This window comes from Fodinicola feengrottensis (assembly GCF_039530045.1).
GTDB classification, from domain to species: domain Bacteria; phylum Actinomycetota; class Actinomycetes; order Mycobacteriales; family HKI-0501; genus Fodinicola; species Fodinicola feengrottensis.
In genome coordinates, this window is record NZ_BAAANY010000009.1 from 550,985 (window position 1) to 607,929 (window position 56,945).

General features: G+C 66.9%; 53 protein-coding genes and 1 tRNA gene (2 of these 54 running past the window's edge). 25 read left to right on the forward strand and 29 right to left on the reverse strand.

Annotated elements, in window-relative coordinates:
* The 3 genes from ABD301_RS15125 to ABD301_RS15135 all read right to left on the reverse strand — a co-directional run.
* A protein-coding gene (locus ABD301_RS15125; protein WP_163567792.1) for a sugar ABC transporter ATP-binding protein crosses the window boundary here: on the reverse strand, positions 1 to 1,099 show its 5' portion. 413 nt of this gene lie to the left of the window's left edge; 1,099 of the gene's 1,512 nt are visible here — the first part of the coding sequence; its start codon is at positions 1,097 to 1,099; its stop codon lies beyond the left edge, outside the window.
* A complete protein-coding gene (locus ABD301_RS15130) occupies positions 1,084 to 2,139 on the reverse strand; it encodes a sugar ABC transporter substrate-binding protein (protein WP_344310824.1) in 1,056 nt (351 codons plus the stop codon). The genes ABD301_RS15125 and ABD301_RS15130 overlap by 16 nt, the downstream gene beginning before the upstream one ends.
* Positions 2,140 to 2,206: 67 nt before the next feature.
* The gene (locus ABD301_RS15135) at positions 2,207 to 3,199 is read right to left on the reverse strand and encodes an aldo/keto reductase (protein WP_344310826.1); all 993 of its coding nucleotides are present in this window, start codon (positions 3,197 to 3,199) and stop codon (positions 2,207 to 2,209) included.
* Between the two features lie 87 nt (positions 3,200 to 3,286).
* Between ABD301_RS15135 and ABD301_RS15140 the strand changes: the two genes are divergently transcribed.
* The 3 genes from ABD301_RS15140 (at position 3,287) to ABD301_RS15150 (ending at position 6,177) form a co-directional block, all read left to right on the forward strand.
* Positions 3,287 to 3,976 carry a GntR family transcriptional regulator gene (locus ABD301_RS15140; protein ID WP_344310828.1) on the forward strand — a complete coding sequence of 230 codons (690 nt, stop codon included), beginning with the start codon at positions 3,287 to 3,289 and terminating at the stop codon, positions 3,974 to 3,976.
* A gap of 117 nt (positions 3,977 to 4,093) precedes the next feature.
* Positions 4,094 to 5,389: an enolase C-terminal domain-like protein gene (locus ABD301_RS15145; RefSeq protein ID WP_344310830.1), complete on the forward strand. Its 1,296-nt coding sequence runs from the start codon at positions 4,094 to 4,096 to the stop codon at positions 5,387 to 5,389.
* Positions 5,386 to 6,177, forward strand: coding sequence for an SDR family NAD(P)-dependent oxidoreductase (locus tag ABD301_RS15150; RefSeq protein WP_344310832.1), 792 nt, complete (start codon positions 5,386 to 5,388; stop codon positions 6,175 to 6,177). Before ABD301_RS15145 ends, ABD301_RS15150 begins: the two co-directional genes overlap by 4 nt.
* A 23-nt stretch (positions 6,178 to 6,200) precedes the next feature.
* Here the strand turns inward: ABD301_RS15150 and ABD301_RS15155 are convergent, their stop codons facing one another.
* Complete coding sequence (locus tag ABD301_RS15155; protein WP_344310834.1) at positions 6,201 to 6,605, reverse strand: SgcJ/EcaC family oxidoreductase; 405 nt, start codon at positions 6,603 to 6,605, stop codon at positions 6,201 to 6,203.
* Positions 6,606 to 6,767: 162 nt separating this feature from the next.
* On the reverse strand, positions 6,768 to 7,406 hold the full coding sequence (locus ABD301_RS15160; protein WP_344310836.1) for a TetR/AcrR family transcriptional regulator: 639 nt from the start codon (positions 7,404 to 7,406) through the stop codon (positions 6,768 to 6,770).
* 204 nt (positions 7,407 to 7,610) lie between these two features.
* Between ABD301_RS15160 and ABD301_RS15165 the strand changes: the two genes are divergently transcribed.
* The 3 genes from ABD301_RS15165 to ABD301_RS15175 all read left to right on the forward strand — a co-directional run bounded on the left by ABD301_RS15165 (position 7,611) and on the right by ABD301_RS15175 (position 11,168).
* A complete protein-coding gene (locus ABD301_RS15165) occupies positions 7,611 to 8,414 on the forward strand; it encodes an SDR family NAD(P)-dependent oxidoreductase (protein ID WP_344310837.1) in 804 nt (267 codons plus the stop codon).
* Positions 8,415 to 8,450: 36 nt separating this feature from the next.
* Positions 8,451 to 9,566 carry a DUF5938 domain-containing protein gene (locus ABD301_RS15170; RefSeq protein WP_344310839.1) on the forward strand — a complete coding sequence of 372 codons (1,116 nt, stop codon included), beginning with the start codon at positions 8,451 to 8,453 and terminating at the stop codon, positions 9,564 to 9,566.
* A 69-nt stretch (positions 9,567 to 9,635) separates the two neighbouring features.
* A complete protein-coding gene (locus ABD301_RS15175) occupies positions 9,636 to 11,168 on the forward strand; it encodes an AMP-binding protein (protein WP_344310841.1) in 1,533 nt (510 codons plus the stop codon).
* 53 nt (positions 11,169 to 11,221) lie between these two features.
* Here the strand turns inward: ABD301_RS15175 and ABD301_RS15180 are convergent, their stop codons facing one another.
* Complete coding sequence (locus ABD301_RS15180) at positions 11,222 to 13,249, reverse strand: S53 family peptidase (protein WP_344310843.1); 2,028 nt, start codon at positions 13,247 to 13,249, stop codon at positions 11,222 to 11,224.
* Positions 13,250 to 13,591: 342 nt separating this feature from the next.
* On the opposite strand from ABD301_RS15180, the gene sthA reads away from it, so the two are divergent.
* Positions 13,592 to 15,070, forward strand: coding sequence for a Si-specific NAD(P)(+) transhydrogenase (sthA, locus tag ABD301_RS15185; RefSeq protein ID WP_344310845.1), 1,479 nt, complete (start codon positions 13,592 to 13,594; stop codon positions 15,068 to 15,070).
* On the opposite strand, the gene ABD301_RS15190 is transcribed toward sthA, so the two are convergent.
* The 5 genes from ABD301_RS15190 to ABD301_RS15210 form a co-directional block, all read right to left on the reverse strand.
* Entirely contained in the window at positions 15,067 to 16,263 is a 1,197-nt protein-coding gene (locus ABD301_RS15190; protein WP_344310847.1) for a DUF8189 domain-containing protein, read from the reverse strand. The two genes, sthA and ABD301_RS15190, sit on opposite strands and share 4 nt — an antisense overlap.
* A complete protein-coding gene (locus ABD301_RS15195; RefSeq protein WP_344310849.1) occupies positions 16,260 to 16,778 on the reverse strand; it encodes a SigE family RNA polymerase sigma factor in 519 nt (172 codons plus the stop codon). The genes ABD301_RS15190 and ABD301_RS15195 overlap by 4 nt, the downstream gene beginning before the upstream one ends.
* Before the next feature lie 79 nt (positions 16,779 to 16,857).
* Complete coding sequence (locus ABD301_RS15200) at positions 16,858 to 17,868, reverse strand: DUF8189 domain-containing protein (RefSeq protein ID WP_344310850.1); 1,011 nt, start codon at positions 17,866 to 17,868, stop codon at positions 16,858 to 16,860.
* A gap of 155 nt (positions 17,869 to 18,023) precedes the next feature.
* Positions 18,024 to 19,061: a DUF8189 domain-containing protein gene (locus ABD301_RS15205; protein WP_344310851.1), complete on the reverse strand. Its 1,038-nt coding sequence runs from the start codon at positions 19,059 to 19,061 to the stop codon at positions 18,024 to 18,026.
* A gap of 207 nt (positions 19,062 to 19,268) precedes the next feature.
* Positions 19,269 to 21,122: an acyl-CoA dehydrogenase gene (locus tag ABD301_RS15210; protein ID WP_344311139.1), complete on the reverse strand. Its 1,854-nt coding sequence runs from the start codon at positions 21,120 to 21,122 to the stop codon at positions 19,269 to 19,271.
* Positions 21,123 to 21,356: 234 nt separating this feature from the next.
* Between ABD301_RS15210 and ABD301_RS15215 the strand changes: the two genes are divergently transcribed.
* Together ABD301_RS15215 and ABD301_RS15220 are read left to right on the forward strand one after the other, a co-directional pair.
* Entirely contained in the window at positions 21,357 to 21,857 is a 501-nt protein-coding gene (locus tag ABD301_RS15215) for a sigma-70 family RNA polymerase sigma factor (protein ID WP_163567783.1), read from the forward strand.
* Positions 21,847 to 22,635, forward strand: coding sequence for a hypothetical protein (locus ABD301_RS15220; RefSeq protein WP_163567782.1), 789 nt, complete (start codon positions 21,847 to 21,849; stop codon positions 22,633 to 22,635). The genes ABD301_RS15215 and ABD301_RS15220 overlap by 11 nt, the downstream gene beginning before the upstream one ends.
* Positions 22,636 to 22,660: 25 nt before the next feature.
* Here the strand turns inward: ABD301_RS15220 and ABD301_RS15225 are convergent, their stop codons facing one another.
* On the reverse strand, positions 22,661 to 23,773 hold the full coding sequence (locus tag ABD301_RS15225) for a PP2C family protein-serine/threonine phosphatase (protein WP_344310854.1): 1,113 nt from the start codon (positions 23,771 to 23,773) through the stop codon (positions 22,661 to 22,663).
* 252 nt (positions 23,774 to 24,025) lie between these two features.
* Between ABD301_RS15225 and ABD301_RS15230 the strand changes: the two genes are divergently transcribed.
* Positions 24,026 to 25,303 (forward strand): amino acid deaminase, encoded by a 1,278-nt coding sequence (locus ABD301_RS15230; RefSeq protein WP_344310856.1) that lies wholly within the window; start codon positions 24,026 to 24,028, stop codon positions 25,301 to 25,303.
* Positions 25,304 to 25,548: 245 nt separating this feature from the next.
* On the opposite strand, the gene ABD301_RS15235 is transcribed toward ABD301_RS15230, so the two are convergent.
* A complete protein-coding gene (locus tag ABD301_RS15235) occupies positions 25,549 to 26,883 on the reverse strand; it encodes an APC family permease (RefSeq protein ID WP_344310858.1) in 1,335 nt (444 codons plus the stop codon).
* On the reverse strand, positions 26,880 to 27,782 hold the full coding sequence (locus ABD301_RS15240; protein ID WP_344310860.1) for a carbon-nitrogen hydrolase family protein: 903 nt from the start codon (positions 27,780 to 27,782) through the stop codon (positions 26,880 to 26,882). Before ABD301_RS15240 ends, ABD301_RS15235 begins: the two co-directional genes overlap by 4 nt.
* A gap of 109 nt (positions 27,783 to 27,891) precedes the next feature.
* Here ABD301_RS15240 and ABD301_RS15245 point away from each other — a divergent pair, with 109 nt between their 5' ends.
* A complete protein-coding gene (locus tag ABD301_RS15245) occupies positions 27,892 to 28,413 on the forward strand; it encodes a SigE family RNA polymerase sigma factor (protein ID WP_344310862.1) in 522 nt (173 codons plus the stop codon).
* Positions 28,410 to 28,940: a hypothetical protein gene (locus ABD301_RS15250; protein ID WP_163567778.1), complete on the forward strand. Its 531-nt coding sequence runs from the start codon at positions 28,410 to 28,412 to the stop codon at positions 28,938 to 28,940. Before ABD301_RS15245 ends, ABD301_RS15250 begins: the two co-directional genes overlap by 4 nt.
* Positions 28,941 to 29,000: 60 nt before the next feature.
* Here the strand turns inward: ABD301_RS15250 and ABD301_RS15255 are convergent, their stop codons facing one another.
* Positions 29,001 to 30,575, reverse strand: coding sequence for an alpha/beta hydrolase (locus ABD301_RS15255; protein ID WP_344310864.1), 1,575 nt, complete (start codon positions 30,573 to 30,575; stop codon positions 29,001 to 29,003).
* A gap of 218 nt (positions 30,576 to 30,793) precedes the next feature.
* Between ABD301_RS15255 and ABD301_RS15260 the strand changes: the two genes are divergently transcribed.
* Together ABD301_RS15260 and ABD301_RS15265 are read left to right on the forward strand one after the other, a co-directional pair.
* Positions 30,794 to 31,120 carry a hypothetical protein gene (locus ABD301_RS15260; protein ID WP_163567775.1) on the forward strand — a complete coding sequence of 109 codons (327 nt, stop codon included), beginning with the start codon at positions 30,794 to 30,796 and terminating at the stop codon, positions 31,118 to 31,120.
* A gap of 77 nt (positions 31,121 to 31,197) precedes the next feature.
* Entirely contained in the window at positions 31,198 to 32,112 is a 915-nt protein-coding gene (locus ABD301_RS15265; protein ID WP_344310867.1) for a tetratricopeptide repeat protein, read from the forward strand.
* A 24-nt stretch (positions 32,113 to 32,136) separates the two neighbouring features.
* On the opposite strand, the gene ABD301_RS15270 is transcribed toward ABD301_RS15265, so the two are convergent.
* Positions 32,137 to 32,577 carry a hypothetical protein gene (locus ABD301_RS15270; protein ID WP_163567773.1) on the reverse strand — a complete coding sequence of 147 codons (441 nt, stop codon included), beginning with the start codon at positions 32,575 to 32,577 and terminating at the stop codon, positions 32,137 to 32,139.
* Between the two features lie 321 nt (positions 32,578 to 32,898).
* Between ABD301_RS15270 and ABD301_RS15275 the strand changes: the two genes are divergently transcribed.
* A complete protein-coding gene (locus ABD301_RS15275; protein ID WP_344310869.1) occupies positions 32,899 to 33,519 on the forward strand; it encodes a M15 family metallopeptidase in 621 nt (206 codons plus the stop codon).
* 314 nt (positions 33,520 to 33,833) lie between these two features.
* Here ABD301_RS15275 and ABD301_RS15280 read toward each other — a convergent pair.
* A tRNA-Gly gene (locus ABD301_RS15280) sits at positions 33,834 to 33,907 on the reverse strand.
* A 72-nt stretch (positions 33,908 to 33,979) separates the two neighbouring features.
* Between ABD301_RS15280 and dcd the strand changes: the two genes are divergently transcribed.
* A complete protein-coding gene (gene dcd / locus ABD301_RS15285) occupies positions 33,980 to 34,558 on the forward strand; it encodes a dCTP deaminase (RefSeq protein WP_344310871.1) in 579 nt (192 codons plus the stop codon).
* 26 nt (positions 34,559 to 34,584) lie between these two features.
* Here dcd and ABD301_RS15290 read toward each other — a convergent pair whose 3' ends face one another.
* The 4 genes from ABD301_RS15290 to ABD301_RS15305 form a co-directional block, all read right to left on the reverse strand.
* Positions 34,585 to 35,616, reverse strand: a complete 1,032-nt coding sequence (locus ABD301_RS15290) for a hemolysin family protein (protein WP_163567771.1) — start codon at positions 35,614 to 35,616, stop codon at positions 34,585 to 34,587.
* Positions 35,613 to 36,965, reverse strand: a complete 1,353-nt coding sequence (locus tag ABD301_RS15295; protein ID WP_344310873.1) for a hemolysin family protein — start codon at positions 36,963 to 36,965, stop codon at positions 35,613 to 35,615. The genes ABD301_RS15290 and ABD301_RS15295 overlap by 4 nt, the downstream gene beginning before the upstream one ends.
* A 72-nt stretch (positions 36,966 to 37,037) precedes the next feature.
* Positions 37,038 to 37,604, reverse strand: coding sequence for a hypothetical protein (locus ABD301_RS15300; RefSeq protein WP_344310875.1), 567 nt, complete (start codon positions 37,602 to 37,604; stop codon positions 37,038 to 37,040).
* Between the two features lie 18 nt (positions 37,605 to 37,622).
* On the reverse strand, positions 37,623 to 39,785 hold the full coding sequence (locus tag ABD301_RS15305; protein ID WP_344310877.1) for a (Fe-S)-binding protein: 2,163 nt from the start codon (positions 39,783 to 39,785) through the stop codon (positions 37,623 to 37,625).
* A 268-nt stretch (positions 39,786 to 40,053) separates the two neighbouring features.
* On the opposite strand from ABD301_RS15305, the gene ABD301_RS15310 reads away from it, so the two are divergent.
* Positions 40,054 to 40,677, forward strand: coding sequence for an NADPH-dependent FMN reductase (locus ABD301_RS15310; protein ID WP_163567768.1), 624 nt, complete (start codon positions 40,054 to 40,056; stop codon positions 40,675 to 40,677).
* A 440-nt stretch (positions 40,678 to 41,117) separates the two neighbouring features.
* On the opposite strand, the gene ABD301_RS15315 is transcribed toward ABD301_RS15310, so the two are convergent.
* On the reverse strand, positions 41,118 to 42,083 hold the full coding sequence (locus tag ABD301_RS15315) for a helix-turn-helix transcriptional regulator (protein ID WP_344310880.1): 966 nt from the start codon (positions 42,081 to 42,083) through the stop codon (positions 41,118 to 41,120).
* A 62-nt stretch (positions 42,084 to 42,145) separates the two neighbouring features.
* Here ABD301_RS15315 and ABD301_RS15320 point away from each other — a divergent pair, with 62 nt between their 5' ends.
* The 6 genes from ABD301_RS15320 to ABD301_RS15345 all read left to right on the forward strand — a co-directional run bounded on the left by ABD301_RS15320 (position 42,146) and on the right by ABD301_RS15345 (position 47,213).
* On the forward strand, positions 42,146 to 42,637 hold the full coding sequence (locus tag ABD301_RS15320) for a pyridoxamine 5'-phosphate oxidase family protein (protein WP_344310882.1): 492 nt from the start codon (positions 42,146 to 42,148) through the stop codon (positions 42,635 to 42,637).
* A gap of 155 nt (positions 42,638 to 42,792) precedes the next feature.
* Positions 42,793 to 44,670, forward strand: coding sequence for a molecular chaperone DnaK (gene dnaK, locus ABD301_RS15325; protein ID WP_344310884.1), 1,878 nt, complete (start codon positions 42,793 to 42,795; stop codon positions 44,668 to 44,670).
* Positions 44,667 to 45,365, forward strand: coding sequence for a nucleotide exchange factor GrpE (grpE, locus tag ABD301_RS15330; protein ID WP_344310886.1), 699 nt, complete (start codon positions 44,667 to 44,669; stop codon positions 45,363 to 45,365). The genes dnaK and grpE overlap by 4 nt, the downstream gene beginning before the upstream one ends.
* 30 nt (positions 45,366 to 45,395) lie before the next feature.
* Complete coding sequence (gene dnaJ / locus ABD301_RS15335; protein WP_163567765.1) at positions 45,396 to 46,565, forward strand: molecular chaperone DnaJ; 1,170 nt, start codon at positions 45,396 to 45,398, stop codon at positions 46,563 to 46,565.
* Complete coding sequence (locus ABD301_RS15340; RefSeq protein WP_163567764.1) at positions 46,558 to 46,983, forward strand: heat shock protein transcriptional repressor HspR; 426 nt, start codon at positions 46,558 to 46,560, stop codon at positions 46,981 to 46,983. The genes dnaJ and ABD301_RS15340 overlap by 8 nt, the downstream gene beginning before the upstream one ends.
* A gap of 47 nt (positions 46,984 to 47,030) precedes the next feature.
* Positions 47,031 to 47,213 (forward strand): hypothetical protein, encoded by a 183-nt coding sequence (locus tag ABD301_RS15345; protein ID WP_279579860.1) that lies wholly within the window; start codon positions 47,031 to 47,033, stop codon positions 47,211 to 47,213.
* 30 nt (positions 47,214 to 47,243) lie between these two features.
* On the opposite strand, the gene ABD301_RS15350 is transcribed toward ABD301_RS15345, so the two are convergent.
* From ABD301_RS15350 to ABD301_RS15380, 7 genes are all read right to left on the reverse strand, one after another.
* Positions 47,244 to 48,317, reverse strand: coding sequence for a hypothetical protein (locus tag ABD301_RS15350; protein WP_344310890.1), 1,074 nt, complete (start codon positions 48,315 to 48,317; stop codon positions 47,244 to 47,246).
* Positions 48,289 to 48,828: a hypothetical protein gene (locus ABD301_RS15355; RefSeq protein WP_163567762.1), complete on the reverse strand. Its 540-nt coding sequence runs from the start codon at positions 48,826 to 48,828 to the stop codon at positions 48,289 to 48,291. The genes ABD301_RS15350 and ABD301_RS15355 overlap by 29 nt, the downstream gene beginning before the upstream one ends.
* Positions 48,829 to 48,992: 164 nt before the next feature.
* On the reverse strand, positions 48,993 to 49,640 hold the full coding sequence (locus tag ABD301_RS15360; RefSeq protein ID WP_344310892.1) for a response regulator transcription factor: 648 nt from the start codon (positions 49,638 to 49,640) through the stop codon (positions 48,993 to 48,995).
* A complete protein-coding gene (locus ABD301_RS15365) occupies positions 49,637 to 50,797 on the reverse strand; it encodes a sensor histidine kinase (RefSeq protein WP_344310894.1) in 1,161 nt (386 codons plus the stop codon). Before ABD301_RS15365 ends, ABD301_RS15360 begins: the two co-directional genes overlap by 4 nt.
* A 123-nt stretch (positions 50,798 to 50,920) precedes the next feature.
* The gene (locus ABD301_RS15370) at positions 50,921 to 51,157 is read right to left on the reverse strand and encodes a hypothetical protein (protein WP_163567761.1); all 237 of its coding nucleotides are present in this window, start codon (positions 51,155 to 51,157) and stop codon (positions 50,921 to 50,923) included.
* 166 nt (positions 51,158 to 51,323) lie between these two features.
* A complete protein-coding gene (locus tag ABD301_RS15375) occupies positions 51,324 to 51,584 on the reverse strand; it encodes a hypothetical protein (protein ID WP_344310896.1) in 261 nt (86 codons plus the stop codon).
* Positions 51,585 to 51,586: 2 nt separating this feature from the next.
* A complete protein-coding gene (locus tag ABD301_RS15380) occupies positions 51,587 to 52,729 on the reverse strand; it encodes an inorganic phosphate transporter (protein WP_279579858.1) in 1,143 nt (380 codons plus the stop codon).
* A gap of 164 nt (positions 52,730 to 52,893) precedes the next feature.
* Here ABD301_RS15380 and ABD301_RS15385 point away from each other — a divergent pair, with 164 nt between their 5' ends.
* Entirely contained in the window at positions 52,894 to 56,049 is a 3,156-nt protein-coding gene (locus ABD301_RS15385) for an AfsR/SARP family transcriptional regulator (RefSeq protein WP_344310898.1), read from the forward strand.
* 90 nt (positions 56,050 to 56,139) lie between these two features.
* Positions 56,140 to 56,945: the 5' portion of a TIM barrel protein gene (locus ABD301_RS15390; RefSeq protein WP_163567755.1), read on the forward strand. The gene runs 61 nt beyond the window's last position; only the first 806 of its 867 coding nucleotides appear in the window; it begins with the start codon at positions 56,140 to 56,142; its stop codon lies beyond the right edge, outside the window.

Sequence of the window (56,945 nt, forward strand, 5' to 3'; positions counted from 1 at the left end):
GCCGCCGGGGCACGGTCATGGTGGCGTTTTCGGCCATCGACAGCTCCGGTACGAAACCGGTGGCGCGGCGATCCTGCGGTACGAAGCCGATGCCGGCCTTCAGCGCGTCCGGCACGCTGCCCGCTCGTACGCGCTGGCCGGCGGCCTCCACGACACCGGACGTGGGCGATCGCATGCCGGCCAGGGTCTCCGCGAGCGCCACCGCGCCGCTGCTGGCCGAGCCGGCGACTCCCACGATTTCCCCTGGGGCGACCGAAAACGACACCGATTCGTACGAGCCGGCCAGTGTCAGCTCGCGTACGGCCAGCGCTGGCGGGCCGGATTTGCGGGTACGGCTGGAAGTCTCGCCCAGCAGGTGGCTGGCGGCCGCCTCCGGGCCGGTCATGGCGGCGACCAGCGCGTCGGTGTCCAGCTCGTCGACCGGCGCGGTGATGATGTGCCGGGCGTCGCGAAGCACGGTGACCCGTTGGCAGAGCTGGTAAATCTCCTCCAGGTGATGCGAGATGTAGCAGAAGGTCACGCCGCGCTCCTGCAGCGCCCGCACTTTGCGGAACAGTCGGGCGATCCCGCCGGCGTCCAGCTGCGCGGTCGGCTCGTCCATGACGACAAACCGGGCGCCGTGGCTGAGCGCCCGGGCGACCTCCACCATCTGCCGCTGCTCGACGGTCAGGTCCCCCGCCAGCTGCTCGGGGTTCACGTCCACCTCGTACGACTCAAGCAGCTCAGCGGCCCGTCTGCGCAGTCCTGGCCAGGAAATCGGGCCGCGCTCGCTTTGCCGGTTGAGAAACAGGTTTTCGGCCACGCTGAGCGTTTTGATGATGGTCGAGTGTTGGTAAACACAGGCCACTCGCTGCCGCCAGCCATCTCGATCCGAGATCGCCGGCGCGGCTTCTCCGTTGAAAAGCACGGTTCCGGAGTCCGCGCCGGTCAGGCCGGTCAGCAGCGACACCAAAGTGGACTTGCCGGCGCCGTTGCGGCCGACCAGCGCGTGGGTCTCGCCGGGCACGATCGACAGCGACACGTCGTCCAGAGCGACCGTCGTACCGAAGCGTTTGGTGACTCCGCGCGCCTGCGCGATCGGGGTTACTGGTTCGCCCACAGGCTCTTGTCCGTCGAGGCGATCGTCTGGTACGAGCCAATTTTCTGCGGAGTCAGGGTGACCAGTGGTGCTGGCAACTGGTCCTCCAAACCGTTCGGCAGCTGGATGATCGTGCTGCCGTGATCGGTCGGACCGGGCTTGAAGGTCCTGCCGGCCAGTGCCGCCTTCGCGTAATAGAGGCCGTAATACGCGTACGTGTCAGCTGGCTGCGACACTGTCGCGTCGATGTCCCCGCTGGCGATGCCGCTCAGCTCCTGCTTGATGCCGTCATTCGACACGATCTGGATATGCCCGGGAGTGCCGGCCTTCTTCAGCAGACCTTTCTGTTTGAGCAGCGCGATCGTGGGCGCCAGGAACACGCCACCGGCCTGCATGTAGATGCCCTGGATGTTGTTGTTGGTCTGGCTCAGCACGGTCTGCAGGCCCGCCGAGGCCTTGTCCGCCAGCCACTGGGTGGGCACCTCGTGCACCACGATCTTCGGGTAGTTCTGCTTCATGCAGGTGGCGAAGGCTTCGGACCGGTCGCGGCCGTTGATGGACGCGAGGTCGCCCTGGAATTCCACCACGTTTCCGGCGCCGTGCAGGGTTTCGCCAAGGTACGTGCAGGCTTTCTGGCCGTACGCCTTGTTGTCGGCCCGTACGACCATGAAAACCTTGCCAGCGTCTGGCCGGGTGTCCACCGACACCACCGGGATCTTCTTGGTGTCCAGACTGTCCAAAGTGGACTTGATGGCACCGGTGTCCTGTGGCGCCATCACGATCGCCTTGGCGCCCCGGGTCACCAGCGACTGGACGTTCGCGACCAGCTTGCCGATGTCGTTCCCGGAGTTGGTCGGCGGCAGCAGTGAGACGCCGAGGCCGGCTGCCTTCTGCGGCACGAAACTGTTGTAGGAGTTCCAGAAGTCCGAGTCCGAGCGCGGAAAATCGATCCCCACCTTCGCGCCCGCGATGCTGCCGGAGCCGCTGCCGCAGCCGGTCAACAGGCCGGCGCAGGCCACCGCCGCGACGGCGAGAAGGGCGGTAAAGCGTGATCGGTGCATACGAAACCTCGCCAGCTGACCGAAGATCCTATAGGGTGTTTCATCTTCTGGGTCGCGGGCGTGCCTGTCAAGTGAGCGCTCCGGGTTTGTACGCGCTGTCGAGCAATCCAGCATGGACCAGCTCGTCCCACAGCGCGGCCGGCACGTCCCGTTCGAACATGTCGACACCGTCGGCGACCTCGTCGGCACTGCGAGCGCCCAGCAGGACGGTCGCGACCGCCGGATGGGAGGCGGCGAAGGCCAGCGCGGCCGCCTTCAAGGGCACCCCGTGCCGCTCGCAGACCTCCTGCATCCGCAGCGCCCTGTCCACCACTGGCCGCGGCGCAACGCCGTAGTCGTACCGCGCCTGTGCCTGCGGATCAGCCAGTACGCCGGAGTTGAAAACACCGCCGATGACCACGCTGACGCCTCGCTCGACGCACGCCGGCAGCAGGTCCGCGGCGCCGCTCTGGTCCAGCAGCGTCCAGCGGCCGGCCAGCAGGACCGCGTCGATGTCGGTTTCCCGGACGAACCTGGTCGGGATCCGCGACTGATTCATGCCGACCCCGATCGCACCGACCACGCCCTGCTCCCGGAGTTCGTGCAGGCGCCCGTACGCGGTGTCCAGGGCGGCCTCTTCGTGGTCGTCCGGGTCGTGGATATACGCGATGTCGACGCGGTCCAGCCCGAGTCTGTCCAGGCTGGCCTCCAAAGATCGGGAAATTCCGGCGGCGCTGAAGTCGAAGACCAGGTCGGCCGGTTCGCCGTCGGCGAAGATGCCGGTCGGTCCGCCTGGCCGCGGGTGCACGAGCCGGCCGACCTTGGTGGACAGCACGTACGAGTCACGGTCCCGGCCAGCGAGCGCACGGCCCAACCGTCGCTCCGACACCCCGTGCCCGTACTGCGGCGCGGTGTCGAGATAGCCGATGCCCGAGGACAACGCGGTGGCGATGGTGGCCTGCGCGCCGGACTCGGCGACATGCTGGAAAAGTCCGCCGAGCGCCGCACAGCCCAGCCCCAGCCTGGTGACAGATACTGTGCTGTGGCCCAGAACGCGGCGCTGTTCGGCGAGATGCGTCATGCTGATCTCATTTCCTACATCGAATAGGCTATAAGTCTCGGCACCGGCTCCGGCTGGTGCCAGCGACCGAGAAGGGGGCCGGCTGACATGACATCCGTACCGGCGGACCGCGCGAGCGTACGGCTCCCGCAGCGAAACGTGCTTTCCGACGACGTCTATGAATCCGTGAAAGCGTTGATCATGGACCATATCGTCGAGCCTGGCGCGCGGATGTCCATCGACGGGCTGGCTCGCGACCTGCAGGTGTCGCCGACGCCGCTGCGGGAGGCGCTGGCCCGGCTGGAGTCGGACGGCCTGGTGGTGAAGCAGCCGCTGCGTGGCTATCGGGCCACTCCGTTGCTGACCACCCAGGAGCTGACCGCCTTGTACGACTTCCGGCTGCTGATCGAGCCGTGGGCCGCCGCGCATGCGGCCGAGCGGGTGAACGACGCCGGCGTCGCCGCGTTGGAAGCCGAGATGGACAGCGGCGCGGACGTGCCGGAAAGCGGCGAATACGACACTTTCAAGTCGCTGACCATGCATGACTCTCGTTTCCACGACCTGGTTGCCCAACTGTCGGGCAACGAACCGCTTCGGCTGGCGCTGGAGCGTACCCACTGTCACCTGCACACCTTCCGGCTCTACTACTCCAGCGGCATCGGGTCGCAGGCGGTGGCCGAGCACCGTGCAGTGGTGAAGGCGATTGTCGGCGGCCGGCCGGAAGCGGCCGAGAAGGCCATGCGCCGACACCTGGAAAAGGCGTTGCGCAGGCTGGTTGTCGCCACCAGCACCGACTGACACGTGGCCTCCTCCCGAGTGTGCGCTAGGCCATCAGGGAATTTCCTATAGGAAATCTGGCGAGTTTGCTAGGGTCGTTCGCAAGATGTTCCTGCCTGGACACCAAGGGGTTCTCCTATGCCGCGTATCAGCGCCCTCACCGTTTCGGACGTGCGGTTCCCCACTTCCCGGGAGTTGGACGGGTCGGACGCGATGAACCCGGACCCGGACTACTCCGCCGCGTATTTGACGCTGCACACCGAGGCCGACCCGGTCGCGTACAGCCTGGTCTTCACCATCGGCCGCGGTAACGACGTGGTGGCCGCGGCAGTCGAGTCGCTGTCGCCGTACATCGTCGGCCGGGACGTGGACGAGCTGTGCGACGACCTGGGCGGATTTTCCCGCGCTCTGGTTTACGACTCGCAACTTCGCTGGCTGGGCCCGGAAAAGGGCGTCATGCACATGGCGATCGGGTGCCTGGTCAACGCCGTCTGGGACCTCGCTTGCCGGCGAGCCGGCAAACCGCTATGGAAGTATTTGGCCGATCTCAGCCCCCAAGAGCTGGTCGAGCTGGTCGATTTCCGCTATCTGACCGACGCGTTGACCCCGGATGAGGCAGTTGAGCTGCTACGGGGGAAAAGCTCTGGTCGGGCGGAGCGGGAGGCGTTGCTGCGAACCGAAGGTCACCCGGCGTACACGACGACCCCGGGCTGGCTGGGCTATTCGGACGAGAAGCTGGCCCGCCTCGCTCGGGCCGCGGTGGACGCCGGTTTCGGTCAGATCAAACTGAAAGTTGGCGACAACCTGGACGACGACAAGCGCCGGATGGCGCTCGCCCGTGAGGTGGTCGGGCCGGACATCGGGGTAGCCACCGACGCCAACCAGCGCTGGGATGTGGCCGAGGCGATCACCTGGATGAACGAGCTGCGCGACTTCCGGCCGGCCTGGATCGAGGAACCCACCTCGCCGGACGACATTCTCGGCCACGCGGCGATCCGCCGCGGGGTGGCGCCGATCCCGGTGGCTACCGGTGAGCACGTCCAGAACCGGGTGGTTTTCAAGCAGCTCCTGCAGGCCGAGGCGCTCGATGTCGTACAGATCGACGCCTGCCGGGTCGGTGGCGTGAACGAGAACCTGGCGATCTTGTTGCTGGCAGCCAAGTTCGGCGTCCCAGTGTGTCCCCATGCCGGCGGAGTGGGGCTGTCCGAGCTGGTCCAACATCTGGCCATGTTTGACTATGTGGCGGTGTCCGGCACTCATGACAGCCGGCCGCTGGAGTGGGCGGACCACCTGCACGAGCATTTCCAGGTGCCGGCCCGGGTCAGCGGTGGCCGCTATGTGGCGCCGGACAGTCCGGGGATCGGGGCGCAAATGCATCCGGATTCGGTGGCCCGGTTCAGTTTTCCGGATGGTCCAGAGTGGAGGGCGCAGTGAGCGACGAATTCGACAGCATGATGGCCGGCGCACTGACCGGCGCCGATTTCGCCGGCACGGCCGCGATAGTCACTGGCGGAGCGTCCGGCATCGGGCTGGCCACCGCCGTGCTGTTGGCCAGTCGCGGCGCTCAGGTGGCTTGCCTGGACCTCTCCGACGAGGTGCCCGAACCGTTGCTGGGCCTCAAATGTGACGTACGGGACGACGCTGCCGTACGCGCCGCGGTCGCATTGGCGGTGCAGCGGTTCGGACGCCTGGACGTGGTGGTGGCCAATGCTGGCATCGGTGCCCAGGGCACCGTCGAGGACAACTCCGATGACGAATGGCATCGGGTTTTCGACGTGAACGTGCTCGGCGTGGCGCGTACGGTCCGAGCCGCTTTGCCGGCCCTGCGGGATTCCGATCGAGCGGCTGTCGTGGTGACATCGTCTATTGCCGCGGTGGCTGGGATTCCGCAACGCGCGCTTTACAGCGCTTCCAAAGGTGCGTTGGCGGCACTGACGTTGGCGATGGCGGCCGACGCGGTGGCCGACGGCGTACGAGTGAACGCCGTCGCGCCTGGAACCGCGGACACTCCCTGGGTGGGCCGGTTGTTGGACTCGGCGGCCGATCCGGCAGCTGAGCGGGCCGCTTTGGCAGCCCGGCAGCCGATGGGACGGTTGGTCTCGGCCGAGGAAGTCGCGCACGCTATTTGCTACTTGGCGTCGCCCCTTTCCGGGTCGACCACCGGAACTCTTCTCAACGTCGACGGCGGAATGTTCGGCCTGCGGTTGCGCCCGAAGGGCTGACGCGCGGTTACTCGACGTGAGGGTTATGTGGCGGGCACTGCGGTTTTCCGGGTGTTCTGAAAGAAAGCAAATCGCCAGCCGGTGTTTGCACGTACGGCCGTGAGGGTCACCACTGAGGTCACGGGTGCGTGGTCCGGCTTGCCGCCGTCGGCAATTACCAAGGCGACATCTGGTGTCAGATAACGGATATCGAGCGAAGCGTCGGCGCCGTCGCTGGGCATCTTGACGCCTTTGAGTGGGCCGTTAAAGAGAAAACTATGGCTGGCCTCAATGGCCGCGCGCCCGCTGTCGCGAGTGCCCAGCCAGCTGATGTAGTCGGCGTTTTCGGCGAACAGGGCGGCGTACGCGGTGGCGTCCCCCTTGTTCCATGCCGCGGTCAGCTGGCGCAGCAGGTCCTGGATCTGGCTGGTGTCGGTCTCGGCGGACATTGAATTTCTCCTTCTAGAGGTGGAATTACCAGGGCAAGCGGTGCCCGTCATCTTGCGGTTCTCCGCAGAACGGATCGCGCCCTGATCGTATGCTGCGATCCGCTATATGGCAAGCTGCCATAACGTCGGGCCTGGAGATGCACCGAAAGGTGGCGGGAGAAACTAGGAGACGAGGAACAGGCTGTCCAGGACGCGTACGACGTCATCCTGGAGATTGCCGGCGGCATCTTCGTGGCCGGCGAGCTGGTGGAGCAGGGCCAGTTGGAAGACGCCGTCGAACATGGCATATGCGGTGCGGGGCGTGACCGTCAAAGGCGTGCTGGCGAGTTCGGCATAGCGGCTGACGATTCGCCAGATCATGTCCTGCAGAACCTGGTCGATTTCCAGCGCGTCCTTGCGAAAACTCTCCTCGAAAAGGCTCTGGTTGCGCAGGTCGTACCAAAGCCGGTGCATGTGCGGTTCTTCGCACAGCGTTTCGGCCATCGCGGCGGCGAAACCGGTGCGCAGCTCGCTGGCTGAGGTGGCGGCGGCGACGAGGTCGTCGTAGCGGGTAGCGCACTCGATTTTGTATTCACGGACGCAAAAGGTGATCAGGTCGACCTTGTCCGTGAAGTAGTAGTGCAGCACCCCGTGCGAGAACTCGGAGTTCTGCGCGATCTCGCGCAGGCTCGTACGGGCATAGCCGAGCTCGGACAGGGTCTTGAGCGCGGACGCGGCGAGCTGGCCGCGGCGCTCGGTGAACTTGTCCACCGGCGGCCGGCGCGGGGTCTTCGCCCTGCTTGCCTTCGCCACCTGCGTCATCACGAATCTCCCGGTCAGCCCACGTCCATCGCGTCAAGTCTAACCCGGCACCCTACCCGTACGGGCGGAGTCTTGACAGTCGTCCAAGAAAGTCTTGACGAGTGTCAAGATGTTGCCTAGCGTGTGACCCGAGTCACCGGGCGCCGATCGGGTCCGGAACGGCCCCGGACGGGGGCCCGAACCATCTCTGGGAGGCGGAGTCGGATGAGCGTGTACGACCTGACCGGACGCAAGGCGTTGGTGACCGGTGGCGGACGAGGCCTCGGGGCGAGCATGGCGGAGGCGTTGGCGGCGGCCGGCGCGGCGGTGGCGGTGGCCGACATCCAGGAGGACACCGGCAAGGAAACCGCTGGCAAACTGCGGGATTCCGGTGCGACGGCGGCTTTCGTGCCGTTGGACGTGACCGACGACGCGAGTTGGGAGTCGGCGATCACCGCGACCATCGGCGAGCTCGGTGGGCTGGACATTGTCATCAACAACGCCGGAGTGGAGATTTCCGGGCTGTTGATCGACATCGACTCCGCGGACGTACGAAAGATGTTGGACGTCAACGTTGTCGGCACCGCGTTGGGTATCAAGCACGCTTTCCGGACCATGAAACCGGGCGGCGCGGCCGGCAACGGCGGCGCGGTGGTGAACATCGCGTCGGTCGCCGCGACCATCGCTTTCCCAGGAATAGCCGGCTATTCCGCCACCAAGTCGGCGGTCGACCGGCTCACCCGGGTGGCCGCGCAGGAGTCCGGCAAGCTCGGCTATGGCGTACGGGTCAACTGTGTTTATCCGGGTCTGGTGCCGACCGTGATGGGCATGCAGCTCGCTCAGGACATGGTGACGCTCGGGCTCTATCCGACCGTCGAGGCGGCGGTCGGCGCGGTGATCGACCTGACTCCGCAGGGTCGGCTCGGCGAGCCGGCGGACATGGCCGACGCGGTGGTCTTCCTTGCCTCGGACGCGGCCCGGTTCATCACCGGCGCGGGGCTGCCGGTCGACGGCGGCATGGGCATGTGACCGACTTTTCCTTGAACGTACGAGAAAGGCACTCCCATGACTGACAAACCAGTTGTCGTTTACGGCGCCTCCGGCTACACCGGCCGGCTGGTCTGCGAATACCTGCGCGAGTTGCATGTCCCGTTCGTGGCCGCCGGTCGGGACGCGAAGCGCGTCCAGGAGGTGCTGGACAAGGTTCCGGGCATCGAGGATGTCGAGCACGAGGTGGTCGAGGTCGAGCACGACGTGGACGCGCTGACCGAACTTTTCAGCGGCGCCAAGGTCGTCAGCAACATGGTCGGCCCGTTCATCAAGCATGGCCCGGAAGTCGCGCAGGCCTGCCTGAACGCTGGTACGCATTACCTCGACACCACCGGCGAACAGGACTGGGTGCTCGCCGCCCAGGAGCAGTTCGGTGCTCAGTTCGCCGCGAAAGGCCTGCTGCTTTCCCCTGGCATCGCCCAGATGTACACCACCGGCGAGATCGCGGCGAACATCTGCCTGGAGACGCCAGGCCTGGACACCCTCGACATTCTGGTGCTGTGGAAGGGTTTTCCGACGTACGCGTCGACCCAGACGATCTTCACGATCCTCAAGGCGGACTGGTTCTACCTGGAGAACAACCAGCTGCGGAAATGGGATCCGCGGTCCAAGTTCGAGGTGAACGTGCCCGGCCAGCACGCGACCGCGCTGGCGGTGCCGTGGGGCGGCACGAGTCATCCGGTGTGGTTCAAGAACGACCCGCGAGTGGCGTCCTGCAAGGTCGTCGGCGGGGTTTTCGACCGTGCGGTGATGGAGGGGGTCGTCGCGACGGTGAATCTGGTGGAGGAACAGATCAAAACCCTGCCCGCCGACCAGCAGGACGCGGCCCTGGCCGAGGTCGCCGCTTCCGTCCAGGCGGGCATGCCGCCACGGGAGAACCCGCGGGTCAACACCTCGCTGGACTCGGTGTACGCGTCCGGCCCGCTCGGTCGCGCACATTGCGTGATCCACGGGAACAGCAACTACAAGCAGACCGGTCTTTTGCAGGCGTACGCGGCATATTCGCTGCTGCAGCAGGCGCCTCGGCGGACCGGCCTGGCCTCGGCCTGCCAGGCATTTGGGCACCGGGAGTTGCTCGGAGTGCTGAAGAATTTCGGGTTGGTTCTGGAGCCCGAACTCACTGTCAACTAGCGGACCGGCGGCGGGTTCCCGGCATGGGGAGCCTGCTGCCGGCTGGTAGCCAAAACCGAGGGCGGCGCCGTGCGTTTGACCGACTACCTGGACAAAGGGGCCTCGCTCGGCCCGGATCTACCTTGCCTGACAACCGATAGCCAGACGCTGTCGTACGCGCAAGTGCAGGACCTGTCGTGGGGAATCGCGCGGGCGCTGGACCGGTCCGGGGTGCGACCGGGCGAGAAGGTGGCCATCCTGTCGGCCAACGATCCGCTCGCGTTTTCGTGTGTTTTCGGGATTTCTCGGGCCGGCGCGGTGTGGTGCCCGATCAATCCGCGCAACGAGGCCGACGAGAACCGCGAACTGCTGGATTTCTTCGACTGCAGCTGCCTGATCTTCCAGGCGTCCTTCGCGCCACTGGTCGAACGGATTTTCCCGCTACTGCCCCAAGTGAAGACACTGGTCTGTCTCGACCAGGACCTGCCGACGGCGATCCACTTCGACCAGTGGGTGGCCGGGCTGCCGGCCGGGCCATGGCAACGGGAGGCGGTCGACGACACCGCGATGATCGTGGGTACCGGCGGCACCACCGGCAAGCCGAAGGGTGTGATGCTGACCGGGCGGAACATCGAAACGATGACCGCGTTGACGCTCATGAGCTACCCGATAGGGGACCGTCCGGTCTATCTCGCGCTGGCCCCGCTGACGCACGCGGCCGGAGTGCTGTGCTTCCCGATTCTGGCTTCCGGCGGCCAAATCATCATCATGCGAGCTCCGGACCTGAAAGTTTTCCTGGAACTGGTGAAAAGTCACTCGGTCACGCACACTTTCCTGCCGCCGACACTGATCTACATGCTTCTCGGGCAACCTGATCTGCCGTACGCGGACCTCAGTTCGTTGCGATGTCTTTGGTACGGCGCGGCGCCCATGTCGGCGGCCCGGCTGGCCGAGGCGCTGGTGCGTGTCGGTCCGGTGATGGGGCAGCTGTTCGGTCAGACCGAGGCGCCGATGATGATTTCCACGATGGCGCCGGCCGACCATTTCCATCCGGACGGCACGCCGGCGACCGAGCGGTTCGCGTCCGCCGGCCGGCCGAGCCCGCTCGTACAGGTGGCGATCGTGAACGACGACGGAAAGCAGTTGGCGGCCGGCCAGCGCGGCGAGATCGTGGTACGGAGTTCACTGGTGATGGCCGGCTACTACAAGAATCCGGAAGCCACCGAGGAAGTCGGCCGGCACGGCTGGCATCACACCGGGGATATCGGCTATCTCACCGAGGACAACTACCTTTTCATTGTCGACCGGGCCAAGGACATGATCATCACCGGTGGCTTCAACGTCTACTCGGCCGAGGTGGAGCAGACGCTGATGGAGCACCCGGCCGTACGAGACTGCGCGGTTGTCGGCCTGCCGGACGAAAAATGGGGCGAGCGGGTGACCGCGGTGATCCAGTTGCACCCTTGGCAGAGTGTGTCCACCGAGGACGTACGCGCCTTCGTGAAGGCCCGGATCGGCAGCGTGAAAGCCCCCAAACAAGTGGAGATCTGGGCAGACCTGCCCCGCTCGAAAGTGGGCAAGGTGCTGAAGGCAGAAGTCAAGGCACAGCTGAAAGCGTTCTAGGAAAGCAAAAATGGGCCCCTCCGGGTGGAGGGGCCCATTTTTCGTTGCCAGGATTAGTGCTGGAACCCGAGGGTGGCCAGGAATGCCTCGCCGTTCGGGGTGCCCACGCCGGTCACGTCGTCATAACCGGACCGGACCCAGATGCTCGTCTTCACGTTGAACGTACGCAGGACGGTCGAGGTGCCCGCGCTCGCGTCGACGCTGTTGTTGTAGTTCACCCGGGCGACCGCCGGGATGGACAGGTTGCCGCGCACGTCGTGCAGCGCGCCAGTGCCGGCCAGCTTGTAGAGCGCCGGGTTCACGAAACCGTGCGGGCGCCCGGAAACCTGGTCGGCAAGCGCCATGATGCCGGCGGTCAGCGGAGCCGAGAGGCTGGTGCCACCGATCCGGTATTCGGCGTACTTCACCGAACCGTCCAGGAAGGTCTGCGTCTCGCCGACCCGGAAACCGGTGTTGGCGTCCGCCACCGCGGCGATGTCCGGAATGGTACGGGCCGGGGTGCTGCTGTATTTCTTCGAGATCGAACCCGGCACCACACCCTGCTGGTACCACGGCTGGGTGAACACCTTGCTGGTGCCGCCGCCGGCCGCGCCGGAGATCGTGCCAGCCAACGGGGTCGCCCACTGACCGTTGGTCAGCGTGGTGGAGAAGGTCGACCAGCCGGTCTCGCCGCCGTAGCCGTTGGACTTGGTGACCGCCAGCGAAGTGCCACCGACCGCCGTCACCAGCGGGTCGGACGCCGGGAAGTTGATCTCCGGCTGGTGGTCGTCGGAGACCGTCGAGTCGTCGCCGTCGTCACCGGTGGAGAAGTAGAAACCAACGCCCTGCAGGGCACCCTGGAAGAAGACCTGCTGGTACGCCTGCAGGAGATCGGGGTCCTCGTTCTCGCCGATGCTGCTCCACGAGTTGGAGACGATGTTGGCGAGCTTCTTGTCGACGATCTTGTTCAGCGCGTCCAGGAAGTCACTGTCGTTGCAGCTCGCGCTGGCCACGAAGTTGACGTTGGCGCCCGGCGCGACCGCGTGCACGGCCTCCACGTCGAGGGTTTCCTCGCCGTACCAACCCTGCTCACCGCACTGGTCGCCGTTCACCTTGTCGTCGTAACCGTACGAGAACGAGGGCGGCAGCGTCTGCTTGAACTGGTTCCCGTGGAACGCCGGCTGACCGTGGTCGGTGGCGTATTTGTTGGCGTCGGCGAGGATGGTCGGCGCCGCGTACGCGTCGACGATCGCGACCGTCACACCGCGGCCGTCGAAGCCGTGCTGGACGGACCGGGTCAGCCCGTACGCGCCCTGCAGTTGCGCGGGGGTGTAGCCGCACGTCACGTACGGCGGCACTTGGCCGTAGGCGGTCGGCAGGCCGGTGCCGGGTTTCTGCGCGAAGTAGTCCGAGCAGGGCGGCGCCGGCACGAAGGCGGGCGGCGGCGGTGCGTCCGGGCTGGCCTTGGCCGACCGGGTCGCGGCCCGCTGGGGCTGCGTCGTCGTACCTCCCTCGACCGTGTGGTCGTTCTTCATGGTGTTGCCGACGCTGGCGATGCCGGACACCGCGGTCACCACGCCGGACAGGCTCGCCGGGACGGTGGTCTGGGTGGCGGCGGCCCGGATGGTCTGGCCGTCCTTCTGGTACTGGCGTACGGACGTACCGAAGGCCTTCTGCACGTCCGCGACTGAGCCGGTCGCGCTGATGTAGAGGCGGTTGTCCGGCACCGCGCCGGCGTGCAGGTTGTTCGCGGCGAGGAACTGCCTGACCGCGGCGAGGCTGTTGTCGCTCGGGGCGTACTGCGCCCGGTATTGCTCAGGCGACAGGTAATGGCGATATTGCGGGCTGGCCGGGTCGCTGACCGCGCGGGCCGCGGCGGCGAGGCCGGCCTGGTTCTGACCGGCCAGGTAGAGCTTCACGCTCAACTGCTGGTTCTGGTCGACAGTGCCGGTGGGTGCGGAGTGCTGCACCCAGTCGGGCTGCGAGTCGCTGATGGCAGCTCGCCCGCTGGGAGCCGCCGAGGCCGCCGTGGCGCCGAATGGCACGCACAGCGCCACCGCGGCACCCACCGCCGCGGTGGCGATCAGGTGTTGTTGACGCATCCGGATGTGATTCCTTCCGTCGGGCCCGCATCGGACTCAGATCGCCGCGACGGCTGGTGACCGCGACGGATGTGATTTTGTGACAAAGGGTCGGACAGACTTTCTCCCGTGCCGCCGCCGCTTGCAAGCACAATGCAAATACTTGTCCTTTCGGGTTGCCGGGGTGTCCGACTTGTACCGGCAAATAATGACAAGAAAGGTCCACGAGGTAAAGCTTTGTTGGGCCCCTTTCTCGCGTTTCCGCAGTTCTTTCCGCCCGTTCACGCAGGCTCTCTCGCTGCCCACCCGCGGGAGGCACGGCAGCCATAGACTCTGGGCGTTGACGACGAGGGGGCCTGCGGAATGTATGACTTCGACCTGCTGGTGCTTGGTTCTGGGCCGAGTGGCCAGAAGGCCGCGATCGCCGGCGCGAAGCTGGGTGGCCGGGTGGCCATCGTGGACCGCCGGCACATGGTCGGCGGGGTTTGCATCAACACCGGGACCATCCCGTCCAAGACACTGCGTGAGGCGGTTCTCTATCTCACCGGCCTCAACCAGCGGGAACTGTACGGCCAGAGCTACCGGGTCAAGGACGACATCACGTTCGGCGACCTGGCGGCCCGTACGCAGCACGTGATCAGCCGTGAGATCGACGTGATCCGCAGCCAGCTCTCGCGCAACCGGGTGGCGCTGCTGCCCGGGTCGGCGCGTTTCCTGGACGACCACACGGTGGCCATCCGGCAGGACGACGGGTCGGACGAACGCAAGGTGTCGGCGGAGCGAATTGTCATCGCGGTCGGCACCAAACCGGCTCGACCGTCCACTGTGGACTTCGATGGTCGTACGGTGGTGGACGCCGACCAGATCCTGCGGATCGACCGCATTCCGCGCTCGCTGGTGGTGGTCGGCGCCGGGGTGATCGGCATCGAGTACGCCTCGATGTTCGCCGCTCTGGGCTCGAAGGTCACCGTGGTCGAGTCCCGCGAGCGAATGCTCGACTTCTGCGACCTGGAGGTCGTCGAGGCGCTCAAATACCACTTGCGCGATCTGGCGGTGACCTTCCGGTTCCGCGAGACGGTGGCCGCGGTGGAACGCCATGAGGACATGACGCTCACGCATTTGGAAAGCGGCAAGAAACTGCTCGCCGACACCGTGATGTATTCGGCCGGCCGGCAGGGCGTCACCGACGAGCTCAACCTGGAAGCGGCCGGGTTGGCCGCTGACAAGCGCGGCCGGATCACCGTCAACGAGAACTTCCAGACCGAGGTCGGCCACATTTACGCGGTCGGTGACGTGATTGGTTTCCCGGCTCTCGCGGCCACCAGCATGGAGCAGGGCCGGGTAGCCGCGCACCACGGTTTCGGCGAGCCGGTGGACCACCTTTCGGACCTTTATCCGATCGGCATCTACTCGATCCCGGAGATCAGTTTCGTCGGCAAGACCGAGGATGAGCTGACCGAGTCGTCGATTCCGTTCGAGGTCGGGGTGGCCCGCTACCGGGAGCTCGCGCGTGGCGCGATTATCGGTGACTCGTACGGAATGTTGAAGATCCTGGTCTCCAACGACGACCGCAAGCTGCTCGGCGTGCACGTCTTCGGCACCAACGCCACCGAGCTCGTCCACATTGGACAGGCCGTGATGGGGTGCGGTGGCACGGTCGACTATCTGGTGGACGCGGTCTTCAACTACCCGACGTTGGCCGAGTCGTACAAGGTGGCAGCATTGGACGTGCTCAACAAGATGCGTGCGGTTCAAAGGATTTCGGCTGTCCCAGTGAGCCCGAGGATCGGGGAAAAGGCCGTACGCCCCGCCACATCAGCGGCGAAGAAAACGACCTCCTAGGAAGCATAACCGCCAAGCGTGGTCCACTGGCCGGTCGTTGGAGCGTTTTGCTGGGCGGTGTAAGCCCAAACCGAGCCGGTGGTCGTACGTACCAGCACGACCATGCGGCCGGGCGTTTGGGTGACGACGGTCGGCGTACAGGCGATGCGCTGCACCGCGAGCCGGGGCGGCACGCCGACCGAGGCCGGCTTTCCGGCTCCTGGCCACACCCAGAGGCCGCCTTCGACGCCGCGGAACCACACCACCGCGGCCGGTTTCTGCGCGCCGCCGGTGAGCGGGGTGCCGATCGCGGCGCCGGAGGCGATCTGGTCGCCGAACGGCTGGTGCCAGCCAGCGGACGAGCCGTCCGGGCAGACGGCGGTCACGTACAGCCGGCCGTCCTGAAAGCCGCGAGCGCTCACCGGAACGGCGTTCACGCAGCCAACAGTCGAGACTGGGCCGGCCAGCGGTGCCGAGTACGCATCGAGTCCGGCGATTGTTCTCCAGCTGGGTTTGTGGCTGGGGGTGTCCAGGTCGACTCGCGCGTACGAGACCTGCAGGCCGCTCGTACGGGCGGTGACAAAGAGCTGGTGGCCGCCGGTTCCGACGATCGACGGCGCCGAAGTGGTGGTGCCGCCGAGGGAGACCCACCGCGTCCAGGTGTCGCCGTCCTGCCAGCGCAGGAGGACGTCTCCGGCGTCGCCGCGGGCGGCGATGTAGACCCGGCCGTCCACAGTGGCGGCGGCCGGCGAGGTGCTCACCACGCCGTCCAGCGCGATCCACTGGCCGGAGCCCGCGGGACGTACGTTCACCCGTCCGTCTGACCCGCGGGTGGCGATCAGCACGCCGTCCGGGGTCGGTGCGCCGGCGACCCGCTGCGGCGAGATGTCCCCGAGGACCGCGGCCGCCCGGGCCGGTCCGGCCGGCCCTGGCAACGCTGCCGGCCCAGTGGCCGCCGCGGACGGGTCCGGTCTGGCCGCGATCGGGGCCGGGGTGGGCGCGGAATGGCCGGTCAGCACGGTGGCCGCCGTACCGATGCCGACCACCGCTACCCCGACCACGGCGGCGAGGTTCACGGCCAGCCGGCGACGGCGTACTTGTCGGGTCCCGTCGACCACCGCCTGGCCGATGTCGATCGCCGACGGAACTGATGTTTCCGCGGCCAGCCCCAGCAACCGCCGGGCCTCAGTGGTCTGCAGGTCGTCGTCGCTCATCGGCTTGCTCCAGACGAGGACGCGAGCGGTGCCTCCGGTGGGTTGAGCGCACCCTTGAGTGCCTCCAGCCCCCGCGCGGTCTGGCTTTTCACATTGCCCACCGAGCAGCCCAACACCTCGGCGGTCTCGTTGACCGAGAGGTCCCCAAAGAACCTCAGAACGAGCACCGCCCGTTGCCCTTTGGGGACTTGCCGGAGGGCCGTACGGACCGCCATCGCGTCGGCCGGATCGCTGGCGGTATAGGCCGACTCCGGCATCGTGTCGAACAGTCGTACGCTCGCCCACTTGCGGCGGCGGTCGTCGATGAACACCCGGTAGAGCATCCGCTGCACGTACCGATCGATATTGTCCGCCCCACTGGCGCGTTTCCACTGCACAAAGAGCTTTGTCAGGGTCTCCTGCACGAGGTCGTCGCCGCGGGCCGGATCGCCGGCCAACAGGGTGGCGATCCGGCGTAGCCGAGGGGAACAGCGGGAGACGTACTCCACGTATGCCTCCCGCTCTGCTCCCCGCACTCTGCCCGTTGTAGTGCATGGGAGCTCAAAGCACACCGGGTTAGTTGCCGTGCTTGCGAGGATGACCGACATGCCGGAGCTAGACCGCCGATCCGCCCAGGCTCGTCCAGACGCCTCCGGTGACGTTTCCGAAGCCGCCCGGCGGGGTGTAGAGCCAGGCGTGGCCGAGGTTGTCGCGTACCAGCACCGAGTCCGGATCCAGCGAGCTGACGACCCACGGTCGTACGCGGGCTCCGGAGACGGTCGGCGTACAAGCGACCCGGAGGCCGGTGGCTGGTACGCCCACCCTGGTCGTGTTGTTCCATAGCGCGCCGTCGGTGCCGCGATACCAAAAGCCGTTCTGGAAGTCCTGGGCGATGCTGGACGCCGTTCGCCCGACGGTTGGCTGCCACTTCGGTCCGGGCTGGTCGCAGACCGCGCGGTGGATGCCGGTGCCGGTGGCGGACCGCCCGTTGACGAAGGCGACGGTGGGAAAGCCGTCCGGGGCCTGGCAGTTCACCTGCACTCCGAGCATGGGCGCCGACTGCAGCACCTGCTTGTCGAACTCCGTCCACGTCGAGCCGATCCCGTACCGCCGTGGTGACAGCGAGCCTGGCTGGAACAGTCGCAGCTGCGCCGTACCGGCGGCGGTCTGGGCGGCCACGGCCACGTACGCGGGTGGGCCGGCTTCGGCAGGGATCGCCTGCAGGGCCGGCGCGCCGTACGTGTTGCCGCCGATGTTGTGCCAGCCCGTCCAGGTCCCGGCCGCTTCGCGCCAGCGGTAGAGAACGTTTCCGTTGCTGGCCCTGGCCGCCACGTAGATCCGACCGTTCTCATCCACGGTGGCCGCCGGCGAGCTGGCCACCGTCGTACCCATCTGCACCCAGCCGCTCTGGTGGCCGTTCGGCGAGATGATCTTCTGGTCGAGGTATCCGTTCGGATTCCGGGCGAAGACATGCAGGCCGTCGCTGGCGTACGCACCGGCCACCCGCTGCGGCGAGATGTCGTACGGCGCCGCCTGAGCGGCCACCGGGGCGGCGAAGACCGCACCCACTCCCAGGGATACTCCGGTGACCGCCAAGGCGATTCGCCGGGATGCGGTGGATCTCATCTGCGAACTCTTCCCAGTACCAGCTGGCCGCGAACTGCGACCGTCACATTCAGTGGACGGGGTCGGCCCGTCGATCGGTTGCACAGGTGCGGGGACCACCGTTGGGCAGTCCCCGCACCTGTTCGGAAAGCAAGAAACCGTGGATAGACAGTGGATCAGGTGGCGATGCCGCCCAGGTTCGTCCAGGTGCCGCCAGTGCCGTCCTCTTCCACCGGAACGTAAAGCCAGCTGGTGCCCTGGTCGTCCCGGACCAGCACGGAGCGCGGGTCCGTCGGCGTGCCACCGTTCTTCGGCACCTGGTAGCCGGCGACGGTCGGCGTGCAAGCCACCCGACGCCCGGCAGCCGGAACACCTACCCGGGTCCCGTCCCAGAGCGCTCCGTCGGTGCCTCGGAACCAAACCCCGCCGTGCGAGTCGCTGGCGATACCGGAGCTGGTGCCCTCGGAGTTGAGGAACCAGGTCGCCGGCGCCGGCGACGGCGCGTCACCGCAGACCTCCCGCTGCATGCCGTTTCCGTTGCTGCCTCGTCCGAGCAGGACGACCGCGTTCGGCTGGGCCGAGTCGGGTGCGCCGTCCCGCGGGGTGTCCTGGCATCCTTGGGCGGCGCCGAGCATCGGAGCGGCCTGCAGCACCTGGTCGTCGAGTCCCACCCAGCTGGCCCAGTGTGCGATCGGTGGCGACAGGGTCCCGGGCGTGAAGGCCCGGGCCTGCGGCTGGCCGGCGCTGTTCTGGGCGGCGATCAGAACCTCGGGGTATTGCCCGTTCTGCGCCGGAATGGCCTGCAGGGCCGGCGCGCCGTACGTCGTGCCGCCGATGTTCTTCCAGCCGGTCCAGCTGCCGTTGGGCTCCCGCCACTGATAGAGGACATTGCCGTTTGTTGCCCGTACGGCAAGGTAAACCCGGCCTTCACTGTCCACAGTGGACGCAGGCGAGCTGGCGACCTGGGTGGTGTCGAAAACGGTCCAGGAACCCTGCTGCCCGTTCTTGGCGATAACTTTCTGGTACAGATAGCCAGTCGTGCCGCGTACGAACACGTGCAGGCCGTCCGCCGCGTACGAACCGGCCACCCGCTGCGGTGAGATGTCGTACGGTGCCGTCGCGGCCTGCGCTGCCGCCGGAATCGAAGCGATGCCAGCGAAAACCGAAACACCGGCAAGTACGCCCGCGAACGCCCTGGATCGTTTCGTCGTCATTCGAGAGTTCATCAGAAGAAATCCTTCCCCGAATCTTTCGGAGCCGCTCCATGACGACCCCTACACGGGAAGGACGGGACCGGCGGCGAAACCCGTTGCATGGGATTCGCCGGGACTGCCCCAAGGGGCGATACGGTTTCTCGGCACGAAAAAACGCAGGTCGCGTGACCTGCGTTTCTTCGCCTTGTGGTGGGGTTGAGGCGGATCCTAGAAAGCCTCTTCCGGAATATCCATCAGGTCGAGGTTGGTGGTTTCCACCACGGTACGGCGGGCGGTGAGCTCCGGCAGAACCGTCTGGGTGTAGAATCGCGCGGCGGCCAGCTTGCCGGTGTAGAAGGCCTCGTCCGCGGGCTTGAGGCCACCCGCGTCCAGTGCGCCGAGTGCGACCTCGGCCTGGCGTACGAGCAGCCAGCCGACCACCAGGTCGACCAGGGACAGCAGCAGTCGGGAGGTGTTCAGCCCGACCTTGTAGACGTTGCGCCGCTCTTCCTGGCTGGACATCAGGAAACCGACCAGCGTGCCGACCATCCCCTGCACGTCGGCGAGCGCCTGCCCGACCGCGGCCCGCTCTTGCTTCAGCCGGCCGTTGCCGCCGTCCGCGGCGACGGTTTCGTTGATCTGAGTCGCCAGCACGGTCAGCGCCTGGCCGTTGTCCTTCACGATCTTGCGGAAGAACAGGTCCATGCCCTGGATCGCGGTGGTGCCCTCGTACAGCGTGTCGATCTTGGAGTCGCGGATGTACTGCTCGATCGGATAGTCCTGCAGGAAGCCGGAGCCGCCGTACGTCTGCAGGGTCTGCGACCCGAGCAGCTCGTACGAGCGTTCCGAACCGCCGCCCTTGACCAGTGGCAGCAGCAGGTCGTTCAGGTGCTCGGCGGCCTTCTCGGCGGCCGCGTCGCCGGCGAACCGGGCGGCGATCACGTCGTCCTGCACGCTCGCGGTGTACTGCACCAGGGCGCGCAGGCCCTCGGCGTACGACTTCTGCAGCATCAGCGAGCGGCGTACGTCCGGATGGTGGGTGATGGTCACCCGCGGTGCGGCCTTGTCGGTCTGCTGGGTCAGGTCGGCACCCTGGACCCGCGACTTCGCGTAGTCGAGCGCGTTCAGGTAGCCGGTCGACAGGGTGGCGATGGCTTTCGTGCCGACCAGCATCCGGGCGTACTCGATGATCTTGAACATCTGCCGGATGCCGTCGTGCACCTCGCCGACCAGCCAGCCGACCGCCGGCGCACCGTCGCCGAAGGTCAGTTCGCAGGTGGTGGAGGCCTTCAGGCCCATTTTGTGCTCGACGTTCGTCACGTACGCGCCGTTGCGCTCACCCAACTCGCCGGTCTCGTCGTCGAAGTGGAACTTGGGGACCATGAACAGGCTGAGGCCCTTGGTGCCCGGGCCGCCGGCGCCGGCGGTGTCCACCGGCCGGGCCAGCACGTAATGAATGATGTTGTCGGTCATGTCGTGCTCGGCCGAGGTGATGAACCGCTTGACGCCCTCGATGTGCCAGGTGCCGTCGGCCTGCGGGATCGCCTTCGTACGACCGGCGCCCACGTCGGAGCCGGCGTCCGGCTCGGTGAGCACCATGGTGGCGCCCCACTGCTTGTCGACGAAGATCTGCGCCCATTTCTTCTGCTCGTCGGTGCCCAGCCGCCAGAAGGTGGCCGCGAAACCGGGACCGCCGGCATACATGAACGCGGCCGGGTTGGCGCCCAGCACCAACTCGGCGAGCGACCACCAGAGCGCCCGTGGGGCGAGTGTGCCGCCGAGTTCCTCGGGCAGGTCCAGGCTGACGTAACCGGTGCCCATCAAGCGCTGGAAGGACGCCTTGAAGGCGGCCGGCATCGTCACCGAGCGCGTCTTCGGGTCGTAGACCGGCGGGTTGCGGTCGGCGTCCGCGAACTGCTCGGCGAGGTCTTCCCGGACAAACCGGTCGACCTCGGACAGGATGCTGTGCACCGTGTCGGAGTCCAACTCCGCGTACGGACCCTTCGCCAGCCGGTCACCGGTTCCAAAGACCTCAAACAGGTTGAACTCGATGTCCCGGAGGTTGCTCTTGTAGTGCGCCATCGTGATCGCTTCCTCCACTAGCAGCAGGGAGTGCCAGCCTCGATTACTCGTCAGTAACTAAGGATATTACCCGCAGGTAACGGCCGCAAGAGACGTGCTTCACGAAATCCCCCACTCAACCTCCGGCGAGGTCCGCACGTTGACAGGGGGAGACGCTGGACCACCAGCGCAAAGGGTGAAGGTGGGATATATCTGACGGTGTCAATTGCGGTGCGCCGGCCGAAGGCGGAAGCGATGGGAGCTGTGACCGGACAGCCCTATGAGGCTTGCTTCCGTGATCTTTTCGCGATCGCGTACCGCGTCGGCTACCGCATTCTCGGCGACCGCAGTCAGGCCGAGGATGTGGCCGCCGAAGCCTGCGCTCGGGCGTACGCCCGGTGGAAGACGGTCTCCGGCCACTCCGAACCGTGGGTGGCGCGGGTGGCCGGCAACCTGGCGTTGGACGAGGTCCGCCGGCTGACTCGCTGGCGCAGGCGCGAGAGCGCGCTGCACGAACGGGACCTCGGCGGCGATCCGCATCGCGCCGAGCGGCTGGACCTGCAGCAGGCGCTGCAGCGGCTGTCCAAGCGACAGCGCGAGGTGCTGATCATGCGATACGTCGCGGACATGTCCGAGCGGGATGTCGCGGAAACCCTTGGCTGCTCGGTGGGCACGGTGAAATCCACCGCATCCAGGGCGATGGCGTTGGTACGAGCTGGACTGACCGCTGGAGAGGAGGTGCGCAATGATGCCTGACCTGGATTTTCGTCACCTTGACGATGGCGAGCCGCCGTACGCGTCGGAGCCTCGGCTGGACGCCGTACGCACCCGTGGCCGGGCCATTCGGCGCCGCCGCCTCACCATCGCGACCGCCACCGCGGTGACCGCCCTGGTGCTCGCCACCGGCGGTGTCCTCGGCGTGGCCGGCCCGTATTTGCGGCACCACCAGGCGATCTCCGCGGCCGGGCAGGGCGGCAACTTAGCGACCGGGTCCGGCGAGCCGTCGCAGTCACCGGACGCCACGCCGACGTACGCGGGGCACGTGCCGGCCGGGGGCACCAGCGTCTCGGCCACCTTCACCACGACCGGTGTGGACCCGTACTACCTCAACGTCAACGTGCAGGCACTGCTCAAGTCCGGATGGTTGACCCCGGCCAAGAGCGGCGCCGATGTCTGTGTGAAGAACGCGTCCTACCAGGCGGTCGGGCCGCATCAGCCGGGCGACCTGCTGATCAGCGCCGACGCCGCCGGCCGGATCGTGCTCGTCGAGACCAGCAGCCCCGCATATCGCACCCCCAGCGGCATCGCGGTGGGCAGCACCGAGGACCTGTTGGTAAGGACGTACGGCAACCTGTCCTCGATCCCGAACAAGACAGGTGTCATGGCCTACACCGAAACCGTCGGCGGCTATTCGATCGGGTTCGTGGTGAAGAACGCGATCGTCGCGCAGATGTACGCGGGCAATTTCGCCAACGTCAGCGACTTGCTGAACGGCGCCTTGGTGCGGTGCTCCAGCCCTCCCACCGGCCGATAGCCACCCACCGGCCGACCGCGGTCGGTCACTCCTCGACGGCCGCGTCCCACTCCCAGGCCGGGATGGGCTGGCCGGTGGCCGTGCTGCCGGCGCCCGCGTATTCCAGCAACACCAGCGCGATGTCGTCGTCGAGCAGGTTCCGCACCCAGTCGCGCAGGGCGTTTTCCAGCGACATCAGGCCATCCTTGACGGTGCCGTGGCCAAGGATCCGCCAGGACCGCTCGGCCAGCGGGAAGAACTCGCCGTCGCGGCGCGCCTCGGCGATGCCGTCCGTGTAGAGCAGCAGCCGGTCACCAGGCTGCAGCCGTTCGATCCGCGGCCGGGCCACCGGCAGGAAGCCCAGCGGCGGCGCTGGGGCCGGCGGGTCCAGGGGAGTCACCCCGCCGTCGCGTAGCAGCAGGGGTGGTGGGTGACCGCAGTTCAGTACGGTCAGGGTGCCGCCGCGCTCTTCGATGACGGCCGCGGTGACGAAGTCCTCGATGCCGACCGACCGGGCGACCGCCCGGTCCAGGTCCGCGACGACCGCCCGCAGGTCGGCGCGCTCGTGCGCGACATGGCGGAAGGAACCGAGCACGGTGGAGGCGAGCCGGACGGCGTCCAGGCCCTTGCCGCGCACGTCCCCGATCAGCAGCCGGACACCATACGGTGTGTCCAGGGCCTCGTAGAGGTCGCCGCCGATCTCCGCGCCCCGAGTGGCCGAGATATAGCGGTGCGCGACTCTGAGCTGGCCGATCTCCGGGTCGATGTCCCGCAGGATCGCCTGCTGCGCCTCCTTGCCGGCCCGGCCCATCTCGGCGACCGCCTCGCCGTCCCGGCTGCGCAGCGAGGCGAGCAGGCACCCGACGCCGGTGGCCGCGACAACCGCCGCGGTCTGGGTGGCCGAGTCCACCGTGAGCTCGTACGCCTGGATATACGTCCACAACAGGCACAGGCCGGTGCTCAGTGCGCCCACCAGGGCGACCTGCCGGGCCGAGCAGTAGGTCGCGGACAGCAGTGGCGGGCCGACCAACATCGCCACGTACGGCGTGCCGGGGCCCTGTACCCAGTCCAGCACGATGATGAGGAAGGCGGCGGCTATCGCGCCGAGCAGGCAGATGGTCGGGATCGACCCGTTGCGTGCGTCAGATGACCTTGCCACCTGGTCAGCATGCACTCCGCGTGCTCGCGGCGGCACACTAACCCCCTGTTTTCGGGCGGTGGCCGACCGCAGTGACGGTTCCCATCCGCGACCTCCGCTCGGCATCGGTCAGCTGTGTGGCCGGACCGTACCGCGCCGCCGGTCCGCCCTCCTCCAGTTTCGTGCAATCCTCAGCATGTCGCGGACGTGGGTTGAGACCTTTTCCGGACGGGCGGCACTCTCGTACGGCCGGCGCATGAGAGGGTTTCTCCGGTGACCACCGCTTCTTATGAGCAGCTGATCCGAGAGCCGATCGACAACCAGTACAAGGGCTTCCCGCCATCGGAAACCACGTACACGATCGGCACGGTGGCCGCCGCCGGCTGGAACGTGCTGGCCGGCGACCTGCTGTTACCCGCGCTGGTGCTGCACCAGGACGCCCTCGACCACAACCTCGCGCTGATGGCGAAATGGTGCGCCGACCGGAACGTGTCGCTCGCTCCGCATGGCAAGACCCCGATGGCTCCGCAGCTGTTTCTCCGTCAGCTCCAGGCCGGTGCCTGGGGCGTCACCGCGGCCACCGTCAGCCAGGCCCGGATCATGCGTTCCTTCGGCGTACGGCGGATCGTGCTGGCCAACGAGCTGGTCAGCCCAGTGGGCCTGCGCTGGGTCGCGCAGCAGCTCGACGCGGACGAGTCGTTCGAGCTCTTCTGCCTGGTCGACTCCGCGTACACGGCCGACCGGATGGCCTCGATCCTGGCCGCCGCCGGCGCGGTCCGACCTCTCCCGGTGTTGCTGGAGGTCGGCCTGCCGGCCGGCCGTGCGGGCGTACGCGACGACACCGAGGCACTCGCCTTGGCCGAGCACATCGCTGGCCTCCCCCAACTTCGGCTGGCCGGTGTGGAGGCGTTCGAAGGCGTCGCCGGATCCAACCGCGAGCCGGTCACTCTCGCGGCGATCGACGCCGTCCTCGGCCGGATGACAGCCCTGCTCACCGAGATCGACAAGCGCGGTCTCTTCGACGGGGATGAGGTCCTCTTCACCGCCGGCGGCAGCGCGTTCTTCGACCGGGTGGTGGTGGCCGCGGAGCAGATCGGCACGCTCAGCCGGCCGGTGCGTACGGTCCTGCGCAGCGGCTGTTACGTCACCCACGACCACGGCTCGTACGAGGTGACCTCCCCGCTCCGGTCCGGCGGTGACGGCCCCGCGCTGCGGCCGGCCCTGGAGCTGTGGGCCGAAGTGCTCTCCACCCCCGAGCCCGGCAACGCCATCGTCGGCTTCGGCAAACGGGACGTCTCGTACGACCAGGAACTCCCGATCCCGCTGACCTGGATCGACGCCGCCGGCACTCGTACCGACGTCACCGGCCGCGCGAAGGTGGGCAAACTCAACGACCAGCACGCCTTCCTTCGATCAGATCTGCCATTGCGACCCGGTGACGTACTGACCTTCGGCATCGCGCACCCGTGCACCGCCTTCGACAAGTGGCGCCTGCTCCCCGTCATCGACACCAACACCACAGTCGTCGACGCCATCCGTACGTTCTTCTGAACCGACCCCCAACTGGCGGGCTGTTAGCGAGTCCGGCTATACTCGAACATGTGTTCGAAGAGTGTGGCGGCTGGGTCCGGGGCGGAACGGGTCGCTGTGCTCCTGCCGAGCGATGCGTCGTTATGCCAGTGGCGGCGCCGCGCGACTGTCATCAAAGATGCTGACAGCGTGACGAATTCCAGCCCGATCCCGAGGAGTTGTGGCCACTCTCCGGGATCGGGCTCTTTTCGGTCGTAGGAGGCGGATTACTCGGAGAAGGTGACTTCTGGGGGCGGGCGCCGGAAACCGCGGGTCAGGTAGACCAGGATCACCACTCCGATGACCAACCAGCAAAGGCCGATAAGCAGGGCGTTGCTGTCCAGGTTCGTCAGCAGCCACACGTCGACCGCGGCGCCGATCAGCGGGATCACCAAGTTGAGAATCCATCCAGCCGGGCCCCGTAGGGTCCGCTGCCGCAGCGCGTACGCGATCACGCAGAGATTGACGAACGTGAATGCGGTGAAAGCGCCGAAGTTGATGAACGATGCCGCCGTGGAGATGTCCAGGAAAATGCCGATCAGCCCGACCGCGCCGGTCAGCAGGATGTTGATCAAAGGGGTGTGGAACCGTTCGTTGACGAACCCGAAAATCTTCTTCGGCAAGACCGAGTCGCGGCCCATCGCGTAGAGCAGCCGGGAGGCGCTGGCCTGCGCGGCGATGCCGGAGGCGAACTGGGTGATCACCAGACCGGCGAGGAAAATCGCGGAGAAAAGCCGGCCGCCAATCACCGCGGCGATCTCGAATGCGGCCGAGTTCGGGTCCTTGATGTGCACGCTGCTCGCCACGAGCTGCGTCGCGTACGAGGCCACCACGAAAATCACGCCGCCGATGATCGTGACCAGCACGATGGCTTTCGGGACCGTACGTTCGGGATCGCGGGTTTCCTCGGTCAGGGTGGTGATGGCGTCGAATCCGAGGAACGAATAGGCGGCGATCGCGGCCGCGGCGGCGATGCCGGAGAGCGTGCTGCCCGGATGGCCGAACGGGGTGGCGGAGAGGATGCCGGCGGCGCCAGCGGTGGAGGCGGCATGACCGAAAGACAGCACAATGAAGAAAATCAGTACCAAGACCTGCATCGCCATCAGCAGCAGGTTGATGTTCGTCGCCAGTTTCAGGCCGAGGATGTTCAAAATGGTGGTCAGCGCGATAAAAGCGACGATCCACAGCCAGGTCGGTACGCCGGGGAACTCGGCCGAAAGATATGAAGCACCGATCAGCCAGATGACTGTGGGAAGCCAGAAATAGTCCAACAGGACTGCCCAGCCGACGAGGAAACCGACGCGGGAGTCGATGGTTCGGCGGGTGTATGTGTAGGCCGAGCCGGCGACCGGGAAGGCGCGTGCCATTCGGCCGTAACTGATCGCGGTGAAGAGCATCGCCACCAGCGCCAGCAAATAGGCAGTGGGCACGGTGCCATTGGATGCTTTGTCCAGAACGCCAAAAGTGCCGAGCACGATCATCGGTGCCATATACGCGAGGCCGAAAAGGACCAGCGGGCCGAGGGTGAGCGTACGGGTCAACCGTTGCGGGGAATCACTCATGGGGTGCCCTCCTGCTTCGGGGTCCAGGTTCTCGGGTCGATCCGGCCGCCGTAGACGGGCAGCTCGAGCGGCTCGTCGTCGGGCCGGAACTGGTGCCACATCCGGTTCAGCCCAGCCGTGCCATAAGCGCGTACGCGCGCCACCTCGTCGAAGTCGATCACGTCGGTGAGCACCTCCGCGGCCCGGCCGGCGCGCACCCGTACGCGCCCTTCCGGGTCGACGACCAGGCTCTGCCCGACACCGGTCGGCGCGGCCGCGTTGGGGCTCACCACGAAGACCTGGTTGACGATCGCGTTCGCCCTGGTCAGAACCAGTTCCTGGGCCCGGTCGGAGGTGGTGGTCTGGGTGGGATTGATGATCACCTCAGCTCCCATCCAGGCCAACTGCCGGGCCACCTCGGGGAACCACGCGTCGTAACAGATGGACAGCCCGACCCGGCCGAGCCCGGGCAGGTCGATGACGGTGAAGCCGGTGCCTGGACGGTACGGCTCGTACGGCCGCCAGGGGAAGCATTTGCGGTATGTTCCGGCCAGTTGGCCGTCCGGCGAGAACAGCGCGGCGGTGTTGTAGACAGCAGTACTGTCCGCGCGCTCGCAAAGCGTCCCGGGCAGCAGCCAGATGCCCAGCTCGCCGGCCAGCTCGGCCAGATCGCGGGTTCGGCGGCCGCCGATGGGCTCGGCCAGCTCCGGATTGCCAGCCTGGTCACCAAAAAGATGCAGTTCCGGATAAACGACCAACCGGGTTTGTGGAAAGCGATCCAGGGTCGCGCGTACGTCCGCGGCGAAAGCGCCCAGGTCCACGCCGGACGTGCGCACCGGCAGCGGGTCGGACTGCACCAGGGCGATCGGCAACCAGCGAGGCATCAGCTCAGCATGCGGCCGCTCTCGCCGCCGCGCCATCCACGGGACGGTTGTGGTCACCACAACGCTGAAAAAGAAATCGGCGAAGGCGGCATAGATTCGCTAGGGCTGTGGCGTCTGAGTGTGGGTAAGACCGAGAAGGGGTGGAGTGGACAGCGAGGCGAAGCGGCAGTTCGGGGAGTTTGTGGCGGCACGGACCCCGGCGCTGATGCGCCTTGCGTACCTGCTCGCCGGGGACCAGCACCGGGCCGAGGACCTGCTGCAGACCGCGCTCACCAAAACCCTGGTGAGATGGCGGACCCTGCGGCACGAGGATCCCGAGGCGTACGTGCGCAAGGTTCTCTACCACGAGCAGGTCAGTTGGTGGAGGTGGGCGGCCCGCCGCCGGGAGACCACCGTCCAGCAACTGCCGGAAACCCCGACTGCCGATCCGAGCCAGCAGACCGACCTGCGGCTGCAGGTCCGGCAGGCGCTGATGCGCCTGACCGGGAAGCAGCGCACGGTGTTGGTCCTGCGGTATTTCGAGGATCTCTCCGAGACGCAGGTCGCGGAAATCCTCGGTTGCTCGGTCGGCACTGTCCGAAGCCAGACCCACAAGGCCGTCGCACGGCTACGCGTACTAGCGCCCGAGCTCGCCCGCCGCACCGAAATCCTGGAGGCCAGGTCTTGAGCAGCCAGTTGGAGGACGTGCTTCGGGACACGCTGCGCGATATCTCCCAGGAGGCAGTTCCCTTGAATCTCACCGACCAGGTCGTCCGCCGCAGGGTCCGTCGACGGATCGCGCTGACCACCGCCGGGGTGGCGGTGCTCGGCGCCATCGGCCTCGGCGCGGCTCCGTTTGCCTTCGCCGCCAGTTCGACTCCGAAACCGGCGCCGGTGGCTCCGCTGCCGGTCAAGCCGCCCTGTGCGGTGCCGGCCCCGCTGCCGGTGAAGCCGCCGGTCAAACGCAGCGGCGCGCCGACGGCGGTGAAACCGGACGTACCGCCCATGCCCGCGTGCACGACGCAGCCGCGGCCGCCGCGGCTGGGCACCCCACCCGTGTCGCCGCCGCGTGCGGTGCCTGCCAAGCCGGGAGCGGCGCCAGCGCAGCCGGCGAATCCGCCGCACGCCGCGCCCGCGCCGGTCCGGCCCCCGCACACAGTGCCCGCGCCGGCCCAGCCGCCGCGCATCGCGCCCGCGCCAGCGCGTCACCGCTGACGTACAAACAAAAAAGTGCGGCGACCCCGAGCGGGTCGCCGCACTTTTCGTTGTCAGATCCTAGAAAGCCCGACCGGGCAGGTCGTTGCTGAGCCCGGGCGCAGCCTTGGCCTGGCTCTTCGCAGCGGCCGCCGTCGGCGTCGGATGCGGGTCGCCAACGCAGGTCACGTCGGTCTTGGGCAGCTTGCCAGTGAGCAGGTAGTCATTCCCGTACCCGAGGGTGCAGGTGTTCTTGCTCTGGTAGAGGTACTGGCCGTGGTTGAACTGGCCGGTCACCGTCACCAGCTTGGATCCGCGCAGCGCCTTGTGCATGTTCAGCGCCCCGTCGTACGGCGTGGCCGGGTCACCGGTCGCGTTGAACAGGAGGATGTTCGGCACGTTGGTGCTGCCGACCCTGGTGGCCTGCCGGGCACCGTACGGCCAGAAGGCGCACGGCATGTTGAACCACAGGTTGCCGTAAACCAGGAACGGATACTTCTGGTATTGCTTCGCCGCGTCCCCGTACCACTTCTGCAGGTTGTGCGGCCACACCTGGTCGTTGCAGCTGACCACGGTGTAAATGGTGTTGCCGTTCTCGCCGGCGAGGTCCGTCGGGCCGTACTGCGCCAGGATCCCGGCGTCGTCGTGCTTGTTGACGTAGTCGCTGACCGCCTGCGCCAGGGCCGGCCAGGTCGAGTCGGAATACATGTCGCCGGAGCCCGCGTTGTCGAACTCCGCCGCGCCGACGACTCCGCCGGCCGGGTTCTTCTTCAGCGCGGCACGCATGCCGTACCAGGCCTTGGAGACCTTCGCCTCGGTGGTGCCCAGGTGGAACACCGCGTCGTTGCTGGCGATCCACCGGAGGAACTCGTGGAAGGACTTGTCGAAGGCGACGTTCTGGCCGAGGTTGTCGTCGTACCAGACACCGGTCGGGTCGACGTTGCTATCCAGGATGAACCGGCGTGCGTGGGTCGGGAACAGCGTCGCGTAGACCGAGCCGAGATAGGTGCCGTACGAGTAGCCCAGGTAGTTGATCTTCTGCTCACCGAGTGCGGCCCGGATCACGTCCATGTCCCGCGCGGTGTTCGGCGTGTTGTAGAACTGCACGTCCGAGCCGTTCTTGGACAGGCAACCGGCGGCGTACTGAGCGGACCGCCCGGTGTTGATCGCGATGTCGCGGCGGGAGGTTGGGATCGGGTCCGGCACCGGCGCCTGGTAGAAGGTGGCGGGGTCGACGCAGTAGATCGGGTGCGACAGGCCGACGCCACGCGGGTCGAACCCGATGATGTCGTACGCCTGCTTTAACGAGGTGGGCAGCCGGTTCTGCACGCTTTGCGCGTACGCGACACCGGTGCCGCCAGGCCCGCCACGGTTCACGAACAGCACGCCCTGACGCTGCGCCGCGGTGCCGGTGGCTTTCGCCCGGCTGATCACGATGTTGATCTTTTTGCCGTACGGGTGCGCGTAATCCAGCGGGACCGACACGGTCGAACACTGAATCGTGGCCGGATATCCGGCGGGGCAGGCGCCCCACACCACCGACGAGGTCGTCGTGGTCGGCGAGTTTGCCTGTGGTGCCGCTGAAACCGCTACCGGGCTGGTCAGGATCCCCATTCCGACAGCAGCCACCGCACCGACCGCCATGAGTCTCTTCATAGAGCCTTCCCTCCTGCCGGCCGCACCGGTCTGGTGAAGCCGCAGGTCAGGATGCTTCCAGAGATTTCCGGGCGGCGAAGCCGGTCCGGTAAAGACGCTATGGGAATTCCCCGATACCTGTGCCGATGGGTGTTTTTCCTGACCGCGAGGGCAACCCCGAATCGATGATGTGACGTACTGCATTGACGCGTTTGTCGGCAAGGTCAACTGTGGCATCCATGGGAAACCGGGACGCCTGGGACGACAACGGTGAGGACCTCCCCGCCGAGTTGGTCCAAGTGCGCCAGTTGGTCGCGGCCGAAATCCACCGGCAACTGGCCATGCGGCACGACCTCATCCAACTCCCGGACGTCACCGAGGTCGCGTACGCGGTGGCCGAACGGCTCGGGCAGGCCTTCCGGATCGAATGGGCCCCCGTCTGGGAACAGGACCGCAGCGACGACGACGAGTCGCTCGGTCCGGACGGTGCCGCCTTCTACGGGTCGCGGCTCGCCCAGTCCGATCGCTACCCGATCTTCGACCACGACTGGCCAGCTCGCCAGTAGCCACTCTTTGCGCAGGTAACCGGCAAAACCGATCCGCACGGTGAATCTCCCCCGGCGAGACGGCAGAATGGGACCTTATGAGCGAAGAACGGCGAGATAACTGGTTGGCGAAGGCCTACCGAGAGGCGTCCGCCGCCGGCGACGCCGCCACGGCCGAGAGGCATCTGCTGGAGCTCGTCGAGCTGCACCCGGAATCGGCCTGGCTCTGGTTCAACCTCGGACTTTTCGCCAAGCGTCGCCGGGACTGGGCGCAATGCGCCCGGCTGAACGAGCGCTCGCTGGAAATCGCGACCGAAGCGGAGGATCCGGCGGCCTGGAACCTGGGCATCGCCGCCACCGCGATGGGCGACTGGCCGGTCGCGCGGCGGGCGTGGTCGACGTACGGCGTCACGATGCCGGACGGTGACGGCGAACCGGTGATGGACTTCGGTCTGGTGCCGATCCGGCTCAACCCGGAGCCGCGGCACATCGGCGAGACCCGGCTCCAGATCGACGGACAGTTGCACGACACCGAGGTGGTCTGGTGCCGCCGCATCGATCCGGCCCGGGCGATCATCCAGAACGTGCCGACCCCGGAATCCGGGCACCGGTTCGGCGATCTGGTCCTGCACGATGGCGAACCGGTCGGATCCCGGAAGATCGATGGCCAGGAACGCGGAGTTTTCCAGGAAATCGCCCTGTTGCGTCCTTCCGAGAAGCCGACGCTGCGGTCGGTGGTCTTCTGCCCGTCCGAGGCCGACGCCCAGCAGCTGCAATCGGCCTTCGAAGCGGCTGACCTGGGCGCCGAGGACTGGACGCAGAGCGTCCGGATGCTGTGTAAATCGTGCAGCGAGGGCAATCCCGACCCGAGCCACGACCATGGACCGGTGGAGTGGGATCCCGAGCGCGACTACGGCATCGGTGCCACCTTTGGCGAGGCCGACCAGGTGCTGCGCCAGTGGGCACTCAGCGGGTCTGACCGCTCGTACAGCAGCCCGGAGCGGGCCTTCTGACCTCACATTCGCGAACTCTTTGGACTAAAGTGCCGGAATCGATTGGCCGTCGCGCTCGTCGTCCCAGGCCATCGAGCTCATCTTCCAGCCGTCCGGGGTCCGGACGAACTGGGTGGAGATGACTCCGCGTCCCTGGGTCGCGACGCCGTCCAGCACCCCGGTTTTCGCGTACGTGCAGAGATGGTGAGCGACCTGCCCAAAAGTGTCGATCCGGTGCTCGATTTCGGTCTCTTCGAAGGAAGTCAGCCGCCCAACGTCCACCAGCGCCTGCCGGGGGGCGATGAACTCCGCGACGGTCATGATCTCCGGCTTGGACTCGGAGTTCTTGATCAGCAGCCCACCCTCGATGAACAGGTCGTAGATCTGGTCGTACCGAGGCTTTCCGGCTGTCTCGAACGAGACCGCGCGGAAGAATTCGGCCGTACGCGCGGTGAGTTCCTTCTCCACCAGGTCCAGTGACTCCATTTCACCAGCCTGGCTTACCCCACTCGGATTCTTCAAGCCGTGGACCCGGAGTCTGCCCGTTCGGCTCCCGTGATCGACGGTGGTCGTGGTTGGCTGGAGGTTCGCTTGTGAAGGGCGGATGTGTGAGGGGATGCGTGGCGGCGGCATGGGCGCCCAACCATGCGCCGGCGCGTACGCCCAGGTCATCCATCCCGGCGCGATCCGCCTTGGTGACGCCGTACAACTGGCGTGACTAACGTTGGGGACCAGTCGAAGGTTGCCTCAAGTTGGGGGACTACACATTGAATGGAATTCGTATAAGTTTCTGACAAGCTGGGACGCATGCATTTATTGCTTGTTCCTCTTGTCTTGCTGTCCGGCCTGACGGCCCCTGATTCCCTGCCGGCGTATTCCGCGACCACCAAAACGGTGACGGCCGCCGACCTCGGTGCCACCTGGCATTCGGGCTGCCCGGTCGGACCGGCTCAGCTGCGAATGATCAGCCTCACTTATTATGGAATGGACCAAAAAGCGCACGCCGGACAGTTGGTGGTCAACACCGACCGGGTCGACCAGACGATCAAGATCTTCGGTGAGCTCTACCGGATGCGTTATCCCATCGCGAAAATGGTGACACCGGACCATTACCCCAACGCCGACGACGAATTGTCCATGGAAGACAACAACACTTCGGCGTACGACTGCCGGGACATTCCCACCAGTGGCGCCTTGTCGTACCACGCGTACGGCCGCGCGATCGACATCAACACCCTCATTAACCCTTACCACGACTCGCAAGGCGTGCAGCCCAAGAACGGCGGTCCCTACCTCGACCGTACGAGAAAAGACCCCGGCATGCTGCACGATGGTGACAAAGCCGTACGGGCCTTCACCGGCAACGGCTGGACCTGGGGCGGCGACTGGCACACCCTCAAGGACTACCAGCACTTCGAGCTGGCGTAACCGCTTCCGCGCCTGACGACGCGACCGTCGGGCCCCGCCTTCTGCTCCCACCGCGGCGCCAACCACGGTGACGTCACTGAGAAAGCGCAGCGCCGAGAGCGGCTCGGCTAATGGCCCATTGATGGCCTGCTCCCCGAGCATCCACCGAGCCACGAGTGATGACGGCGCATGCCCAGCTTCGTCCCGGGGTAGGTGCGCACGGTGAGGGTGACGATCCGGCCGCCGCCATTGCCGATTTGCGGATCGCGGTCGCGGTCTGATCGAGGAGTCCGGGGCGCTACAGGAGCTCACAATGACATTGCATGTCGCCAAAGTGGAGCGGATGACGGGAATCGAACCCGCACTCTCAGCTTGGGAAGCTGAAGTTCTACCATTGAACTACATCCGCAGAGCGCTTCGAACACTCTAGCAACCCGGCCCCGCGACCGAGGCAAGGGCTGCCGCCAGTACGCTCGCGGACGTGCTGCTCTCCGATCGTGACCTGCTGAAGGCCATTGACGAAGGCCGGTTGGGCCTGGATCCGTGGGAGCCTGAGCTCATTCAGCCTTCCAGCATCGACGTACGGCTGGACCGCTGGTTCCGGGTCTTCAACAACTTGAAATACACCCACATCGACCCCTCCCGGCAGCAGGACGACCTGACTTCGCTGGTGGAGACCGATCCGGACCAGCCGTTTGTGCTGCACCCGGGCGAGTTCGTGCTCGGGTCGACGCTGGAAGTGGTCAGCCTGATGGATGACCTCGCGGCCCGCTTGGAGGGCAAGTCGAGTCTTGGGCGGCTGGGGTTGGTGACGCATTCGACGGCCGGTTTTATCGACCCTGGGTTCTCCGGGCACGTGACATTGGAGCTGTCGAACCTCGCCAACCTGCCGATCCAGTTGTGGCCGGGGATGAAGATCGGCCAGATCTGTGTGTTCGAGCTGTCGTCGCCGGCGGAGCATCCGTACGGAAGCGACAAGTATGGCTCGCGTTATCAGGGCCAGCGCGGTCCGACCCCGAGCCGCTCGTTCCAGTCCTGGCGCACCTGGCCTACCAGGTAAAACGGCCTACCAGGTAAAACGCTCGATCAGCGGGCGCTGACGGGGACGCCGCCGACGACTGCGGCGAGCACGTCGTCCAGGGTTAGTACGCCGAGAGAACGACCGCTGTCGGAGACCAGGACGAGGTGCGATCGGGTCCGGCGCATGATCAGCAGCACCTCACCCAACGAGGTGGCTGGCGCGACCACGGTCAGCGGTCTCACGGCGTCTTCCGGCAGCGCCGACCGGCGGGCGGTGCCGGAAACGCCGAGCGCCTCCTTGACGTGTACGAAGCCCAGGACCGCGCGGGTACGCCGGTCGACCACCGGAAAGCGGGACAGGTTGGTGGCGACCGACAGTGCTTCCAGGGAGGCCGGGGTGACCTCGGCGGTGACCGTACGCACCTGGGACCACGGCGACATGAAGTCGGCGGCCGTACGGGAAGTCAACGTCAGCGCGCCAGTGATTCGGCGGTGGTCGTCGGCGTCCAGCAGGCCCTCGGTACGCGACTCGGCGACCAGACTGGCGAGCTCCTCAGCCGTATAGACGGTCTTGACCTCGCTGGGTGTCTCGATCCGTACCAACCGCAGCAGGCTGTCCGAAATCCACCGCAGCGCGAGCAGCACCGGTCGGGTGGCGACGCAGAAGGCCAGCATTGGTGGCCCAAACCAGAGCACCAGCCGTTCCGGCCCGGACAGCGCGATGTTCTTCGGCACCATTTCGCCCACCACGGTGTGGCCGTACGTGACGATGGCCAACGCGAGCACGAACGAGATCGGGTGCAGCAGCTCGGCGGGCATACCGACCGCCTGGAACGGGCCTTCGAGCAGGTGCGAGAACAGCGGCTCGGCGATGGCGCCGAGGCCCAGTGAGCAGATCTGGATGCCCAGCTGCGCGCCGGCGATCATCAGCGGCACCTGGGCCATCGCCCGCAGTGCGGCGCTGGCCCGCCGGGAGCCGGCGGCCGCGAGGGGTTCGATCTGGGTGCGCCGGGCCGAGAGGATGGCGAACTCGGAACCGACGAAGAAACCGTTCCCAAGGAGCAAAAGGATGGTCGCCGCGATCTGCAGGCCGCTCATGAGCCGTTGCCGTTCTCGGGTTCGTCGGACTCTTCCGGCGGCTGCACGCGGACCTGTTCGACCCGGTGCCGTTCCACCGAAGTGACGGTGAATTCCCAGCCTCGCTCGGTGACAGTCTCGCCCTCGGTCGGGATGTGCCCGAGCCGGGCCATCAGGAAACCGGCCAGCGTCTCGAACGGGCCGTCCGGCAGTCGAAAGCCGGTGTGCTCAGCCAGCTCGTCCTCCCGCAGCAGGCCGTTGACCAGCACGGACTGGTCGGTCAGCGGCGAGGTGACGGTCGCGGACTGGGTGGTGAGCGCGGTCGCGGTGACTGGTACCGCGTCTACTTCGGGTTCGTCGAACTCGTCGTCGATCTCGCCGACCAGTTCCTCGGCGAGGTCCTCGACGGTGACGATCCCGTCGGTGCCGCCGTACTCGTCGACCACCACCGCCATCTGGATGCCGCTCTCCTGCAGCCGGGACAGGGTGGTGTCCAGCTCCAAGGTCTCCGGTACGAGCAGGGGTTCGCGAGCGATTTCTCGTACGCCCGTGCTGGCCCGCCGATCCGGTGGCACCTGCAGCGCGTCGATCACCGCGGCCACTCCTATAACGGTGTCCAGCGTGCCGTCGTAGACCGGGAAGCGGGTGTGACCTGACTCCAACGCCAGCGTCAGCAGCTCCTCGGCGGTCGAGGAGGCCGGCAGCCCGACCACGTCGACCCGCGGGGTCATCGCCTCCGCGGCTCGCTTGTCGCCGAAGCGGATCGTGCGTTGCAGCAGGGTGGCGGTCTCGCTCGGCAGCGCACCGGCGCGGGCCGAAATGGCCGCCAGCAGGCCGAGCTCTTCCGGTGACCGGGCCGAGGCGAGCTCCTCCTGCGGCTCGATGCCGAGCAGCCGTACGACAGCGTTGGCGGTGCCGTTGAGCAGCGCGATCACCGGGCGTAGGACGGCCGAGAAGATCCGCAGGACCGGCGCCGACCAGCGGGCCAGCGGCATCGGGATCGACAGTGCCGCGTTCTTAGGCACCAGCTCGCCGAAAAGCACGGTGAAAAGGGTGGCGAAGATCAGCGCCACAGCGGTCGCGATGCCGTCCGCGACCGGCGCGGACACGCCGACCGACTGCAAGCTGGGCTCGATCAGGTGGGCGACCGCGGGCCGGGCCAGATAACCGGTCAGCAGCGCGGTCAGGGTGATGCCCAGCTGAGCGCCGGACAGCTGGAAGGACAGCGATCGTACGGCCTTGGCGACCTGCTTGGCCCGGCCGTCGCCAGCCGCGGCCTGCTCCTGGACGAGCGCACGGTCGACGGTGACCAGCGAATACTCGGCGATGACGAAAAAGGCGTTTCCCGCGGTCAGGAGAAAGAACGCCACCAGCGCCAGGACGTCGATTGTCGGCTCCCCATCTTTACCTGGCTTTCGATCGTACGGCGCGGGTATCCGCAGCTAGGGAGTGACCCGCCCGCGGGAGGTCAGGCCGGCCTCGGCGACCTCGCGGGCAGCGCCGCCGTCGAGCCGGAAGATCCGGGCCGTCTGGGTGCCGTGGCCCTGCTGCACCTTGAAGGTGCCGGCGGCCTTGCAGCCGCTCATCGGGAAGGGCGTGCCCTCGATGCTGGCGTCGGTCTCGTTGCCCCGGTCGGTGCCGGCGATGTGCGGCTGCCCGGCCTTGTCGACGGTCAGCTTGGTGACACCGACGGTCAGCTGATAGCGGCCGACCGGGCCGGTGGCCGTCCAGCTGATCGGATAGCCGGTCGGCTGGTCGGCGGAGCGCAGGGTCAGGGTCGTGTGCTGGCAGTTGCCGGGCGGCAGCTCGCTGTTCGGGTTGGCCACGATGAAGCCGGCGCCGAGCGCCACGAAAGCCACCAGGGCGACGATCAACCATTTCGTCGGCAGCCTGGGAATCCGGCCGAACGGCAGGCCAACGTGCGGTTCGAGGCTCTGCAGCGACGGCTCCTCAAGCCGCCGGCGCGCGTCCGACCGGTCGTACGCGCCCTCGTACTGATCGCCCTTCACGCTCCTGAAGGTAGCGGGTCAGTCTGTGGCCTTGGCCTTCGCCGGCTGGATCGTCCGCAGCAACACCTGGGAAACGTCCAGAACCTCGACGCCCTGGCCTTCGCCGCTGGCCTGCTTCTCGGAGACGCCGTCGGAGATCATCGTCAGACAGAACGGGCAGCCGATGGCGATCACGTCCGGCTTAAGAGACAGAGCTTCCTCGGTGCGGTTCACGTTGACCCGCTGCCCGATCTTCTCCTCCATCCACATCCTGGCCCCGCCGGCGCCGCAGCAGAACGACCGCTCGGCGAACCGCGGCATTTCCTTGTACGTCGTACCCGGCAGGCCCTGTAGGACCTCGCGCGGCGGCGTGAAAACGCGGTTGTGCCGGCCGAGATAGCACGGGTCGTGGTACGTCAGCGTCGTCTCCAGAGGCGTGACCGGCGTCAGTTTCCCGTCGGACACCAACTGGGACAGCAGCTGCGTGTGGTGGACCACGTCGTAGTCGCCGCCGAGTTGCCCGTACTCGTTGCCGAGGGTGTTGAAGCAGTGCGCGCAGGTCGCCACGATCTTGCGTTTTTCCACCGGACGCTCGCCAAACGCCTCGTTCAGCGTCTCGACATTCTGCTGCCCGAGCATCTGGAAGATGAACTCGTTGCCCATTCGGCGGGCCGGGTCACCCGTACACGTCTCGCCGTTGCCCAGGATCGCGAACTCGACGCCAGCCGTGTGCAGCAGCTCGGCGACCGCGCGGGTGACCTTCTTCGCGCGGTCGTCCAGCGCGCCGGCGCACCCGACCCAGAACAGGTATTCCACCTCATCCGGGATGGTGCCTTCGACTCGACGCACCTCGAAGTCCAGACCCTTGGTCCAGTCTTCCCGTTCGTGCGGGTTCTGGCCCCACGGATTTCCCTTGTTTTCCAGGTTTTTCAGCATCACGCCGGCCTCGGACGGGAAGGCCGACTCGATCAGCACCTGATAGCGGCGCATGTCCACGATGTGGTCGACGTGCTCGATGTCGACCGGGCACTGCTCGACGCACGCGCCGCAGGTCGTACAACTCCAGAGCACGTCCGGGTCGATGACCCCGCCCTCTTCGACCTTGCCGACCAGCGACCGCTCAACCTCTTTGCGGACGTTTTCCGGCAGTGCGGCCAATTTCTCGTCGGACAGCTTCTCGTCACCGGTCGCGCTGACGCCGCCGCCGGCGAGCAGATAGGGCGCCTTGGCGAAAAGGTGGTCGCGCTGGTCGGTGATCAGCAGCTTCGGGGACAGCGGCTTGCCGGTGTTCCAGGCCGGGCACTGGCTCTGACAGCGGCCGCACTCGGTGCAGGTGGCGAAGTCGAGCATGCCCTTCCAGGTGGTGTGCTCGATCGCGCCGCGGCCGAAAAGGTCGTCTTCGCCCGGGTCCTCGAAGTCGATCGCCTTGCCGTTGGAATACATCGGCAGCAGCGCGCCCAGCGCCCGCGGCCGGCGCGAGAACAGGATGTTCGGCGGCGCCAGCGCGATGTGCATGTGCTTGGAATAGACCACAAAAACGCCGAAGCCGAGCACCACGCCGAGCTGCAGCAGCAGGCCTACGGTCTCCAGAACCTCGTTGACCGCCAGTCCGAGCGGGTGCAGCAGGGCACCCACCGCGTACGACGCGAAGGCCCCGCTCTTGTACGGGAAAACGCCGGTGTTGACCTGCGCGCCGCGCATCAGCAGCAGCGTCCAGACCACGTTGAAGATCATGAACAACACGAACCAGGCGGCGCCCGTGTGGGACTTGTAGAACCGCGAGGCGCGGCCCAGGTTTTTGGGCTGCTGCTGGAAACGGAGCAACGTGAAGGTGGCCAGCGCGAGCACGATCGCGACCGCGAAGAAGTCCTCAAGGAAGCCGACCACCGGCCAGGTGCCGATCAGCGGAATGGCGAAGTCCTTCTTGAAGAGCCCGCCATAGGCCTCGATGATCGTCAGCAACAGGACGATGAAACCCCAGAAAGTGACGAAGTGCGCGATGCCGGGGATCGACCATTTCAGCAGCTTGCGCTGGCCGAAGACCTCGGTGACCTGGGCACCGAGTCGGCGCGGCCAGTCGTTCGTACGCCCGACCGCCGGCTGGCCGGCGCGGAACAGACGAAACAGCCACCACAGTCGCTGGCCGGCGACGGCGGCCGCGACAACGGTCATGAGCAGGCCGAGGACGAGCCGGACAACCATCGCGTTCCCTCCACAGGTGTCTTGCCTGGAGCAGGACTGGCCGTCAGCGTACGACCGTGCCGGTTTCCCGGCATCACGCAGCCGACCCTTACGCTACCGACAAGTAACTTACCGGCTCGGCGGCCGCGTCGGTGGTGAGACATGCCACGTACGTGCCGGCGGAGATGCCCGATCGGCCGCCCTTGGTCTTGGCTGTCCAGGGGCCTGCGGCGTTCTCCGGAGGTAGGTTAGGTGGGGTTGAGTCATCAGTCAGGTAGGGAGTGCGAGCGTGGGAGCCGGCCAGCCTGTGCGGGTGCTCGGCATCGGCGGCTCGACCCGGCCCGACTCGACGTCTGAGCGCGCGCTGCGGATCGCTATGGCGGCCGCCGAGGAAGCCGGCCTGACCACCGAGTTCATCACCGGCCGAGCGCTCATACTGCCGATCTACGACACCGAGGTGAACGTACGGTCCGGTGAGGCCGCCGCCTTCGTGGCGGCCGTCCGCCGAGCCGACGCCTTGATCGTCGCTTCGCCGGGCTATCACGGCACGCTGTCCGGGCTGATGAAGAACGCACTCGACTACGTCGAGGACACCCGGCTCGACCCGCGGCCATATCTGGACGGCCTACCGGTCGGCTGCATCGCCGTCGCGCACGGCTGGCAGGCGACCGTGTCGACGCTGACCAGCGTTCGTACGGTCGTGCACGCCCTGCGCGGCTGGCCGAGCCCGTTGGGTGCCACCGTCAACGCGGCCGCCGGGGTTTTCGACAAGACTGGCGAACTGATCGACGACACTGTCCGCTTTCAGCTGGAAACCGTTGGCGTACAGGTCGCCGAATTCGCCCTCGCCCGGCGGCTGGCCGCACAGGCCCGCGGCGAGTCTTTCCGGGAACGCCCCGACCGCGCCTCCTGACCCGAATTCTGGTCAGAAATATTCCGGGCGCTGTCGGTGGTCCGCGAAATTGTCGTACCAGCCTGGAAGGCTCGACTTCGGGGCGACATTTCGTCGCGCGGGCGTTTTCCGGTACGGGTGATCAAGGACTTTCCCGCTATTACTTGGATTTTGTGCACCCCGAGCCCTTGATCACCCAGCCGGGGCCGTATGGTCAAAGGCAAACGGGCGGGCCACATCGTCGTAACGGCCGCAAAACCTCTGCTCATCCTGGACGGCCCGCGTGATCGAGGTGATGGCACGGCTGCATCGGCGTAGCAGCGCCAAAATCCTCGGTCATCGCCTGACAAATGTGGGTCTTTCAAGCCCACCTACCCACCCTCTGATCCAGGGTGGGGCGCTCATTCTGTCACGGAAATTGCCCTGGACAAAGGTTTTCCCGAGAGTGATTTTCGCGCTGACTATCGATACCGCGCGGCCATCGCGGCCGTGGTGGCGGCAAGCCGGGCGCGCAGTTCGGGTGGGTCGAGGACCTCGGCGTTTTCGCCCATCCGCAGGATCGCGCCGGCGAGGACGTCGTACGACTCGGTGGGGATGGTCATCTCGACCCACCCGTCGGCGTCCTCGGGCCCGGCCGACGCGATCGCCTCGGTCGCGGCGGCCGGGTCCAGGGCGATTCGGAGCAGCCGGTACGCGGATGTGCGGATCCGGCAGCGGGCCCGCAGGCGCAACATCGAGCGGGCGAAGTCGTCCATCGACGCGGCCCAGTGAGCGGCCAGGTCGAAGTCGCCCGGCCGCTCGAAGCGCTCCGGCCGTGGGTCGGCCGAGACGATCCGGCTGACCCGGTACGACCGGATGTCGGCGCCTTGGCGAGCGACCAAATACCACGTACCGGCCTTCATCACCAGGCCGAGCGGGTCGACCCGGCGGGCCACCACCTGGTCGGAGCGCTGGTACGACACGTCCAGCTGGTGGTCGCTCCACAGCGCGTCGGCGATCGCGGCCAGTGCGGGCGTGTCCTCCGGCTGTCGAAACCACCCGGGCGCGTCCAGATGGAACCGCTCGGCCACTCGGCGGGCCCGGCCGCGCAGCTCTGGTGGCAGCGCGGCCAGCATCTTCAGCTGAGCGGCCGCGAGGACCGTGCCGAGTCCCAGGTCAGCGGCCGGTCCGGGCAGGCCGGCCAGCAGCACCGCGTCGGCCTCGTCGGTGGTCAGGCCGGTCAGCCGGGTCCGGTAGCCGTCCACCAGCCGAGCGCCACCGGCCCGGCCTGGCTCGCTGTAGACGGGTACGCCGGCTGCTGACAGTGCTTCGAGGTCCCTATAGACCGTGCGTACGGAGACCTGGAGCTCACTCGCCAGCTCCGGAGCGGTCAGCTGGCCGCGGGTCTGCAACAGCAGCAACACCTGCACCAGTCGGCTCGCCCGCATCGGTCCAGCGTACGGATAAACCTTGACACTCGTTGACAAGGTTTGGCGATAGCGTCGTAGTCATGACGACCTGGAAAGAGTTCGCTCAAGCCGCTCCGCGCATCGCCGAGATCTTTCTCCGGCGACATGCCGCCACCGGCAACCTCTGCATGCTCGGCACCCTTCGTTCGGACGGGTTTCCGCGGATCAGCCCAGTCGAGCCACGGATCTTCGAAGGCCAGTTGGCGGTTGTCGGCATGCCGGACACCACCAAGTTCAACGACCTGGCCCGCGATCCACGGTTCTGCCTGCACACCGCCACCGTCGACACGCACGTCAAGGACGGCGACGCCAAGCTCTTCGGCACAGTCACCAACCTGCAGGACACCGAGCTGCACCAACGATTCGCGCAGCAGCTGTACGACGACACCGGTTTCGACCTGCGCGGCCGGGAGTTCGACCAGTTCTACGTGGCCGACATCACGGTCGGATCGGCGGTCGAGGTGGGCGACGGGCATCTGGACGTGACGATCTGGAAGCCCGGAGAGGCAGAGCGCGTGGTCCGTAAGCACTGACCCCTCAACCAGCGGGAATGCACTCCGGTAGGCTGGCGTTCGACTCAACGAGAAAGTTGCGGCGAGCGGGCTCAAGTCTGGTTTGACGATTGAGCGAGAGCGTGTGCAAACTTGAGTCCGAAGCGCTCAACTCGGGACAGCCTATGGAGGATGTAATGGCACGTGCGGTCGGTATCGACCTCGGTACGACGAACTCGGTCGTCTCTGTCCTGGAGGGCGGTGAGCCGACCGTAATCGCCAACGCCGAGGGCTCTCGGACCACACCGTCGATCGTCGCGTTCGCCAAGAACGGCGAGGTGCTCGTCGGTGAGGTCGCCAAGCGCCAGGCAGTGACCAACGTCGATCGCACAGTCCGGTCGGTCAAGCGCCACATGGGCACCGACTGGAAGATCGACATTGACGGCAAGAACTACACCCCGCAGGAGATTTCCGCGCGGGTGCTGCAGAAACTCAAGCGTGACGCCGAGTCTTATTTGGGCGAGCCGGTCACCGACGCGGTGATCACCGTCCCGGCGTATTTCGAGGACGCGCAGCGTCAGGCCACCAAGGAAGCCGGCGAGATCGCCGGCCTGAACGTGCTGCGGATCGTCAACGAGCCGACCGCGGCGGCCCTCGCGTACGGCTTGGACAAGGGTGAGAAAGAGCAGACCATCCTGGTCTTCGACCTCGGTGGCGGCACCTTCGACGTGTCCCTGCTGGAGATCGGCGACGGCGTCATCGAGGTGAAGGCCACCAACGGAGACAACCACCTCGGTGGCGATGACTGGGACCAGCGGGTCGTCGACCACCTGGTGAAGACGTTCAACGCGCAGAACGGCATCGACCTGTCCAAGGACAAGATGGCGATGCAGCGGCTCCGTGAGGGCGCCGAGAAGGCGAAGATCGAGCTGTCCGGTTCGCAGTCCTCGACCATCAACCTGCCGTACATCACGGCCGGCGCCGACGGTCCGCTGCACCTGGACACCACGATCAGCCGGGCCGAGTTCCAGCGGATGACCCAGGATCTGCTGGAGCGCTGCCGGAACCCGTTCCAGCAGGCCATCAAGGACGCTGGCATCCCGACCAGCGACATCGACCACGTCGTGCTCGTCGGCGGTTCCACCCGGATGCCCGCGGTCACCGAGCTGGTCAAGGACCTGACCGGTGGCAAGGAGCCGAACAAGGGCGTCAACCCCGACGAGGTCGTCGCGGTCGGCGCGGTCCTGCAGGCCGGTGTGCTGCGCGGCGAGGTCAAGGACGTGCTGCTGCTCGATGTCACCCCGCTGTCGCTGGGCATCGAGACCAAGGGCGGCCTGATGACCAAGCTGATCGAGCGCAACACCACGATCCCGACGAAGAAGTCCGAGGTCTTCACCACCGCTGACGACAACCAGCCCAGCGTGCAGATCCAGGTCTATCAGGGCGAGCGGGAAATGGCGGCGTACAACAAGAAGCTCGGCATGTTCGAGCTGACCGGGCTGCCGCCGGCACCGCGTGGAGTGCCGCAGATCGAGGTCACCTTCGACATTGACGCCAACGGCCTTGTGCACGTCAACGCCAAGGATCTGGGTACGGGCCGCGAGCAGTCGATGACGATCACCGGCGGCTCCGCGCTGCCCAAGGACGACATCGAGCGGATGATGCGGGACGCCGAGGCGCACGCCGAGGAGGACAAGAAGCGGCGCGATGACGCGGAAACCCGCAACCTCGCCGAGTCTTTGCAGTATCAGACCGAGAAGTTCCTGGCCGAGAACGGCGACAAGATCCCTGAGGACAAGAAGACCGAGATCGGCGAGGCGCTCGGCGACCTGCGGTCCGCGCTCGGTGGTTCGGACCTGGACGTTATCAAGGCCGCGCAGGAAAAACTGGCCAAGGCCAGCCAGGAGGCCGGGGCGGCGATGTATGCCAACACCCAGGCTTCGGCTGGCTCCGCGGACGCCGGCGCTGGTGACTCCAGCTCGCAGTCGGCGACCGGTCAGGGTGGCGGCACCGCGCAGTCCGCGGATGACGTGGTGGACGCCGAGATCGTGGATGAGGACGACAAGAAGTCATGACGCCACAGCAGGGGCGCGATCCCGACCAGGAGGAACCCCGCGTCGTGATCCGAGACCGCCGGCGGATCGATCCGGAAACGGGTCAACCCCGCCGGCCCTCGCCCGGCCCCCAGGCTGCGGCGGAGCCGGCGCCAGCCGAGGAATCACCGGCTGGCGGTGCGGTCGAGGACGTGGTGAGTTCGGCCGAGGTGGAGGCAGTGCAAAAGCAGTTGGATGAGCGTACGACCGACTTGCAGCGGGTGACCGCTGAGTATGCGAACTATCGCCGCCGGGTGGACCGGGACAAGTCGGTGGCCGCCGAGTTGGCGACCGCGGCGCTGATCACCGCGCTGTTGCCGGTGATCGACGACATTGACCGGGCCCGCGAGCACGGCGACCTGTCCGGCGCTTTCGCCGCTGTCGCGGAGAAACTCCAGGGCACCCTGGGCAAGGTCGGGCTCACCGCGTTTGGTGAGAAGGGTGATGCCTTTGATCCGAACCGGCACGAGGCGGTCATGCACGCGGAGCCGAGCGACGTTTCCGAGCCGACCTGCGTCAGGGTGTTCCAGCCGGGCTATTTGCTCGGTGAGCGGCTGATCCGGCCGGCGATGGTGGCGGTTTCGGACCCCGCTGGGCCGGCCGCCGCACCAACTGACCCGGTCGCCGGGCCACCGCCGGCCGAAGAGCCGGTTGCCGCGCCGACCGACAGCGAGTAGAGACGAAAACATGGAGAGGAGGGGCGCCCGGTGAGTGCGAGGGACTGGCTGGAAAAGGACTTCTACAAGGCGCTGGGCGTCTCGAAAAAAGCTAGCCAGGACGAGATCAAAAAGGCATACCGTACGCTCGCCCGCGACCTGCACCCGGACAAGAACCCCGGCAACGCCGAGGCCGAGCGCAAGTTCAAAGAGGTCTCCGAGGCGAATGGTGTGCTCTCCGATGTCGCCAAACGCAAGGAATACGACGAGGCGCGGTCGCTTTTCGGTGCCGGTGCTTTCCGCCGACAGGCCGGCGACACCGGTGCTGGCGGCGTGCCTTTCGACCTCTCTGACCTGTTGCGCGGTGCCGGCCAGAGTCCCGGTCCGAGCACCGGGCCGGCCGGTGGCCTCGGTGACCTCTTCGGTTCGGTTTTTGGTGGTGGGGGCCGGGCATCTGGCCCCAACCGGGGCGGTGACATCGAGGCCGAGGCCACGTTGAATTTCGACGAGGCCGCGCATGGCGTCACTTTGCCGCTGACGCTGAACTCCCCGGGCACCTGCGACACCTGCCACGGATCGGGCTCGAAACCGGGCACCGCGCCGCGGACGTGTCCGGTCTGTCACGGCAGTGGCCTGGTCAGTCGTGATCAGGGCTCGTTCAGTTTTTCTGAGCCATGCCGCGAATGTCAGGGCGCCGGCACGGTGGTGGACGAGAAATGCCCCTCCTGCCGGGGAACCGGTGGCGTCACCAAGACGCGGACTCTGAACGTACGCATCCCGCCGGGTGTCACCGATGGGCAGCGGATCCGGATCCGCGGCAAGGGCATGCCCGGCCGCCGCGGCGGTCCTCCTGGCGACCTTTTCGTCATCGCACACGTCCGCAAGCACGAGCTTTTTGGGCGTAACGGTGACGATCTGACGCTGCGCGTGCCGGTCACCTTTCCGGAGGCAGCGGTCGGCACCTCCATCCGGGTGCCGACCCTGGATGGCGCGGTCACCGTCAAGGTGCCCGCCGGCACCCCCAGCGGCCGGACCTTGCGGGTGCGTGGCCGTGGAGTTTCCAAGCCCAAAGGCGGCATTGGCGACCTGCTGATCACGATCGACGTGGTCGTACCGAAAAACCTCTCCGAGGACGCGCAGACCGCGCTGAAGGCGTATGCCGAGCTGGTCGACGAGAACCCACGCGCCGACCTGGAGCGAGAGGTGGGTCGCCATGGTTGATGATGTCATCGGCGTACCGGAAGACGCCAAGGTCTTCGTGATCTCGGTGGCCGCCCAGTTGTCCGGTATGCACCCGCAGACCCTCCGCCAGTACGACCGACTTGGGCTCGTGCAGCCCGGCCGGACGGCTGGCGGAGGCCGCCGCTACAGCACCCGCGATGTGGCGCTGTTGCGGTCGATTTCGCGGCTGTCACAGGAAGACGGCGTCAACCTCGCCGGCATCAAGCGGATCATCGACCTGGAGAACCAGGTCGTCGCACTGCAGGAACGAGTGCATGAGCTTGTCGCCGACCTGGAAGCCGCGCACCGCCACGTCGCCGAGGTCCAGGCCGCGGTGCACGCGTCGTACCGTCGCGACCTCGTCCCGATGAGCCAGAACGCGCTGGTCGTCTGGAAACCGAAGAAACGCGGCCGGTGAAGGTGACCACTGCCAGCGTTTTCGTTTGCCACACGTATGCTGGAACCATGACCAGCAGGGAAAAATTGTTGAACCTTGTCCAGGGACTGAACGACGCGCAGGTGGATGAGCTGCTGATCGTGGCCACCAACCGATTCCCCATCCCGAATGCGCACGGCGTGGTCGCCGACACCGGTCGTCACGATGCCTCGTGGCGTGCTGAGGAGCTCTTCCAGGACGGTTCTCGCTAACCGCCTTCCGCAAAGTAAAAGTCCGGCTGCTCAGCGGGTCGGGCGGTGTGGTCTCGGCGGGTAGCGTGGGTGGGGTGCGGGTGTTGGTGGGCGCGCGATGGCCGCGGGGGTTGAGGCGTACGTTTTGTCGCGGGTGTGGACCGCGTGTTGGTAGAGCTCTTCGAGGTTTGCGTGGGTCTGTAGTCCCTCGAGTTGTTCTGGTTGTGCCGGTGCTGTGGGGAATGTCATGTAGTCGTCGGCTTGCCGGTCGGTGAGCGGCCCGGTGAATGCGTTCAGTGGCTGGGATTTCTGTCCCGCGGCCGCTTCGGCGGCGGTGAGCGGTGCGTGGGTGAATCCGGCGTACGTGATGTCGTCACGGGTCGTGTGGCCGTTGCCCAGCGCGGCCGGTCGTTCGTTTTCGAACCAGGTCTGCCGCTCGTACGGCGCCGTATTGATCACCGCCACCGGTCCACCGGCCTCCCGCGCATACTGCGCCGAAAGCCCCTCCTTCCACACCAACGCCGCGAATTTCTTCAAGTCGGCCCGGCCATGAGCGCCGCGAATTCGCTCGGCCAACTCTGGTCGCGATGCTGCCATGGAGTCCAGATAGGGCTGCAGCGGCTTGGTCAACTTGGTGTCCCATAAATTCAGCCGGTCGATAGTTGCCGCGTCGCCAAGGCGCTCCAACGTTGTTGCCGGGTATTCCTGGGCCTGCAGATGATCGACAGCCCGTTCTGCGATCGCTCGTGAGGGAACCAGGCGTTCTGTGCTACCTGGCTGCTGCGGGTCGCATACGAAACCACCGTAGAAAAATCGCATTCCCGTTGCGGCGAATGGTAGCCAGCTGCCGTCATCGGTACGGTAGGAAGCCAAGTCGAAACCTGGCTGCCCTTCTTGGACGGTGGCCACGCAGTGCGCCAGGTATCCCAGCAGCTCCGGCACATTCCGTACGTGAATGCCTCGAGCCTGCAGCTCCGCGATTGCCTGTGCCAGTCTTTGTGGGACTGGTGGCTCGACCGTTTGTTGATTTTCAACTGCTAGAACTTCATCGCGGAGCTGCTGAAGGCTGGGGATTGTCGCTCTTGGTCTTGCGGGGTCAGCCACGGCGATCACCAGGTCGCACATCCAAGCCGATCGAAAAATATGCGTCTTCGTCAGCGAACAGCGGGCCGTACTGGCCGGCGACGAGCCTGATGATCCCGTTCGTTCGCTGCCAACCTGCTATGGCACCGGGAAAATCCACATCCAGAGGTTGCTCGGTTTCGTTACCTGACACGGCGACAGGACCAATTTCTGGCGCACCCAGCAGTGCCGCGATTCGGTGGGCGTACTCATTCGTCGCGGCGATCGCCAGCGAGCGGGCTGCGTCAACTGCGTCCGTCGTCACGCCTGCCGCTTCAATCCGCAGGGACCACAGCGGGTCGGGCCGCTTCACGCTGACGACGGTCGCCTCGGCATCGACGCAGCCACCACAAGGGAGTTGGAATTCAACGGACGTGGTTCCGTTTGGCATTTCGGAGTTGGGTAGGTGGGGAGTCCAGCCGGTGGCCGTACGGACGCGTTCGGCGTAGTCGCGGCCGAGGAATGACGAATTGACCGGGTGCCAGAAAACCGACCAGTCGTCGATCGCGGCCAAGTCTCGTACGACGGCGTCCAAAAGGTCGAAGTCCTTGATCACCGGTGTCGGCACGCTCATCTCGTCTCCCCGTCAGTCACTCTGCGTCCATCATGCCCGTAGTCCACGGTGCGAAACAGGTCTTTGGCCCCACTCACGAGTACAACGGAATAGCCCCGCCACTATCAGGGGTTCGCGAGGTTGTGTTGGTGGGCGTAGCGGGTGGCTTCGGTGCGGTTGCGGGCGCCGATCTTGGCAAAGGCGTTGTTGATGTGCGTTTTCACCGTGGTTTGACTGATAAAAAGCGTGCTGGCGATGTCGGCGTTGCTGAGGCCTTGGCCGATCAAGCCGAGGACCTGCGCCTCCCGTTCGGTGAGACCGTCCGGAGGCGTACGGCGGGGCGGCGGTGTGTCCGTACGGGTCAAGGCGGCCACGAGGCGGCGGGAGACGGCTGGGTCGAAGGTGGACTGGCCGGCGGCGGCGGAGTGCAGGGCGGCGGCGATTTCCACTCGGCCGGCGTCTTTTGTGAGATAGCCGCGGGCGCCGGCCTGCAGGGCGGATGCGATGGAGGTGTCGTCGTCGTACGTGGTGAGGATGAGGACGGCGGTCTCCGGGTGCCGGGCGGTGATGTGGCGGGTAGCTGCCACACCGTCGAGTACGGGCATACGCAGGTCCATAAGGACGACGTCGGCGGTGGTTTCGGCCAACAGGTCGAGGGCCGCCTGGCCGTCGCCCGCGTCGCCGACCACGTGTACGTCGTCGAGCAGTCCGAGGAGCGCGACCAAACCGTCGCGCATGATCTGTTGATCGTCCACCACCAAGACGCGGATCACGTTGCTGGCACTTCCGCGACGACCAGCCATGAGCCGTCGTCGCGGCCGGCGGACAGGGTGCCGCCGACCAGCGCGACTCGCTCTCGCATGCCGGCCAGTCCAAAGCCGTTGACCGTGGTTGGCGGCGGCACGGCAGCGGCGATATTTCGTACGCTCAAACGAATACTCTCCTCGGTGTAGTCCAGGGCCATCGACACCGGCGAACCGGGAGCGTGCTTGGCCGCGTTGGTCAGGGCCTCTCGGGCCGTACGCAGCAGTGACACCTCAGCGGCCGGGGACAGTGCCCGGTGCGGGCCGGTGACCTGGAAGGTCGCCTCGACATCATGGTCGCGCTGGTACGCGTCGGTCAGCTCGGTGAGCGCGTCGCGCAGCGGCGGGATGTCGGCGCGGAGGGCGGCCACCGCGGCCCGAGCCTCGGCGAGGCCTTCAACGGCGAGTCGGCGGGATCGGCGTACGCGGGCCAGGGCGCCCTCGACATCGCGCTTCTCGCTCAGCAGCCCTTCGGCGACATCGAGCTGCACGCTGAGCGCGCCGAGCGAGTGCGCCAGCACGTCATGCATCTCGCGAGCGATCCGGGCCCGCTCGTCCAACGCCGCCGCCCGGGCCTGCTCGCGTTGCGCGAGCCTGGTCTGTTCCAGCAGCTCACGGGTCTGTTCGGCGCGCAGCCGGTAGCGCCGGCGGGCCAGCCCGAAAGCGGTCAGGATCAACAGCACCACGAAGTCGCTGACGATCTCGACCGGGCCGCGGTGGTACGTGAGCAGGCTGGCGCAGCCAATCGCGGCCATCAGCACTGCGACCGCGATGACCAGTGCGACCCGGACCCGCAGGTGGGCGGCGAAGACCGCGAAAGGGATGAAGACCGCGAGGGATGCGGTGCTGTCCGGGCTCGGGCCGAGCAGGACGGTCGGCAGCGCCGCCGACAGGGCCAGCGCGACCACTGACTGCCAGCCCAGTCGCCCATCCAGGAGTGCGGCGAACACCCAGGCCAGAAACCCGACGATCAGCACCGTCCAGCCGACCACGGCAGGCTCGCCGGGGCGGGCCAGGATCAGGTTGGCGATCAGCAGCGCGGTGCCGAGCAACCGGATGGCCCAACCGGTTTCCGGGTCGGAGCTGGAGAGCAGCTGGTCCAGCCGTACGACGAAACCCCTGGTCACCCGAACCCCGTTACTTGACGAACTTCTTGTAGATGATGGCCAGCACGAACAGCAACACGATGATGCCGACGAAAATACCGGCTCCGACGACAACGCGCTCAAGCAGCAGCTCCATCAGGATGTTCATGACCGGTCACCGTTCTTCTGGTTGACCGGCAGCTGCTTCTCGATGAGCGCCGAGACCCCGCCGCGATTTTTCAGCTGCTGCCGTACGAACGGCTCGGCCAGCTCGCGAGTGCGATGCCAGAGCCCGAGCTTCTTCAGGATCACCATCGCGACGAATACCAGGATGATGAGGCCGACCGCGATCGCGCCGAGATAGATCATCCGGTAAAGCATGAAGTCCAGCAGTGCTGCCATTTGTCCCACCTGCTTTTTCGTTGGCTTGTTTGACAAACCAGACGTTAGGCGGCGAGGTGGGTGGATAAGGACCTCCCGCTGGTGGAGATCAGGGTGGAGATGGCAGGTGGAGACCGCTCACCCGCAGTGAGGTCCTTCCTCCGGCAAGAGGAGCGGCTACGAAGGGTTAGCCCTTGCTGAGCATGACCACTACGCCGATGACGATGGCGGCGGCGTAGGCGAGGAAGCAGAGGGCCGCGAGGGCCAGCCAGGCGATGCCACCGCTGGCCGGCTCGGTGGACTCGGTCTTGCCGTCCGTACGAGCGCGCAGCGGCGCTTTGCTGACAGCCACGATTCCGAGCGCGTACAAGGTCACGATGAGGACGCCGGCGATCAGCGCGGTGACGATGACCTGGGCAAGGGCGCTGACGTTGATCAGACTGTTCATGTTCAGGCTCCTACCCCGGTGGCGACGGCGACCGGCTGCGGCGGGTTCACCGAGTCGTTCACGTTGTTGGCGCTGACCGAGTTCCGCCGGGACAGCAGGTAGATGCCGAAGCCGAACGCGGCGACCACCACGGCCATGATCCAGATGCCGGGTGCGCCCAGCAGGCTCGCGCCCTGGCCAACCAGCGCCCCGACGATCGCGGCGGCCGGCAGGGTGAGCAGCCAGGCCACCGCCATCTTGCCGGCGACGCCCCAGTGCACCCGGGCGAGCCGCTTGCCGACCCCGGCGCCGATGATCCCGCCGGAGCAGACATGCGTGGTGGACAGCGGGAAACCGGCGTGTGAGGAAGCCAGGATGACGACCGCGGAGGCGGTCTCGGCGGCGAAGCCCTGCGGGCTCTCGATCTCGGTGAGGCCCTTGCCCAGCGTACGGATGACTCGCCAGCCGCCGATGTACGTGCCGGCCGCGATGGACAGGCCGGCGGCGAGGATGACCCAGACCGGCGGCGCCGAGTTGGCTGGTAGCAGGCCCGCGGTGATCATCGCGAGGGTGATCACGCCCATCGTCTTCTGCGCGTCGTTTGTGCCGTGTGCCAACGAAACCAGCGAGGCGGACGCGATCTGGCCGATCCGGAACCCGGTCTTGACCGTGGACTGGCGCTGTTTGTCGGTGAGTTTGTACGCCACGTACGTCGCGATCCCGGCCACCAAACCGGCCAGCAGTGGGGAAATCACCGCCGGAACCAGCACTTTGGAGATGATGCCGGCGAATTTCACCGCGTTCGGTCCGACCGCCACCAGGGTCGCGCCCACCACGCCGCCGATCAGCGCGTGCGAGGAGGAGGACGGCAGCCCGAGATACCAGGTGACGAGGTTCCAGGCGATGGCACCGACCAGGCCGGCGAAGACGACCTGCGGGGTGACGACTTTCGCGTCCACCACGCCCGAGGCGATGGTCGCCGCCACCGAGATGGACAGGAACGCGCCCACCAGATTGAGGACCGCGGAGACCAGCACCGCGATCCGGGGTTTCAGGGCGCCGGTGGCGATCGAGGTCGCCATCGCGTTCGCCGTGTCATGGAATCCGTTGGTGAAGTCGAACGCCAGCGCGGTGACGACGACAACGATGATCAGCCCTGTAGTCACCCCCTTATGGAGCGGCAGCGAGGGACTCCGGAGCAACCGCCGACAGCAGAGTTCACCTGGAGGTCGCCAACAGGTCACATATGTTCCGACATTCCGGACTGGGCACGGGCGTCGACACCGAGTCATACGATGACGCCGGGGAGCAGGCAGACCGGAGTGGCATTTTGGGACCTGACGAGGTGTCGGTGGTACGGCTGGAGGTGCTCGGTCCGCTCCGGGCATTCCGGCGGGCCGCGGCCGCCGAGGTGGAGATCCCCCTCGGCGGGCCCAAACCGCGGGCCGTGTTGGCGTTGCTGGCGCTCGCGGCCGGCCGCCCGGTGTCCCGCGACGCCCTTGTCGAGTTCATCTGGTCCGAAGCGCCGCCACCGAGCGCGGTGGCCGCCTTGCAGAACTATGTCGCCGCACTCCGGCAGGCGCTGGAACCAGACCGGTCAAGCCCGGTGAAGCACCGCCTGATCAGGTCATCTTCCGGTGGCTACCTGCTGGACACGGCGGCGGTCGAGGTGGATCTGGAGCGCTTTCGCCAGCTGGTGAACGCGGCCCGGATGGCGGACCGCAGCGATCAGGCGGCCGGGTTGCTGCGCGCGGCGATTGGCCTTCGACGCGGTCGTACGCTCGACGACCTCGGCGGTCTGCAGGGCATGCAACCAGCGGTGACAGCCGTCGAGCAGGAATATCTCGGGGCCGCGTTGGACTGCGCCGATGCCCAGTTGCGCGCTGGCCAGCAGGGCGACCTACAGACGTGGCTGCCGCCGCTGGCCGGCACCGAACCGCTCAACGAACCGTTGCAGGCCCGGGTTGTCCGGCTCTACCAGGCGCTCGGCCAGCGGGCGAACGCGTTGACGACGTACGAGCGGACTCGGCGAGGCCTGCGTGCGGAGCTGGGCGTCAGCCCTGGTCCGGAGCTTCGCGAAGCGCATCTGGCGGTGCTCCGGGAGGACGAGCCGGAGCTGGAGCCCGGACCCGAGCCACTGCGCCGCAGCTGGATCGGCCGTGGTCCGGAGCCGCAGCCGCTGATCGGCCGCGACCAGCTGCTCGCCGACCTGGCTCGCTCGACCGCCGACCACCGGGTGGTGACGCTGGTCGGCCCGGGCGGCGCCGGCAAGACCGCGCTCGCGCTGGCCGCCGCCGAGCTGGTCGCGCCGGATCACGCGTACGGCGTGGTGGTGATCGAATGCGGCCGGCTGCCGGCCGAGACTGCGGCCCCGGACGGCCCGAACCTGGTCGCCGAGGCGCTGCGGTCCGCGTTGGACGCCCCGATCGGCCGCGAATCACCGCTGGCCGCCACCGCTCAAATACTGCAGGGGCAGCAGCGGCTCATCGTCTTCGACAACGCCGAACACGTACGACGTAGCTGCGCCCGCCTGGTCGACCATCTCAGCCGGTCATGCCCGCGCGTACGCCATCTGGTCACGTCCCGGCATCAGCTGGGCCTGCCGGCCGAGACTGTCTGGGAGGTCGAGCCGCTGCCGGTGCCCGCCGCGGAGACCTGGCAGTCCGACCAGATCGCCGCCAGCCCGGCGGTCCAGCTCTTCACCCGGTTGGCCCGGCAGATCCGACCCCGGCTGGACGTGGCCAGCCAGCTGACCGCGGTGGCCGGCATCTGCCGGGACCTCGGTGGCCTTCCGCTGGCTATCGAGTTGGCAACGGCTCGGCTCCGCGCGATGTCCATAAGTGACCTCGCAGACCGGCTGACGGCCAATCAGGCCGTACTCACCGCCACCGCCGACCACCGGTTGCCTCACCAACACACGCTGCAGAGCACTTTCGAGTGGAGCGAACAGCTCCTGCCGCCGGCCGAACGCCTGTTGCTGGCCCGGCTGGCGGTTTTCCCGGCCACCTTCGACCTTGCCGCGGCGGAACAGGTGTGTGGGCATGACCCGCTCCCGGTCGCTGACATCGCGCCGCTGGTCACCAGCCTGGTTGACCACTCGATGATGCAGACCGTCGACAGCGGCACCGAGCTGCATTACCGACTGCTCCCACCGATCCGCGAATTCGCCACCCACCGGGCCGATCCGGCCGAGTCCCAAGCCGCCAGACGCGGCCATCTGCGCTGGTGCGGCGCCCTTTTGCAAGCGGTCGAGGACGCCCCGCGAGACGAGCCGGCGGCGGTCGCGGCGGCCGCCGCGCACCTCGACGACATCCACACCGCCCTGGTGTGGGCGCTTGACTCGGACGATCCAGCACTGTGGGCCGCGAGTGCCGAGATGCTGGCCGCTGGGCGACCGGTTTTCGAGCAACCAAGGGTAAATCTCGATATCGTACGAAGGCTCACCCAGCGTGCTCTCGCGCGCGGCGACGACCTGCCGGTGCCGTTGCGTGCCCATCTCTCGCACTGGGCCGGGCGGCTCGCATATCTGCATGGCCGCCCGCGGGAGGTATCGACGCACCTCACCACGGCGTTGACGCTGATCGACGAGGATGATCCGGCCGAGGCCGGTCGCCGGGTGGACATCGGGATCGGTCTGGTCGCGTCCAGCGAGATGCTGGCCGATCCAGCTGCGGTCGAGCAGGCCGGCGGGTTGGTACGAGCGGCCGAAGCGACCGCGGATCCCGTCACCCTGGTGATCACCCTGACGGACATGGCCAACATCTCTGGCGAGTGGGGCCATTATGGGAAGGCCGGAGAGCTGTTGGGCCGCGCCACCGCGATCGCGGACCTGATCGAGGAAAATGCCGCGATCCGATATCGGATCGGCTATCGGGGGGCAAGTGTGGCGCTCTGGAGTGGGCATCCCGACGAAGCGCTCCGGCAGGCCGAGGCACTGCTCGCGGCCCGGGCGCCGTTGCGGCTGAACTGGCTGATCGAGACGTTGGCGTACTGCGGTTGGGCGTACGCGCGGCTGGGCCAGTTCGAGCGTGGCCGGCAGCGCCTGACCGAGAGCCTGGAGCTCAGCGGCGCCAACCACCGGACGAAACTGCGAGGGGTGGGCCTGCTCGCGTACGCCGACCTGGAACGGCTGGACCACCATCCCCACACCGCCCGCCGGCACCTTCGGGACTGCCTCACCGCTTGCCTGTCGGTATCGGATCTGCGGACGACTACCCGTGCGGTCTGGCTCGCCGCGTTGCTGTGCGAGCCGCCAGAGGCCGACCGGCTGCGTGAGCTGTCGGTCCGCGCCCGTGAACTCACCAAGCTTCCCAGTTGGCCGTTGGACGACAAGACATTCGTTGCCTGGTCAGAGAAATTTTCCTCGAAGAAGTGCGACGAGCAGGTCGGCGAAGACCGCCAAAGCCTGCTCGTCGCGGCGGCCGAAACCGCACTCGTCTGCCTGAGATCCGGACTGGCACCGGCCAGCTTTCTCAGACCTGCCTGACAAACGATCACCAGCACGAGGGGTGGCGACGGATCCGCGGGTCGAAGGTAGCCTCAGTTGGACGGGCACCGGACGACGAGCAGGAGCCACATGACAGGGTCGAGAATCGCGGCAGCGCCGATTTCGTGGGGGGTGTCCGAGGTGCCCGGCTGGGGCTATCAGCTGCCGCCCCGCCGGGTGTTGGCGGAGATGCGCGAGCTGGGTCTCGCGGCCACCGAAGCCGGTCCGGACGGATTCCTGCCAGCGGCCGGGCCGGCCCTGCGCGAGGCGTTGGAAGCCGAGTCGCTGACGCTGGTCGGCGGGTTCACCCCGCTGGTGCTGCACGACGCCAGCCGCGACTGGCGGACCCCGCTCGCCGAGTGCATCGAGCGCTTCAAGAGCGCCGGCGGCGATTCGGTGGTGCTGGCCGCTGCCACTGGGTTGGACGGCTATGACGTACGACCGGAGTTGACGACCGCCGAGTGGGACCAGCTGCTGGCCACCGCGGACGCCGCCGTCGCGGTGTGCGCCGAAGCCGGGCTGGCCGCGGTCCTGCACCCGCATGTCGGGACGGTTGTTGAGCAGCCGGCCGAGATCCAGCGTGTCCTGGACGGCTGCGGCATCCCGCTCTGCCTGGACACCGGGCACGTGGCTTGCGGCGGCGGAGATCCGGTCGCGCTGGCCACCAGGCATCCGGAGCGAGTCGGTCACGTACATATGAAAGACGTCGACGAGGAAAAGGCGGCTCTCGTAGCCGGCGGCAAGCTTGCTTTCAGCGATGCCGTCACCGACGGTGTCTTCCGGCCTCTTGGCGCCGGCGATATAGACATCGCGGCGGTCGTACGAGCGTTGAGCGGTGCCGGTTATCAGGGCTGGTACGTCCTCGAGCAGGACATCAAACTGGCCGGTGCGCCCAC

Bases quoted from the DNA above. Each gene is read 5' to 3' on its own strand.
- ABD301_RS15305 (WP_344310877.1), bottom strand. From the start codon at position 39,785: ATGGTTGTCCGGCTCGTCCTCGGCCTGCTCATGACCGTTGTCGCGGCC.
- ABD301_RS15255 (WP_344310864.1), bottom strand. From the start codon at position 30,575: ATGAAGAGACTCATGGCGGTCGGTGCGGTGGCTGCTGTCGGAATGGGG.
- ABD301_RS15190 (WP_344310847.1), bottom strand. From the start codon at position 16,263: ATGAGCGACGACGACCTGCAGACCACTGAGGCCCGGCGGTTGCTGGGG.
- ABD301_RS15205 (WP_344310851.1), bottom strand. From the start codon at position 19,061: ATGACGACGAAACGATCCAGGGCGTTCGCGGGCGTACTTGCCGGTGTT.
- ABD301_RS15160 (WP_344310836.1), bottom strand. From the start codon at position 7,406: ATGACGCAGGTGGCGAAGGCAAGCAGGGCGAAGACCCCGCGCCGGCCG.
- ABD301_RS15270 (WP_163567773.1), bottom strand. From the start codon at position 32,577: ATGGAGTCACTGGACCTGGTGGAGAAGGAACTCACCGCGCGTACGGCC.
- ABD301_RS15220 (WP_163567782.1), top strand. From the start codon at position 21,847: ATGATGCCTGACCTGGATTTTCGTCACCTTGACGATGGCGAGCCGCCG.
- ABD301_RS15155 (WP_344310834.1), bottom strand. From the start codon at position 6,605: ATGTCCGCCGAGACCGACACCAGCCAGATCCAGGACCTGCTGCGCCAG.
- ABD301_RS15170 (WP_344310839.1), top strand. From the start codon at position 8,451: ATGACTGACAAACCAGTTGTCGTTTACGGCGCCTCCGGCTACACCGGC.
- ABD301_RS15165 (WP_344310837.1), top strand. From the start codon at position 7,611: ATGAGCGTGTACGACCTGACCGGACGCAAGGCGTTGGTGACCGGTGGC.
- ABD301_RS15130 (WP_344310824.1), bottom strand. From the start codon at position 2,139: ATGCACCGATCACGCTTTACCGCCCTTCTCGCCGTCGCGGCGGTGGCC.
- ABD301_RS15375 (WP_344310896.1), bottom strand. From the start codon at position 51,584: ATGAACAGTCTGATCAACGTCAGCGCCCTTGCCCAGGTCATCGTCACC.
- ABD301_RS15210 (WP_344311139.1), bottom strand. From the start codon at position 21,122: ATGGCGCACTACAAGAGCAACCTCCGGGACATCGAGTTCAACCTGTTT.
- ABD301_RS15370 (WP_163567761.1), bottom strand. From the start codon at position 51,157: ATGGCAGCACTGCTGGACTTCATGCTTTACCGGATGATCTATCTCGGC.
- ABD301_RS15345 (WP_279579860.1), top strand. From the start codon at position 47,031: ATGACCAGCAGGGAAAAATTGTTGAACCTTGTCCAGGGACTGAACGAC.
- ABD301_RS15235 (WP_344310858.1), bottom strand. From the start codon at position 26,883: ATGAGTGATTCCCCGCAACGGTTGACCCGTACGCTCACCCTCGGCCCG.
- ABD301_RS15350 (WP_344310890.1), bottom strand. From the start codon at position 48,317: ATGTGCGACCTGGTGATCGCCGTGGCTGACCCCGCAAGACCAAGAGCG.
- ABD301_RS15260 (WP_163567775.1), top strand. From the start codon at position 30,794: ATGGGAAACCGGGACGCCTGGGACGACAACGGTGAGGACCTCCCCGCC.
- ABD301_RS15320 (WP_344310882.1), top strand. From the start codon at position 42,146: ATGACGACCTGGAAAGAGTTCGCTCAAGCCGCTCCGCGCATCGCCGAG.
- ABD301_RS15275 (WP_344310869.1), top strand. From the start codon at position 32,899: ATGCATTTATTGCTTGTTCCTCTTGTCTTGCTGTCCGGCCTGACGGCC.
- grpE (WP_344310886.1), top strand. From the start codon at position 44,667: ATGACGCCACAGCAGGGGCGCGATCCCGACCAGGAGGAACCCCGCGTC.
- ABD301_RS15180 (WP_344310843.1), bottom strand. From the start codon at position 13,249: ATGCGTCAACAACACCTGATCGCCACCGCGGCGGTGGGTGCCGCGGTG.
- dnaK (WP_344310884.1), top strand. From the start codon at position 42,793: ATGGCACGTGCGGTCGGTATCGACCTCGGTACGACGAACTCGGTCGTC.
- ABD301_RS15315 (WP_344310880.1), bottom strand. From the start codon at position 42,083: ATGCGGGCGAGCCGACTGGTGCAGGTGTTGCTGCTGTTGCAGACCCGC.
- ABD301_RS15290 (WP_163567771.1), bottom strand. From the start codon at position 35,616: ATGAGCGGCCTGCAGATCGCGGCGACCATCCTTTTGCTCCTTGGGAAC.
- ABD301_RS15215 (WP_163567783.1), top strand. From the start codon at position 21,357: ATGGGAGCTGTGACCGGACAGCCCTATGAGGCTTGCTTCCGTGATCTT.
- ABD301_RS15140 (WP_344310828.1), top strand. From the start codon at position 3,287: ATGACATCCGTACCGGCGGACCGCGCGAGCGTACGGCTCCCGCAGCGA.
- ABD301_RS15145 (WP_344310830.1), top strand. From the start codon at position 4,094: ATGCCGCGTATCAGCGCCCTCACCGTTTCGGACGTGCGGTTCCCCACT.
- sthA (WP_344310845.1), top strand. From the start codon at position 13,592: ATGTATGACTTCGACCTGCTGGTGCTTGGTTCTGGGCCGAGTGGCCAG.
- ABD301_RS15200 (WP_344310850.1), bottom strand. From the start codon at position 17,868: ATGAGATCCACCGCATCCCGGCGAATCGCCTTGGCGGTCACCGGAGTA.
- ABD301_RS15265 (WP_344310867.1), top strand. From the start codon at position 31,198: ATGAGCGAAGAACGGCGAGATAACTGGTTGGCGAAGGCCTACCGAGAG.
- ABD301_RS15340 (WP_163567764.1), top strand. From the start codon at position 46,558: ATGGTTGATGATGTCATCGGCGTACCGGAAGACGCCAAGGTCTTCGTG.
- ABD301_RS15240 (WP_344310860.1), bottom strand. From the start codon at position 27,782: ATGGCGCGGCGGCGAGAGCGGCCGCATGCTGAGCTGATGCCTCGCTGG.
- ABD301_RS15135 (WP_344310826.1), bottom strand. From the start codon at position 3,199: ATGACGCATCTCGCCGAACAGCGCCGCGTTCTGGGCCACAGCACAGTA.